The 56483-nt window shown below is 36.3% G+C and carries 64 protein-coding genes, 6 tRNA genes and 1 pseudogene (2 of these 71 cut by a window edge); 35 read left to right on the forward strand and 36 right to left on the reverse strand.

The features are described from left to right. A protein-coding gene (tgtA, locus tag ACQY22_RS04595; RefSeq protein WP_428325347.1) for a tRNA guanosine(15) transglycosylase TgtA crosses the window boundary here: on the reverse strand, nt 1-1119 show its 5' portion. Its footprint begins 393 nt before the window's first position; the window shows 1119 of its 1512 coding nt (coding positions 1-1119); its start codon is at nt 1117-1119; the stop codon falls past the left edge of the window. A gap of 31 nt (nt 1120-1150) precedes the next feature. Then, nucleotides 1151-1699: an adenylate kinase family protein gene (locus tag ACQY22_RS04600; protein ID WP_428325348.1), complete on the reverse strand. Its 549-nt coding sequence runs from the start codon at nt 1697-1699 to the stop codon at nt 1151-1153. Nucleotides 1700-1771: 72 nt separating this feature from the next. On the opposite strand from ACQY22_RS04600, the gene ACQY22_RS04605 reads away from it, so the two are divergent. Together ACQY22_RS04605 and kae1 are read left to right on the forward strand one after the other, a co-directional pair. Continuing rightward, nucleotides 1772-2959, forward strand: coding sequence for a redox-regulated ATPase YchF (locus ACQY22_RS04605; protein WP_428325349.1), 1188 nt, complete (start codon nt 1772-1774; stop codon nt 2957-2959). 1 nt (nt 2960) lies between these two features. Then, the gene (gene kae1 / locus ACQY22_RS04610) at nt 2961-3944 is read left to right on the forward strand and encodes a KEOPS complex N(6)-L-threonylcarbamoyladenine synthase Kae1 (RefSeq protein ID WP_428325350.1); all 984 of its coding nucleotides are present in this window, start codon (nt 2961-2963) and stop codon (nt 3942-3944) included. Here the strand turns inward: kae1 and ACQY22_RS04615 are convergent. Further along, complete coding sequence (locus ACQY22_RS04615) at nt 3938-4264, reverse strand: hypothetical protein (protein ID WP_428325351.1); 327 nt, start codon at nt 4262-4264, stop codon at nt 3938-3940. The genes kae1 and ACQY22_RS04615 overlap by 7 nt on opposite strands. Before the next feature lie 37 nt (nt 4265-4301). On the opposite strand from ACQY22_RS04615, the gene ACQY22_RS04620 reads away from it, so the two are divergent. After that, entirely contained in the window at nt 4302-4922 is a 621-nt protein-coding gene (locus ACQY22_RS04620; RefSeq protein WP_428325352.1) for a KEOPS complex kinase/ATPase Bud32, read from the forward strand. Further along, a complete protein-coding gene (gene rdgB / locus ACQY22_RS04625) occupies nt 4906-5472 on the forward strand; it encodes an RdgB/HAM1 family non-canonical purine NTP pyrophosphatase (RefSeq protein ID WP_428325353.1) in 567 nt (188 codons plus the stop codon). The genes ACQY22_RS04620 and rdgB overlap by 17 nt, the downstream gene beginning before the upstream one ends. On the opposite strand, the gene twy1 is transcribed toward rdgB, so the two are convergent. After that, nucleotides 5432-6457: a 4-demethylwyosine synthase TYW1 gene (gene twy1, locus ACQY22_RS04630; RefSeq protein ID WP_428325354.1), complete on the reverse strand. Its 1026-nt coding sequence runs from the start codon at nt 6455-6457 to the stop codon at nt 5432-5434. The genes rdgB and twy1 overlap by 41 nt on opposite strands. A gap of 195 nt (nt 6458-6652) precedes the next feature. Between twy1 and ACQY22_RS04635 the strand changes: the two genes are divergently transcribed. From ACQY22_RS04635 to ACQY22_RS04655, 5 genes are all read left to right on the forward strand, one after another. Continuing rightward, on the forward strand, nt 6653-9031 hold the full coding sequence (locus tag ACQY22_RS04635) for a thrombospondin type 3 repeat-containing protein (RefSeq protein WP_428325524.1): 2379 nt from the start codon (nt 6653-6655) through the stop codon (nt 9029-9031). An 11-nt stretch (nt 9032-9042) separates the two neighbouring features. Beyond that, the gene (locus ACQY22_RS04640) at nt 9043-11211 is read left to right on the forward strand and encodes a thrombospondin type 3 repeat-containing protein (protein WP_428325355.1); all 2169 of its coding nucleotides are present in this window, start codon (nt 9043-9045) and stop codon (nt 11209-11211) included. 78 nt (nt 11212-11289) lie between these two features. Further along, nucleotides 11290-13458: a thrombospondin type 3 repeat-containing protein gene (locus tag ACQY22_RS04645; protein ID WP_428325356.1), complete on the forward strand. Its 2169-nt coding sequence runs from the start codon at nt 11290-11292 to the stop codon at nt 13456-13458. A 41-nt stretch (nt 13459-13499) separates the two neighbouring features. Further along, nucleotides 13500-14462, forward strand: a complete 963-nt coding sequence (gene dusB, locus ACQY22_RS04650) for a tRNA dihydrouridine synthase DusB (RefSeq protein ID WP_428325357.1) — start codon at nt 13500-13502, stop codon at nt 14460-14462. A 140-nt stretch (nt 14463-14602) separates the two neighbouring features. Further along, on the forward strand, nt 14603-14842 hold the full coding sequence (locus ACQY22_RS04655; protein ID WP_012215907.1) for an Lrp/AsnC family transcriptional regulator: 240 nt from the start codon (nt 14603-14605) through the stop codon (nt 14840-14842). Nucleotides 14843-14976: 134 nt separating this feature from the next. On the opposite strand, the gene ACQY22_RS04660 is transcribed toward ACQY22_RS04655, so the two are convergent. Further along, complete coding sequence (locus ACQY22_RS04660; protein ID WP_428325358.1) at nt 14977-15318, reverse strand: P-II family nitrogen regulator; 342 nt, start codon at nt 15316-15318, stop codon at nt 14977-14979. 119 nt (nt 15319-15437) lie between these two features. Here ACQY22_RS04660 and ACQY22_RS04665 point away from each other — a divergent pair, with 119 nt between their 5' ends. Continuing rightward, on the forward strand, nt 15438-15614 hold the full coding sequence (locus ACQY22_RS04665; protein ID WP_428325359.1) for a hypothetical protein: 177 nt from the start codon (nt 15438-15440) through the stop codon (nt 15612-15614). A gap of 89 nt (nt 15615-15703) precedes the next feature. Beyond that, nucleotides 15704-16414, forward strand: a complete 711-nt coding sequence (locus ACQY22_RS04670; RefSeq protein WP_428325360.1) for a hypothetical protein — start codon at nt 15704-15706, stop codon at nt 16412-16414. On the opposite strand, the gene ACQY22_RS04675 is transcribed toward ACQY22_RS04670, so the two are convergent. From ACQY22_RS04675 to ACQY22_RS04740, 14 genes are all read right to left on the reverse strand, one after another. Continuing rightward, nucleotides 16404-16988, reverse strand: coding sequence for a hypothetical protein (locus ACQY22_RS04675; RefSeq protein WP_428325361.1), 585 nt, complete (start codon nt 16986-16988; stop codon nt 16404-16406). The genes ACQY22_RS04670 and ACQY22_RS04675 overlap by 11 nt on opposite strands. Nucleotides 16989-17059: 71 nt before the next feature. Then, nucleotides 17060-17281, reverse strand: coding sequence for a hypothetical protein (locus ACQY22_RS04680; RefSeq protein ID WP_428325362.1), 222 nt, complete (start codon nt 17279-17281; stop codon nt 17060-17062). Between the two features lie 14 nt (nt 17282-17295). Further along, a complete protein-coding gene (locus tag ACQY22_RS04685; RefSeq protein ID WP_428325363.1) occupies nt 17296-17859 on the reverse strand; it encodes a TATA-box-binding protein in 564 nt (187 codons plus the stop codon). 64 nt (nt 17860-17923) lie between these two features. Further along, nucleotides 17924-18379 carry an ASCH domain-containing protein gene (locus tag ACQY22_RS04690; protein ID WP_428325364.1) on the reverse strand — a complete coding sequence of 152 codons (456 nt, stop codon included), beginning with the start codon at nt 18377-18379 and terminating at the stop codon, nt 17924-17926. Between the two features lies 1 nt (nt 18380). Then, on the reverse strand, nt 18381-19925 hold the full coding sequence (locus tag ACQY22_RS04695) for a pyridoxal-phosphate dependent enzyme (protein ID WP_428325365.1): 1545 nt from the start codon (nt 19923-19925) through the stop codon (nt 18381-18383). 65 nt (nt 19926-19990) lie between these two features. Beyond that, nucleotides 19991-21553: a VWA domain-containing protein gene (locus ACQY22_RS04700; RefSeq protein ID WP_428325366.1), complete on the reverse strand. Its 1563-nt coding sequence runs from the start codon at nt 21551-21553 to the stop codon at nt 19991-19993. Continuing rightward, the gene (locus ACQY22_RS04705; RefSeq protein WP_428325367.1) at nt 21554-22348 is read right to left on the reverse strand and encodes an AAA family ATPase; all 795 of its coding nucleotides are present in this window, start codon (nt 22346-22348) and stop codon (nt 21554-21556) included. It abuts the gene before it with no gap. Between the two features lie 40 nt (nt 22349-22388). Beyond that, complete coding sequence (locus ACQY22_RS04710; protein WP_428325368.1) at nt 22389-23846, reverse strand: NAD(P)/FAD-dependent oxidoreductase; 1458 nt, start codon at nt 23844-23846, stop codon at nt 22389-22391. Nucleotides 23847-24036: 190 nt separating this feature from the next. After that, nucleotides 24037-24462, reverse strand: a complete 426-nt coding sequence (locus tag ACQY22_RS04715; protein WP_428325369.1) for an RNA-binding domain-containing protein — start codon at nt 24460-24462, stop codon at nt 24037-24039. 26 nt (nt 24463-24488) lie between these two features. Then, on the reverse strand, nt 24489-25100 hold the full coding sequence (locus ACQY22_RS04720; protein ID WP_428325370.1) for a 30S ribosomal protein S3ae: 612 nt from the start codon (nt 25098-25100) through the stop codon (nt 24489-24491). 40 nt (nt 25101-25140) lie between these two features. Then, nucleotides 25141-26406 (reverse strand): serine--tRNA ligase, encoded by a 1266-nt coding sequence (gene serS / locus ACQY22_RS04725; RefSeq protein WP_428325371.1) that lies wholly within the window; start codon nt 26404-26406, stop codon nt 25141-25143. Beyond that, nucleotides 26406-26648 carry a KEOPS complex subunit Pcc1 gene (locus tag ACQY22_RS04730; RefSeq protein WP_012215893.1) on the reverse strand — a complete coding sequence of 81 codons (243 nt, stop codon included), beginning with the start codon at nt 26646-26648 and terminating at the stop codon, nt 26406-26408. Before ACQY22_RS04730 ends, serS begins: the two co-directional genes overlap by 1 nt. Continuing rightward, entirely contained in the window at nt 26611-28032 is a 1422-nt protein-coding gene (locus tag ACQY22_RS04735) for a DHHA1 domain-containing protein (protein ID WP_428325372.1), read from the reverse strand. Before ACQY22_RS04735 ends, ACQY22_RS04730 begins: the two co-directional genes overlap by 38 nt. Further along, nucleotides 28032-28481 carry a 30S ribosomal protein S15 gene (locus ACQY22_RS04740; protein WP_428325373.1) on the reverse strand — a complete coding sequence of 150 codons (450 nt, stop codon included), beginning with the start codon at nt 28479-28481 and terminating at the stop codon, nt 28032-28034. The genes ACQY22_RS04735 and ACQY22_RS04740 overlap by 1 nt, the downstream gene beginning before the upstream one ends. Before the next feature lie 124 nt (nt 28482-28605). Between ACQY22_RS04740 and ACQY22_RS04745 the strand changes: the two genes are divergently transcribed. Beyond that, on the forward strand, nt 28606-28938 hold the full coding sequence (locus ACQY22_RS04745; RefSeq protein WP_428325374.1) for a hypothetical protein: 333 nt from the start codon (nt 28606-28608) through the stop codon (nt 28936-28938). Between the two features lie 109 nt (nt 28939-29047). Next, a complete protein-coding gene (locus tag ACQY22_RS04750; protein ID WP_012215889.1) occupies nt 29048-29317 on the forward strand; it encodes a hypothetical protein in 270 nt (89 codons plus the stop codon). A gap of 100 nt (nt 29318-29417) precedes the next feature. On the opposite strand, the gene ACQY22_RS04755 is transcribed toward ACQY22_RS04750, so the two are convergent. The 3 genes from ACQY22_RS04755 to ACQY22_RS04765 all read right to left on the reverse strand — a co-directional run bounded on the left by ACQY22_RS04755 (nt 29418) and on the right by ACQY22_RS04765 (nt 30963). Further along, nucleotides 29418-29942 (reverse strand): hypothetical protein, encoded by a 525-nt coding sequence (locus ACQY22_RS04755; protein ID WP_428325375.1) that lies wholly within the window; start codon nt 29940-29942, stop codon nt 29418-29420. Nucleotides 29943-29982: 40 nt separating this feature from the next. Next, nucleotides 29983-30297 (reverse strand): hypothetical protein, encoded by a 315-nt coding sequence (locus ACQY22_RS04760; RefSeq protein WP_428325376.1) that lies wholly within the window; start codon nt 30295-30297, stop codon nt 29983-29985. A 96-nt stretch (nt 30298-30393) separates the two neighbouring features. Next, nucleotides 30394-30963 carry a methane monooxygenase/ammonia monooxygenase subunit B gene (locus tag ACQY22_RS04765; RefSeq protein WP_428325377.1) on the reverse strand — a complete coding sequence of 190 codons (570 nt, stop codon included), beginning with the start codon at nt 30961-30963 and terminating at the stop codon, nt 30394-30396. A 255-nt stretch (nt 30964-31218) separates the two neighbouring features. Here ACQY22_RS04765 and ACQY22_RS04770 point away from each other — a divergent pair, with 255 nt between their 5' ends. The 3 genes from ACQY22_RS04770 to ACQY22_RS04780 all read left to right on the forward strand — a co-directional run bounded on the left by ACQY22_RS04770 (nt 31219) and on the right by ACQY22_RS04780 (nt 33051). Then, on the forward strand, nt 31219-31782 hold the full coding sequence (locus ACQY22_RS04770) for a methane monooxygenase/ammonia monooxygenase subunit C (protein WP_016939485.1): 564 nt from the start codon (nt 31219-31221) through the stop codon (nt 31780-31782). Between the two features lie 121 nt (nt 31783-31903). Further along, on the forward strand, nt 31904-32266 hold the full coding sequence (locus ACQY22_RS04775; RefSeq protein WP_428325378.1) for a hypothetical protein: 363 nt from the start codon (nt 31904-31906) through the stop codon (nt 32264-32266). Nucleotides 32267-32400: 134 nt separating this feature from the next. Continuing rightward, nucleotides 32401-33051, forward strand: coding sequence for an ammonia monooxygenase (locus ACQY22_RS04780; protein ID WP_012215883.1), 651 nt, complete (start codon nt 32401-32403; stop codon nt 33049-33051). 83 nt (nt 33052-33134) lie between these two features. Here ACQY22_RS04780 and ACQY22_RS04785 read toward each other — a convergent pair whose 3' ends face one another. Both ACQY22_RS04785 and ACQY22_RS04790 read right to left on the reverse strand, forming a co-directional pair. Then, nucleotides 33135-33998, reverse strand: coding sequence for a DNA adenine methylase (locus ACQY22_RS04785; RefSeq protein WP_428325379.1), 864 nt, complete (start codon nt 33996-33998; stop codon nt 33135-33137). Nucleotides 33999-34135: 137 nt separating this feature from the next. Continuing rightward, nucleotides 34136-34209, reverse strand: a tRNA-Thr gene (locus ACQY22_RS04790). Between the two features lie 91 nt (nt 34210-34300). On the opposite strand from ACQY22_RS04790, the gene ACQY22_RS04795 reads away from it, so the two are divergent. After that, nucleotides 34301-34424 (forward strand) — tRNA-Leu (locus tag ACQY22_RS04795). 7 nt (nt 34425-34431) lie between these two features. On the opposite strand, the gene ACQY22_RS04800 is transcribed toward ACQY22_RS04795, so the two are convergent. Continuing rightward, nucleotides 34432-34818: a hypothetical protein gene (locus ACQY22_RS04800; protein WP_428325380.1), complete on the reverse strand. Its 387-nt coding sequence runs from the start codon at nt 34816-34818 to the stop codon at nt 34432-34434. Nucleotides 34819-34936: 118 nt separating this feature from the next. Between ACQY22_RS04800 and ACQY22_RS04805 the strand changes: the two genes are divergently transcribed. Next, nucleotides 34937-35830: a B12-binding domain-containing protein gene (locus tag ACQY22_RS04805; protein ID WP_428325381.1), complete on the forward strand. Its 894-nt coding sequence runs from the start codon at nt 34937-34939 to the stop codon at nt 35828-35830. On the opposite strand, the gene ACQY22_RS04810 is transcribed toward ACQY22_RS04805, so the two are convergent. Together ACQY22_RS04810 and ACQY22_RS04815 are read right to left on the reverse strand one after the other, a co-directional pair. Continuing rightward, nucleotides 35831-35905, reverse strand: a tRNA-Ile gene (locus ACQY22_RS04810). Between the two features lie 33 nt (nt 35906-35938). After that, a complete protein-coding gene (locus ACQY22_RS04815; RefSeq protein ID WP_428325382.1) occupies nt 35939-36493 on the reverse strand; it encodes a thioredoxin family protein in 555 nt (184 codons plus the stop codon). Between the two features lie 80 nt (nt 36494-36573). Here ACQY22_RS04815 and ACQY22_RS04820 point away from each other — a divergent pair. The 6 genes and pseudogenes from ACQY22_RS04820 (at nt 36574) to ACQY22_RS04845 (ending at nt 40741) form a co-directional block, all read left to right on the forward strand. After that, nucleotides 36574-36647, forward strand: a tRNA-Ala gene (locus ACQY22_RS04820). 325 nt (nt 36648-36972) lie between these two features. Then, nucleotides 36973-38010 carry a hypothetical protein gene (locus ACQY22_RS04825; RefSeq protein WP_428325383.1) on the forward strand — a complete coding sequence of 346 codons (1038 nt, stop codon included), beginning with the start codon at nt 36973-36975 and terminating at the stop codon, nt 38008-38010. A gap of 479 nt (nt 38011-38489) precedes the next feature. Further along, nucleotides 38490-38762, forward strand: a pseudogene (locus ACQY22_RS04830) (hypothetical protein); the annotation flags it as partial. 62 nt (nt 38763-38824) lie between these two features. Next, nucleotides 38825-39301, forward strand: coding sequence for a phosphopantetheine adenylyltransferase (locus tag ACQY22_RS04835; protein ID WP_428325384.1), 477 nt, complete (start codon nt 38825-38827; stop codon nt 39299-39301). A gap of 52 nt (nt 39302-39353) precedes the next feature. After that, the gene (locus ACQY22_RS04840; RefSeq protein ID WP_428325385.1) at nt 39354-39683 is read left to right on the forward strand and encodes a hypothetical protein; all 330 of its coding nucleotides are present in this window, start codon (nt 39354-39356) and stop codon (nt 39681-39683) included. A gap of 74 nt (nt 39684-39757) precedes the next feature. Then, on the forward strand, nt 39758-40741 hold the full coding sequence (locus ACQY22_RS04845; RefSeq protein WP_428325386.1) for a CxxC-x17-CxxC domain-containing protein: 984 nt from the start codon (nt 39758-39760) through the stop codon (nt 40739-40741). 146 nt (nt 40742-40887) lie between these two features. On the opposite strand, the gene ACQY22_RS04850 is transcribed toward ACQY22_RS04845, so the two are convergent. Beyond that, nucleotides 40888-41169, reverse strand: coding sequence for a hypothetical protein (locus ACQY22_RS04850; RefSeq protein WP_428325387.1), 282 nt, complete (start codon nt 41167-41169; stop codon nt 40888-40890). Further along, entirely contained in the window at nt 41166-42278 is a 1113-nt protein-coding gene (locus tag ACQY22_RS04855; RefSeq protein ID WP_428325388.1) for a tryptophan--tRNA ligase, read from the reverse strand. Before ACQY22_RS04855 ends, ACQY22_RS04850 begins: the two co-directional genes overlap by 4 nt. 50 nt (nt 42279-42328) lie before the next feature. Here ACQY22_RS04855 and ACQY22_RS04860 point away from each other — a divergent pair, with 50 nt between their 5' ends. Together ACQY22_RS04860 and pheT are read left to right on the forward strand one after the other, a co-directional pair. Next, nucleotides 42329-43714, forward strand: coding sequence for a phenylalanine--tRNA ligase subunit alpha (locus ACQY22_RS04860; RefSeq protein WP_428325389.1), 1386 nt, complete (start codon nt 42329-42331; stop codon nt 43712-43714). Further along, nucleotides 43705-45348 (forward strand): phenylalanine--tRNA ligase subunit beta, encoded by a 1644-nt coding sequence (gene pheT, locus ACQY22_RS04865; protein WP_428325390.1) that lies wholly within the window; start codon nt 43705-43707, stop codon nt 45346-45348. Before ACQY22_RS04860 ends, pheT begins: the two co-directional genes overlap by 10 nt. Here the strand turns inward: pheT and ACQY22_RS04870 are convergent. Together ACQY22_RS04870 and ACQY22_RS04875 are read right to left on the reverse strand one after the other, a co-directional pair. After that, nucleotides 45319-45582, reverse strand: coding sequence for a hypothetical protein (locus ACQY22_RS04870; protein WP_428325391.1), 264 nt, complete (start codon nt 45580-45582; stop codon nt 45319-45321). The genes pheT and ACQY22_RS04870 overlap by 30 nt on opposite strands. Further along, entirely contained in the window at nt 45582-45797 is a 216-nt protein-coding gene (locus ACQY22_RS04875) for a hypothetical protein (protein ID WP_428325392.1), read from the reverse strand. The genes ACQY22_RS04870 and ACQY22_RS04875 overlap by 1 nt, the downstream gene beginning before the upstream one ends. Nucleotides 45798-45827: 30 nt before the next feature. Between ACQY22_RS04875 and ACQY22_RS04880 the strand changes: the two genes are divergently transcribed. From ACQY22_RS04880 to ACQY22_RS04890, 3 genes are read left to right on the forward strand one after another with little or no spacing between them, the layout of a single operon-like run. Beyond that, the gene (locus ACQY22_RS04880) at nt 45828-46247 is read left to right on the forward strand and encodes an EVE domain-containing protein (protein ID WP_012215869.1); all 420 of its coding nucleotides are present in this window, start codon (nt 45828-45830) and stop codon (nt 46245-46247) included. Between the two features lie 43 nt (nt 46248-46290). Then, complete coding sequence (locus ACQY22_RS04885) at nt 46291-46530, forward strand: Lrp/AsnC ligand binding domain-containing protein (RefSeq protein WP_012215868.1); 240 nt, start codon at nt 46291-46293, stop codon at nt 46528-46530. Nucleotides 46531-46548: 18 nt separating this feature from the next. Next, on the forward strand, nt 46549-47115 hold the full coding sequence (locus ACQY22_RS04890) for a hypothetical protein (protein ID WP_428325393.1): 567 nt from the start codon (nt 46549-46551) through the stop codon (nt 47113-47115). A gap of 2 nt (nt 47116-47117) precedes the next feature. On the opposite strand, the gene ACQY22_RS04895 is transcribed toward ACQY22_RS04890, so the two are convergent. Further along, complete coding sequence (locus ACQY22_RS04895; protein ID WP_428325394.1) at nt 47118-47750, reverse strand: hypothetical protein; 633 nt, start codon at nt 47748-47750, stop codon at nt 47118-47120. A 129-nt stretch (nt 47751-47879) separates the two neighbouring features. Here ACQY22_RS04895 and ACQY22_RS04900 point away from each other — a divergent pair, with 129 nt between their 5' ends. Beyond that, entirely contained in the window at nt 47880-50162 is a 2283-nt protein-coding gene (locus ACQY22_RS04900; protein ID WP_428325395.1) for an aconitate hydratase, read from the forward strand. Here ACQY22_RS04900 and ACQY22_RS04905 read toward each other — a convergent pair. Next, nucleotides 50163-50239 (reverse strand) — tRNA-Trp (locus ACQY22_RS04905). A 91-nt stretch (nt 50240-50330) separates the two neighbouring features. Between ACQY22_RS04905 and ACQY22_RS04910 the strand changes: the two genes are divergently transcribed. From ACQY22_RS04910 to ACQY22_RS04925, 4 genes are all read left to right on the forward strand, one after another. Beyond that, a complete protein-coding gene (locus ACQY22_RS04910) occupies nt 50331-50864 on the forward strand; it encodes a hypothetical protein (protein WP_428325396.1) in 534 nt (177 codons plus the stop codon). Nucleotides 50865-50894: 30 nt separating this feature from the next. After that, on the forward strand, nt 50895-51863 hold the full coding sequence (gene pdxS / locus ACQY22_RS04915; protein ID WP_428325397.1) for a pyridoxal 5'-phosphate synthase lyase subunit PdxS: 969 nt from the start codon (nt 50895-50897) through the stop codon (nt 51861-51863). Beyond that, nucleotides 51860-52474 carry a pyridoxal 5'-phosphate synthase glutaminase subunit PdxT gene (gene pdxT, locus ACQY22_RS04920; protein ID WP_428325398.1) on the forward strand — a complete coding sequence of 205 codons (615 nt, stop codon included), beginning with the start codon at nt 51860-51862 and terminating at the stop codon, nt 52472-52474. Before pdxS ends, pdxT begins: the two co-directional genes overlap by 4 nt. A gap of 130 nt (nt 52475-52604) precedes the next feature. Further along, the gene (locus ACQY22_RS04925) at nt 52605-53204 is read left to right on the forward strand and encodes a hypothetical protein (protein ID WP_428325399.1); all 600 of its coding nucleotides are present in this window, start codon (nt 52605-52607) and stop codon (nt 53202-53204) included. A 48-nt stretch (nt 53205-53252) separates the two neighbouring features. Here ACQY22_RS04925 and ACQY22_RS04930 read toward each other — a convergent pair. From ACQY22_RS04930 to ACQY22_RS04940, 3 genes are all read right to left on the reverse strand, one after another. Continuing rightward, nucleotides 53253-53325, reverse strand: a tRNA-Gln gene (locus ACQY22_RS04930). A gap of 38 nt (nt 53326-53363) precedes the next feature. Next, complete coding sequence (locus tag ACQY22_RS04935) at nt 53364-53774, reverse strand: very short patch repair endonuclease (RefSeq protein WP_428325400.1); 411 nt, start codon at nt 53772-53774, stop codon at nt 53364-53366. Nucleotides 53775-53776: 2 nt separating this feature from the next. After that, on the reverse strand, nt 53777-54952 hold the full coding sequence (locus ACQY22_RS04940; protein WP_428325401.1) for a DNA cytosine methyltransferase: 1176 nt from the start codon (nt 54950-54952) through the stop codon (nt 53777-53779). 162 nt (nt 54953-55114) lie between these two features. Here ACQY22_RS04940 and ACQY22_RS04945 point away from each other — a divergent pair, with 162 nt between their 5' ends. Beyond that, a protein-coding gene (locus ACQY22_RS04945) for an AlwI family type II restriction endonuclease (protein ID WP_428325402.1) crosses the window boundary here: on the forward strand, nt 55115-56483 show its 5' portion. The gene runs 155 nt beyond the window's last position; the window shows 1369 of its 1524 coding nt (coding positions 1-1369); it begins with the start codon at nt 55115-55117; its stop codon lies off the right edge, out of view.

Below are 56483 nucleotides of genomic sequence, written 5' to 3' on the forward strand. Positions count from 1 at the left end.
TTCAGGTCTGTATTGATCCTCTTTATCAAATAGAAAAATTGCTCTTTCCTTAAATTTTGGTGTTCCAATTTTTAAAAACTCTGAATTTTCTGTCATCACTTCTATCATTTCAAATAATTTTGGATGGGCTCTTGCTTTTTTGATAACATATTCCCATAATCTACCTTCATGAATTGCTTGCTTGACTTTGTCTACTTCTAGTTTTATTGCGTGGAGATTATGGATGGCAAGTTGGTTGATTTTCTCAATAGATTCTAACTGTCGTAATTCATCAGGAGTATATCTTGTACATATTTCACAATTACATGGAAAAGTCACAATATCTGACAAATATCGCGTTCCATCTTCTGTAATGTACCTGTTTTGCTTTGCGTATAGCATGTATGATGCAGAATCAAATGTGTCACAACCTAATGCTACTGCAAATGGAATAGTTAGTGGATGTCCTGCACCAAATAGATGTAAAGGTATGTTCTGTGGAATTTGTTTTTTTGCTGCAACAATCATTTGAGCTAATAATCTGTATTCGTATGACTCCATAAATTCAACTGGACTGCCCAATGCTAACATCTTGTATCCCATTTTGAGCAAACCTTTTGTTGATTTTGCAACAAGATCAAAATGTTCTCCTCCTTGGATTGGCCCCATCCAAATTTGCCCATTGTCTTTACTGTCTTCAATAGTTTGTTTGCAAACTTTGAGGGTATGTTTGACATATGCTTCTGCTTTTTTAATGGGAAGTCCAAACCCTGTTGGTTTGTCTAACGGTATTGCAAAATCTGTCATTATACCTTGTTCAAAACTTGCCATCTCTTCGGGTTCTACTGGAACATCTCCGTACTCTAACACTTGATATCCACCAGAGTCCGTCATTATTCCTCTGTCGTAATCAATAATTTTATGAATTCCTTTTTTCACTGCTTTGTCTCCATAATTATTTCTAGTAATGTATGCATTTGTAATTACTAAATCAAAACCAATCTCTTTGATCTTTTTTGAAGGAATTGTTTGTTTTACTGGATGAATAACTGGAACATATGCAGGAGTTTCAATTATCCCGTGGTTACTTTCTATTTTACCTATGCGGCCTGCCAAATCTGTCTTTGATATTTCAAACAAGTATCTTTTCAAATCAAAAGGCGTTATTTAATCAATCAATAAAAAATTTTTTCAAATCATTATTTTTAGTAACTAAATCTAGCCAATCTACTTCTTCTGAATGAATATTGCCTGAAATTACTGATTCTACTTTTTCTAGTACTTCTTGAACACTTCTTTCAGTTACATTAATCTGGATAACTTTGTCTTGAAATTGGTTTTTTGCATCATATGTGATAACTCCTAAAATCTCACTACTTGCATTTTCTTTACTTTTTTTATGTGAATAGCCTCTTTCATCATACACTTGAATCAAATCATATGGACTGCGTCTCAAAACAATAACTTTGTCAATTTTGTCTTTTTCTAAAACATAAGGTGCTAAATGTCCTATAATGATACATCTGTCTAAATTTTTTTCTTTAATAATTTCTTGAAGTTTTTTTACATCTACATCATTTGATTCATCATTTTTCTCAAACAATCCTGATTTTTTTGCAACCTCGTTAATGTCAACTATATCTAATTTTGATTTTTGTGAGAATTCCTTTCCAATAGTATGTTTGCCTACACCAGGCGTTCCTGTAATGACTATTGACATATGATAGATTGAAAAGGTTATGATTAAACGATTTCTGCAATACTAATAAGTAGAAATGAATTTTTGAGATCATTGCAAATTGGTCTTTTAGGTAAAGCAAATGTAGGAAAATCTACCTTTTTCTCAGCTGCAACTGAAACTCCTGTGGCTTCTGGAAATTTTCCATTTACGACTATTGAACCCAATGTTGGAGTTGCATATGTTAAAGCTGATTGTGCTTGTAAACATTTCAAAATCGAACATCAAAATGATCTTTGTGTTAAAGGTACTCGATTTATTCCTGTAAAACTTATTGATATTGCTGGTCTAGTCCCTGGAGCTCATGAAGGAAAAGGTTTGGGAAATCAATTTCTTGATGATGCAAGACAAGCTGAAGTTTTGATTCATGTTATTGATATTGCTGGAACTACTGATATTCAAGGACAACCTGTACCACCTGGAACTCATGATCCACTTGAGGATGTAGAGTTTGTTCAAGATGAATTTGATTTGTGGTTTGCTGATATTTTAAAACGTGAATGGGATAAAATTACACGAGAAATTCATCAGAAAAGAGCAAAACTTACAGATGGAATTGCAAAACGATTCACTGGTTTAGGCATAAAAGATTTTCAAGTACAAGATGTACTCCAAAAACTTGGTTTCATTTCAAGAGATCCAAAAGAATGGAATGAAGATGATATTGTTGAATTTGCCCGAGAACTAAGAAAAAATACAAAACCAATGATCATTGCAGCAAACAAAGCTGATTTATGTCCTGACCTTGATATCACAAAAAAAATTAATGATAATGTTATTCCTTGTAGTGCAGAAACTGAATTATTACTACGAAAAGCATCAAAGGCTGGAATTGTAAACTATTCCTCTGGTGATGAGGGATTTACAATTACAGAAGGAAAAGAGATTGCTCCGCCACAACAAAAGGCACTTGACTTGGTAAAATCTGTCTTTGAAAAAATCCATTCTACTGGAATTCAGAAAATTCTCAACACCGCAGTTTTTGATTCCTTGGATTTTATTGTAGTTTATCCCGTTGAAGACGAAACAAAACTTACTAACAAAGATGGAGTAATTCTTCCTGACACTAAATTGCTTCCTGAAGATTCTACTGCAAAAGATTTGGCTGAATTAATTCATGCAGATATAGCAAAAGGATTTCTGCATGCAATTGATTGTAAAACGAAGCAGAGAATCAGTGGTGATCAAAAATTAAAAAATGGTGATGTGATAAAAATTGTATCGACTCTAAGTAGGGGATAATATGTTAGGACTAGGAATAGAAAGTACTGCCCATACTTTTTCATGTGCAGTTATAGAAAAAAAAGGAAATAAAGGAAAAATTTTATCTGATGTTAGGAAAATTTATCGTCCTGCAGATGGAGAAGGAATTCATCCACGAGAGGCATCAAGACATCATATTGAAAATAGTTCACTAGTGTTGTCTGAATGTCTTGATGAGGCAAATATCAAAATCAATGACTTGGATATTGTGTCTTATGCAGGTGGTCCTGGTTTGGGGCCTTGTTTGCGTGTAGGTGCTGTAGTTGCAAGATCATTGGCATCTTTTTACAAAATTCCAATTTATCCTGTAAATCATGCATTAGGTCATATTGAATTAGGAAAACTACTAACTGGTGCAACTAATCCTTTGGTACTTTTAGTATCTGGAGGTCACACAATGCTTTTGGCATTTCTCAATAAACAGTGGAGAGTATTTGGTGAAACTTTGGATATTACTTTGGGGCAACTTCTTGATCAGTTTGGAAGATCAATTGGTTTTGCTTCCCCCTGTGGAAAAAACATTGAAGAATTAGCAACAACATCTTCTAACTATGTTGTATTGCCCTATTCAGTTAAAGGAAATGATGTTTCGTTTTCTGGATTATTATCTGCAACAAAATCTGTTGCAAAAAAAAGCAAAGTTGATGCATGCTATTCTCTTCAAGAGACTGCTTTTGCAATGATTTCAGAAGCTGTAGAACGTGCACTATCCTTTACAAGAAAAAAAGAACTAATGATTGTAGGTGGTGTTGCAGCCAACAAACGATTATCTGAAATGCTGCAAGATGTGTGTAAACGACATGGCGCAAAATTCTATGTTGTTCCTCTGAAATATGCTGGAGATTGTGGTAGCCAAATATGTTGGACAGGACTTTTAGAATCCCAAATAAAAAAAGGTGTGTCACTAAAAGATACTTTTGTTACACAATCTTGGCGATTAGATACTGTTAAAGTAAATTACTGATTTTTGTAATTTGCAACTGCCTCATCAATACTCTTGAGCCAACTTTTTGTGTTAAACACACCAAACTTGTATGTTTTTTCACCATCATCTGTGTTTACAATAAAACATACTTTTTTCATAAGTAATCCCTCTTTCCACGTTTTAGTTACGTTACCTAATGTAACATCTAGTATTGTATCTCCCATATGTTTTGAAAAATCCATCATTCTTGCTCTAGTTTTATCAAAAGCTAATCTTTGGTTAGTTAATGTGAGAATTCCTGAACCTAAACTATCTTCACTACAATCTTCCTGTTTCAGTCTCTCTTCTCCATCTTCCATGATTAATTTTTATTGAATTCATTTGAATATAACGTTAATGAAATTAATCAAAAAAGGTGCAGAAGCTGATATTTATCAAACTATGTGGCAAAATTCTAATGTCATTCTAAAAATTAGAAAGATAAAAAATTATCGAAACTCTTCGCTTGACTCAAAAATTAGAAAACAACGAACTATAAAAGAATCTCAAATAATTTCACAAGTAAAATCATTTGGTATTCCTGTACCTCTAGTTTATTTTGTAAATCTAAAAAATACATCAATTATCATGCAACAAATTCCTGGAAAACCTGTTCATGATTTATCAGAATCAAAAATAATTCAATTATCTAAAACAATTGGAAAATTAGTTGGAATGCTTCACAAAAACGGTATCATGCATGGAGATTTAACCACTTCAAATTTTATTTTCTTCAAAAATAATGTATATGTTATTGATTTTGGTTTATCTCAAAATACAATCAAACCTGAAGATCACGCAGTTGATTTACGATTAATTAAAGAAATCTTAAACAGTGCTCATGCAAAAATCATGATTCCTGCTTGGAAAAATTTCTTGCTTGGGTACAAATCTGTAGTTGGTAATGCCAATTATGTGAAAATTACTAAATTGGTATCAGATATAGAAAGCCGTGGTAGATATGCACAAGTCGTTTGATCTATACTTTGTATCTTCAAACTCTCACAAGTACAAAGAAGCTAAAAGTATTCTAAATTCATTTGGAATAAAATTAGGTTTTTTCAAATTAAACCTGGAGGAAATCCAATCAAGTTCTCTAAAAGATATTGCAGAAAACAAAGCTAAAGATGCATTTTCAAAATGTAAAAAACCAATAATTATTGAAGATGATGGTTTGTTTATTGATTCTTTAAATGGATTTCCAGGACCTTATTCTTCATACGTCTTTAAAACAATTGGTAACAAAGGAATTCTAAAACTCCTCTCATCAAAAAGAAATGCAAAGTTTGTTTCAATAATCACTTATTGTGATAAAAAAATTATCAAAACTTTTGATGCAAATTTAGATGGTATTATATCAAAATCTCAAAAAGGTAAAGGTTGGGGGTATGATCCAATTTTCATTCCAAAAAACTCTAGAAAAACTTTTGCAGAAATAAATTATAAAAATGAACTATCCCATAGATTCAAAGCGTTAAAAAAATTCTCTAATTGGTATTTGCATAAGATGAAATCCAACGATCAATAAATCTTTCATTGTTTTGTAAAATTGAAATTCGTGAAACAAAACTTTCATCCATTATTGAAAATATTTGACTTTGTTTTGCAATTTGTTCACTAAATCTTTTCACTTCTTCCATCTCTAACATGTTTGAATGTTCTAATCTGTTGGTGGAACGTCCAATATGCATGTATGATTTTATTTCTATAAAATGTGGGCTTGCTTCTTTGAACATTTTGGCGAATGCTGGAATCATAGATTTCTGATCATTATAATTTCTAATCAAAGTTATTCGTAGAACAGTTCGTGTGTTGAGGTGTTTTAACATACCAAGTGTTCTATTCCATCTTTCCCATGAATCGTCATACTTTGGTTTATTAATTTTTAAAAATGATTTATAGTCTGCTGCATTAGTTGATAAATACAATTGTGTTGGAAGCGCGTCCTCATCTTGTAGTTTTTGAATCATATCTGGTTCTTGACCATTTGTTACAAGAAAAATTGATTTTGTTGCTTCAAGTGAATTTAGATACTTTATCAACTCAGGTAATTTTGGATACATTGTTGGTTCACCTGAAAGTGAAATTGCATAGTGACTAGGAAGTAATGATTCATCTAATCTTTGTCTATCATTTCTTGAATCTCCATAATACCCATTGATCAATTTTTTTCTTTCAGCCATTAGTTTGGTTAAAATTTCTTCAGGTTCAGCAACCTGTTCTGGTTTCATTTCTAATGAATCATAAAATTCCATTGGTCTCCAACAATATACACAACGATTCTCACAATGCATTCCAGCTGGCGAAAATTCCATACATCTATGAGTCGAAATTCCATAAAACTTGTGTTTATAGCAACTACCTTCGTGTTTGAATGATTTTTTTGTCCAATGACATAGTTCTACAGTAGAATGATCCGAAATTCCATACTTTGCTTTTTTTAATTGTTCAGAAATTGCAGGTTTGATCTGAATTAGCTTTTCTTCTTCAACTACCTCCCCAGAACAACTCATAAGTCCAGATCTTGTTTTGGTTTACTTAAATTGATCGAGTTTTTTTGTTAAGGGTTGAAATTTTCCCAAAACCATTGATATTTTTGGTCAAATTTAGAGTGAGGTTTAATAACTGGATCCTCAGGAATATTTTAGGCATTGAAGAAAATACATACTCTACCATTCCTATTGTTATTGCTAACTACTCTAACTAGTATGCCCATGAATCCTGCATTTGCAGCAGGTGATATAGATAATGATGGAGTTGATGATTCTGTTGATGCATGTCCTAATTTACGTGAAGATTATGAGGGTTCTATTGATGGTTGTCCATCAAACTTTGTTCCATGGTATGATGAAGACTATGATGGAATAGAAGATCATATTGATCAATGTCCTAATCTTAGAGAACATTACAATCTTTTCCAAGACGAAGATGGTTGTCCAGATATTTCTCCTGAAGGAGGACCAGGTGGATTGCCTGACTCTGATGGTGATGGGTTTGTCGATACTGTAGACTTGTGTCCAAATCAACCTGAAACTTTTAACGGTATTTTGGATAGAGATGGTTGTCCAGATGACTTTGGTTCTGGTGACCGAGATAGAGATGGTGTTCCTGATTCTATTGATCAATGTCCGTTAAGTCCAGAAACTTACAATAGATTCCAAGATGAAGATGGCTGTCCTGATGCAGCAAATAATTTAGCTTTTGTTGATACTGATAATGATGGCATACAAGATTCAATAGACTTGTGTCCCACCGAACCTGAAGTGTATAATGATTATTTAGACACTGATGGTTGTCCTGATGTTACGTTAGATTCTGATTTCATTGATACTGATGGTGATGGAATTGCAAATCAATTTGATATTTGTCCTACTGATCCTGAAACTTTCAATCGTTTTGCTGATTATGATGGTTGCCCTGATTCTATTCCATCATTTATCGGTTCTTTGAATGATGCAGACGGTGATAGAATTATGGATGTTGATGATGCATGTCCGTTAGAACCTGAAAGATACAATGGCTTCCAAGATGAAGACGGTTGTCCTGACATTCCACCTTATTCAAGTGATAGTGATTCAGACCGAGATGGAATTCCAAACAGTATTGATCAATGTCCTACTGTAAAAGAAACTTACAATAAATTCCAAGACTTTGATGGTTGCCCTGATCTTGTTGCAGATAATATGGGTGCAATTGATACTGACGGTGATGGAATAATTGACAACCGAGACTTGTGTCCAAATCAACCTGAAATTTATAATGGCTTCCAAGATAGAGACGGTTGCCCTGACTCTTATGGTACCGGTGACCGTGATTTAGATGGCATTATTGATTCAATTGATGAATGTCCACTTGCAAAAGAAACTTACAATAAATTCCAAGATGAAGACGGTTGTCCAGATTCTTTATCTGGATTATCCGCACTAGATTTTGACGGTGATGGCATTCATGATTTGAATGACCAATGTCCACTAGAACCTGAAACATTTAATGGATATCATGATGAGGATGGTTGTCCAGATGTTTCTGTTATGGATTCTGACGGTGATGGAATTAGAGATGCATTAGATCAATGTCCTTCAACATCTGAAACTTGGAATAGATACAATGATGAAGACGGTTGTCCTGATGATCCATCTGAAGCAGATTCAGACTTTGATGGTATTTTAGATTCAGTAGATCAATGTCCTCTAGATAGAGAAAGATACAATAACTTCCAAGATGAAGACGGTTGTCCAGATTATCCTGACTTCCTTACGAGTATGGATTCAGACTTTGATGGATTGGTTGATTCAGTAGATCAATGTCCTCTAGTTCCAGAAACTTACAATAAATTCCAAGATGAAGACGGTTGTCCAGATTCTGTAGCTGATAACAAGGGCTCTCCAGATTCAGATAATGATGGAATAAATGATTACAATGATCATTGTCCAAATCAACCAGAAACCTATAACGGAATTCTTGATCTTGACGGCTGTCCTGATGATTACATCCTAAGTCATGATAGAGATCAAGATGGAATTCCTGATGCAATTGATGCATGTCCAACCGCAAAAGAAACTTACAATAAATTCCAAGATGATGATGGATGTCCAGATACAATATCTGAATCCTTTGTAGTTGATTCAGACAATGATGGAATTCTTGATATTGATGATGAATGTCCACTAGTTGCAGAAAACTATAATGGCTTCCAAGATGAAGACGGCTGTCCTGACGTTGATGACATCCAACCAGATTCCGACGGTGATGGTGTGCCTGATGTAATGGATATGTGTCCAACTCAAAGTGAAACCTGGAATAACTATGTTGATTATGACGGCTGTCCTGACATTCTTCCAATTGGAAATGTGGTAATTGATAGTGATGAGGATGGAATTAATGATGATGTTGATTTATGTCCAAATCTTAAAGAATCTTGGAACAAATACAACGATACTGACGGCTGTCCAGATATTGCTCCTGAACAATCTAGATACAAACATGATGCTGATTTAGACGATATTATCAATGAAAATGACATGTGTCCACTTGAACCAGAAGACTATGACGGTGACAACGATACTGACGGCTGTCCAGACTCTTAGGTGTTTGTAAAATGAAACAATATCTTTTAGGATTTTTACTTTTACTTACCCTAACTATTGGAATGGCACCAAGCAGTGTTTTTGCAAATGAAACAATTGATACTGACGGTGACGGTGTTCCTAATGCAGTTGATCAATGTCCTAATCTCTTAGAAGACTATGATCCTGAATATGGCAATAACATTGACGGCTGTCCAGCTGATTTTGTTCCTTGGTATGATGCTGATTATGATGGCATTCAAGATCATATTGATAACTGTCCTACTGTAAAAGAAACTTACAATAGATTCCAAGATGAAGACGGTTGTCCTGATTTATCCCCTGATGCCGGTGTTGAAATTGCTGATACTGACGGTGATGGTTTTCCTGATTATCTAGACCTGTGTCCAACACAGGCTGAAACATTTAATGGAATTGATGACACTGACGGCTGTCCTGATGATGATCATTCTGTAATTGACAGTGATCAAGATGGAATCTCTGACAGTAAAGATGCATGTCCACTAGAACCTGAAACATATAATCAATACCTAGACACTGACGGTTGCCCTGACTCTGTTGATGGTATGGTGGCAGGATATACATTCCCAGATACTGACGGTGATGGAATTGAAGATAGATGGGATACTTGTATTAATGAGCCAGAAAATTACAACAATAATCTAGATTGGGACGGCTGTCCTGATATTCCTGGAGTGATAAATCCTGAATCTCCTGATGCTGACTTTGATGGTATTCCTGATGACAAAGATGCATGTCCACTAGACCGTGAAAATTATAATAAATTTGAAGATGGCGATGGTTGTCCTGATGTTGTCAAACATGTAATATTTGGTGATTCTGATGGAGATGGAATACTTGATCAAAATGATTCATGTCCATTTAGTCCTGAAACTTACAACAAATACCTAGATACTGACGGTTGTCCTGATTGGGTTGCTGATAACAAACTTTTAGCAGACACTGACGGTGATGGAATTATTGATAATCTAGACTTGTGTCCAACACAACCTGAAACATATAACGGCATCTTAGATACTGACGGTTGCCCTGATGACTCTCTTTATAGATTTGATGCAGATATGGATGGAATTTTAGACATTGATGATGCATGTCCACTAGAACCTGAAACATATAATTTGTATCAAGACACTGACGGTTGCCCTGACTCTGTTGATGGTATGGTGGCAGGATATACATTCCCAGATACTGACGGTGATGGAATTGAAGATAGATGGGATGCTTGTATTGATGAGCCAGAAAACTTTAACGGATTTTTAGATACTGACGGTTGCCCTGAAATTGAAGGTACATCTGGAAATGATATGCTTGATGCTGACTATGATGGTATTGCAGACCATTTGGATCAGTGTCCAACCATTGCAGAAAGATATAACAAATTCCAAGATGAAGACGGTTGCCCTGATAGTGTTCTTTATCAAACAATAGGTGACTTTGACGGTGATGGCATCTTTGATGATGTTGATCAATGTCCAACTGCCAAAGAAACTTACAACAAATACCTAGATACTGACGGTTGTCCTGATTGGGTTGCTGATAACAAACTTTTAGCAGACACTGACGGTGATGGAATTATTGATAATCTAGACTTGTGTCCAACACAACCTGAAACATATAACGGCATCTTAGATACTGACGGTTGCCCTGATGACTCTCTTTCTAATCTTGATTCAGATATGGATGGTATCTTAGACATTGATGATGCATGTCCACTAGAACCTGAAACATATAATTTGTATCAAGACACTGACGGTTGCCCTGATTCTGTTAGCACTGTAGATTCTGCATATGCATTCCCAGATGCAGATGGTGATGGAATTGATGATAGATGGGATGCTTGTATTGATGAGCCAGAAAATTATAATGATAATCTTGATTGGGATGGTTGCCCTGATGTCTTAGGAGCAGAATCTACTACTCCTGTTTATGCTGATTCTGATGCTGACGGGTATCCTGATGTTGTAGATTCCTGTCCAACTGAATCCGAAACTTGGAACAAATACCTAGACACTGACGGTTGTCCAGATATCGCCCCAGAACAACAAAGATTTGTCCATGATGATGATCTAGATGACATCATTAATGATGAAGACTTGTGCCCACTTGATCCTGAAGATTATGATGGTGACAGAGACACTGACGGTTGTCCTGATCCATAAGTCTGATTGAGTTTATACAAAAGAATCTATTTAACGTGAGACTTAATAAATACTTGATAATAGCGGAATCAGGGAACTATGAAACAATATCTTTTAGGATTTTTACTTTTACTTACCCTAACTATTGGAATGGCACCAAGCAGTGTTTTTGCAAATGAAACAATTGATACTGACGGTGACGGTGTTCCCAACGCTGTTGATTTTTGCCCTCATCTCTTAGAAGATTATGATCCTGAATATGGCAATAACATTGACGGTTGCCCTGCTGATTTTGTTCCTTGGTATGATGCTGATTATGACGGTATCCAAGATCATATTGATAGCTGTCCTACTGTAAAAGAAACTTACAATAGATTCCAAGATGAAGACGGTTGTCCTGATTTATCCCCTGATGCCGGTGCTGGAATTGTAGACTCTGATGGTGATGGATATCCTGATTTTCTAGACTTGTGTCCAAATCAACCTGAAACTTTTAATGGAATTGATGATACTGACGGTTGCCCTGATGATGAACATAATTTACAAGATCGTGATCAAGATGGAATCTCTGACAGTAAAGATGCATGTCCCCTAGAACCTGAAACTTACAATTTTTATCAAGACTTGGACGGTTGCCCCGATTCTGTTAATACTGCAACTTTTGTTTATGAATTTCCAGATACTGACGGTGATGGAATTGATGATAGATGGGATCAATGTCTAAATGAGCCTGAAAACTACAATGGATTCCAAGATGAAGATGGTTGTATTGATATTCCTGGTGTATATTCAGAAGGATTTGTAGACTCTGATTATGATCATATTGGTGATGATGTTGATGCATGTCCCCTAGAACCTGAAAATTACAACAAGTTCCAAGACTCTGACGGCTGTCCTGATGTTTTACAATTACCAATTACTGGCGATGCAGATGGTGATGGTTTGTTAAATTCATTTGATGATTGCCCATACAGTCCTGAAAATTACAACAAGTTCCAAGACACTGACGGTTGTCCTGATTCTGTTGCAGATGGATTTGTTCCATATGATTCAGATGGTGATGGTATTATTGATAATCTAGACTTGTGTCCAAATCAACCTGAAACATACAATGGCTTCCAAGACACTGACGGTTGCCCTGATGATTCTGCCTCTACACTCGATTCAGATAAGGATGGAATTCCAAATGTTTCAGATGCATGTCCGTTAGAACCTGAAACTTACAATTTTTATCAGGACACTGACGGTTGCCCTGATTCTGTTGACGGCATTTTATTTGCTTACACATTCCCAGATGCAGATGGTGATGGAATTGATGATAGATGGGATGCTTGTATTGATGAACCCGAAAACTTTAACGGATTTTTAGATGACGATGGATGTCCAGACACTCCAGGAATTTCAAAATCTGCATTACTTGATACTGATTATGATGGAATCCCTGATGAACTAGATCTATGTCCTACTATTGGAGAAAGATACAATGGCTTCCAAGATGAAGACGGTTGCCCTGATACAATTGCATATGATTCAGCTGGTGATGCTGACTTTGATGGAGTAAAGGATAATGTTGATCAGTGTCCTCAAAGCAGAGAAACTTACAACAAGTTCCAAGACACTGACGGTTGTCCTGATTCTGTTGCAGATGGATTTGTTTCATATGATTCAGATGGTGATGGAATTATTGATAATCTAGACTTGTGTCCAAATCAACCTGAAACATACAATGGCTTCCAAGACACTGACGGTTGCCCTGATGATTCTGCCTCTACACTTGATTCAGATATGGATGGAATTTTAGACAAATATGATGCATGTCCGTTAGAACCTGAAACTTACAATTTTTATCAAGATTGGGACGGTTGTCCTGATTCTATTGGTGCTGTAACCCATTCCTATTCTTTCACAGATGCAGATGGTGATGGAATTGATGATAGATGGGATGCTTGTATTGATGAACAAGAGAACTTTAATGGATACCTAGATTGGGACGGTTGTCCGGATATATTAGCTGCAGCATCTACAACACCAACAAAGTTTGACTCTGACGGTGATGGATTCTATGATAGTATTGATTCCTGTCCAACAAATCCTGAAACTTGGAACAAATACAATGATGATGACGGTTGTCCAGATATCGCCCCAGAACAACAAAGATTTGTCCATGATGATGATCTAGATGACATCATTAATGATGAAGACTTGTGCCCCCTTGAACCTGAAGACTTTGATGGTGACAGAGATACTGACGGTTGTCCTGATAACTAATTTTTGAAATAGTAAATATATTCAAATTATTTAGTTTGATTATGCTTCCAAAATTTTCTAGCAGAGCATTTTTAGCTCCTATGGCTGGAGTTAGTGATCCTGCTTTGAGATTACAATGCAAAAAGATGGGAGCTGGATTGGTAGTAACCGAATTTACTAGTATTCATAGTATTATTGAAAAAGAAAAACAACTCAAAGATAATATGAAAACAATTCAAGAGTTTATTGAATTCTCAGAACAAGAGAGACCAATTTCAGTTCAATTGTTTGGATCTGATCTTTATGCGTTAGAAAAGGCTGCGACCATTGTCGAACCTTATTTTGACATGATTGATTATAACATGGGTTGTCCTGCTCCACACATTACACAACAAATGGCTGGAGGAGCTTTATTACAAGAAGTCAATCTCACAGAACAGATTTTCAAAACTCTTGTAGGTGCTGTGAAAAAGCCAATAACCCTAAAAATTCGTTCTGGTGTAACGGATGCAAGTAAATTTCTATTTAGAGAAATTGCTGAAATTGCAGAAGACCAAGGAATTCAAATGATAACTTTTCATCCTAGAACTGTTAGTCAAGGATATTCTGGGAATGCAGATTGGAAATTAATCAAAGAATTAAAAGAAATTTCTAGTATTCCTGTAGTTGGAAATGGTGATATTACTACACCTGAAGATGCCAAAATGATGCTTGATGAGACTAGTTGTGATTATGTTATGATTGGTCGTGGTGCCATGGGCAATCCTTTCTTATTTGAACAGATTAATGATTATCTTGAGACTAGTTCGTACAAAGAATATTCTTTTAAAGATAGATTGGATTCTTTCTTTGATTATCTTCATCTTACCAATCAATACAAAATCAAATTCTCTAATATCAAAAGTCAAGCCATGAGATTTACAAAAGGATTGAAAGGTGGTTCCAAACTTCGCTCTAAAATTACTTTTTCAAAAAATCTTACAGATCTAGAAAAAATTATGCGTGAAGCATATTCTATACCTTAAATTTATTTTTAAATCTAGTAATTTTCTTTACAAATGTTAATGGTTTAACCAAAAATAATGTTTAATTTTTAAGTAAATTGGACTATTCTTATATATTTCAAGATGGCATTTTAGTTATGAAAATAGGAGTTGAATCATAATTGGCAACAGCTTATGTTCTCATAAACTGTGAGCTAGGTTCTGAGGAAGCTGTAATTTCAGAACTAAAATCTATTGAAGGTGTTGTTGAAGTTCATGGCACATTTGGTGCATATGATATTTTAGCAAAAGTAGAATCTTCTCAAGTAGAAGCGTTACGTGAAACTATTACTTGGAAGATTAGAAAGATCCCAAAAATCAGATCAACACTAACTCTGATGGGAATTGAAGGACAACAGTAACTTCAAAATCCTTTGCTTTTATACTTAGTTTGCAATAATAATACATCCCTTCAAAAAACATGTCCTCCAAAAGGATACCTCCTGAGAGGAAATTTTTCCTCTCAGCAGTTTTATCTTAAAATAAAATAAAATGATTAGAGGGCTTCAGAACCCGTCTTTTTAGATGCTATATTTAGAGCACTTTCTACATTATTGACAATGATGATTCCATCTCCGCCCTTTCCTGTAAAAGCTGCATCTGCAATTGCTGAAGATACTTTCTCTACTTCAGAGTCATCTACTATTGTTATCACTGTTGCAACTTTGTTGTATTCTGCTGTGAATGAACCTGTACCTCTTCCTGATCTGATCTCTTGTCTTTTTCCGGAGCCTCTACCCTTTCCTTCTGTGATGGTAAATCCCCCAACAATGTCTTTAATTGCATCAGAAACTGCACCGGCTTTGTCTACTTGAACAGTTGCCTCAATTCGTTTCATTTGCATTTGTTTTTTGGTATTGTTTAAAAAAGATCATATGTATTTTTTAGAATTTTGTGATACAATGGTGGTTATTTCATAATCCTCTGAGCTTTTTAGTATAGCCGAGAAGAAAAATCATGAAAAGTGATGAAAAGAGATCTCACCGACTAAATTATCTTCTAAAATACTATCTTAGTAATCCTCAAGAACATGCCTTGTATCAAAGGGCAAAACAGATGGGGGTATCTGATTCTACTGCAAAAGACTATATCCGAACTGTCATTATCCAAGCACAGAAGATCTACTCAAAATAGTCTCAAACTTTACTCTTTAATTGTGTAAGAGAAATTATTCGAAATCTTAAACAAGGAATTCATAAATAATCATTATAGGAGAAAATATCGTGGATTCGCTACTTGATGATGTAAAGGCTCTATTGGAAAAAGATTTTGGTGATGATAGAATCCTAAAACAAATTCGTCGAGCTTGTGAAAATAATGAGGTTGTTAGCAATTTTGAAAGAAATTATGTTAAAAAATTAGCAGAAAAATATCTTGGAAGAAAACCAGAAACTAATGTTGAAAAACCTGAAACCTTTGTTGAAAAACCTGTGGTTCCAGATGTAGTGATGCCTGAAACATCATCTGTTCAAAAAACCCAAACAATTCGTACCGCACAACCAAAAACTTCCTCTTCTTCCTCAAAGAACTCAAAGTTAATGATAGTGATTGGTGTTGTTGCATTAGTAGTAATTATTGCAGCTGCTGTATCTTTTAGTGGAATTTCTAATGTAACTCCTAATACAGTTCCTCCTATTGTAAATACTCCTATAGGAACAGAATCATTAATGATTCAAACTGACTTTTCATCATATAGCAAAAAAGATCTCATCTCAATTAATGGAATTTCAGATACTACTGGTTCTGTGAATTTATCTATAGAAAACCAAAAAGGTGAACTTGTCTGGACAGAACAACTCTCTCTAAAAAGTGATGGAAGATATTCCACACTTGCAATTGCAGGTGGCCCTGGATGGGAAAGTTCTGGCACTTACACTATCAAAGTAGATAATGGTGATGAGACAAAGTCTAGTACATTTTCATTTACTGCATAATTCTTTCAAATTCTTTCCAATGTGAATCAATAATATCTCTTAATTTTTCTACACTAATCTCTTCCATGTATTCGCGATAAACTATGTACTTGTTTTGTCGATTTGATTCATCTCCATAAATATCACTAGTATTTTTTGGAATTGCATTTGATTTCCATTGATTCATTTCAAAAACCCATACTGTTGAATCTGGATTTGAAAAATCAATATCATCACACCCTACAACATACAGATAGCATTTTGCTGACTGGTTTAGTTTTTCATGAAGTTTTTCATAGGCAATCATCTGACCCTTTGCGATGTTTATCTTGTCATTGTGAAATCCCTTGAATTCCAGTATGACAAATCCTCCTTTGTGCTCAATTAACCAGTCAATATCTGTACCTCCTGAGGCTATCATTCCATGTACGATAAGGTCTCCTAACACCTCCCTACCACGAGTAAACTCATTCTCATCAAAAATCTGATACTTTGCCTTTTGGCTTTTGCGAATTACTTGAGGATTATAGTCATTTTGTACAGGCTCTGTTTTTTCATAAAGATTGTCAATCAAGTCACTGGTTTCATTGGCCATGAAATCTTGAATCTAAAACCTAATGATAAGAGAGTTTGTAAAATATAGTAAAGTTGTTCTATTTTTCTGATTTATCTACAGAGAAATTCTCCGCCTGCACCTTTGTACAAAATAAAATATTCATCAGAATTTTTTCTTTCTTTTTTTGCATTTAGTGCATCTTGATACATTTCAAAATGCTCTACTAGATACAATTGGTTCCCTGGCTCTGAAAAATAATCAATTCCAATCAAATCAAATCCATTGTCTGGAGTTAGTTTTTTCTTTTCTTCTTGGAAATTATCTTCAGACAATATCTTTGTAGGATCTATTCGTCATAGATCATTAGATTTTTTTCTTCTAATACTGAATGTAGGTTATGAACAGAACGATAAACGTCTGATTCTTTTTTAGCTCCAGTACATACCAACTTTCCTGATGCAAACAACAAGATTACCGTTTTAGGATCAAGCATTCTGTGAATGAGTCCTGGGAATTGTTCTGGCTCGTACATGCTTCTTGGTAATGTTCTTGCTGCTTTTTCTAGATGTATCTTTCCACCCAAGTTAATTGCTGCAACAATGTTTTGTACAGTGATTACTGCATCATTTTTAATTTTGATTTTACCTTTTCTTAATTTTTGAACTACAGTGTTTACAGCTTTGATTGCCATCTCTTCGGATTTAGCTCCAGTACAAACCATCTTTCCTGTTCTAAAGATCAATGTTGCAGTTCTTGGGGTACTTAATCTAAAAACTAATCCGGGAAATTGTTCTGGGTGGTATTCAGTATCTGGGAATTTTTCTGTGATTTCGTTAAGGTCAATTTTTTGTTCAACTGATGCAGATGCTACAACATTTTCAACACTGACAATTGGCTTTGTTTGAGGCATGACGAGGGTCTTTAAATAGGCCCTTTATATATACTAGTCAAATTTTTTTGGAAAAATTCAAGTCTTAATGGTGACCAACCCATTGGTATCGATATTCCTCATCAATAATGTCAGAGACTATTTCTTTGTTTTTGATTTTTGTTTTGGGAAGTTCTACATCAAACAATCCTAGTTGTCCTTTGTATTGGATTGGAACTCGAAATGTTTTTGCGTTCTTTAGCAAAAACCCGTAGGTCCTATCATGGAAATTTTTTGAAGCAAAATGAAATTTTTGGTCTGACTTTACTTGTTTTTGTGAATCATATTTTTTTACATCATAAATTTCCACTTTGCCAACAATTGCACCTGTGACAAATTTTTTTTCAATCTTTAGTCGCTTTGTATCTTCTTTTCTTATCTTTAGTGGTGCATGTATTAGCAATTCTCCACGGTAATTTGTATTCCATTTACGTAACTCTATTGTCTTTTTTCCTAAAATGATTAGTTCAGCAAATGGTTGAGATACTGAAAGGCATTTCAAATTATTCTCTAGCTACCTGAATGTATTCGCCAGGATTCTTGCCTCTTCCTTCAGGCAAATTGGTTATTCCTCCATTCAAACTTTGGGTAACTATCCCTTTGCTTGCCAAAACTTGTGCAGTCATTAATGATGTATTTCCTGCCATACAAACTAACAATGATTTTCCTTTGGAGCCTTCTAACTCTTTGTTCAGTTCGTCAGGAACTTGTTGTGTCGATAACAGGTTGTTGATTGTAGATGCTTTTGGCACAGTAATCTTTGATTTATCAACGCCTAATGATTTTGCAATTATTTCAATTCCTTCTTCTTTAGGCGTGTATTGTGTGTGAACCCAAATAATATTGTCATAATCTGCTGCAACAGCTGCTGCATCTTCTAATGATACTCTCATTGGTACATCACTGCCCTTTCCAATCATCTCAAAGTTCTTTCTGTACTTTTCAATTCCATCTGCAATTATTACTATGGCCTTTTTGATTTCTCCCTTGTATACCATCTCTAGTGCTGTAAACAATTCTAATGCACTACTCTCCCCAATATCGTATCCCTTGTCAACCATATATTTGAGAATTAGTTTTGCATTTTCAAAATCAATCTCATGCTCTGTGTATGATTCAGGATTGTATAGTGTCAATCCTTCTGCCTTTGATTTTGTTCTAATGCCTGCTACATCTTGGCCTAGTGGAGGAAATACCACATGAACTGCCTTTTTGTTATATTTTTCAGCCATGTACTTACTCAATCCACCTGATGTACCGCCTGTTCCAAATGAACAATACAATGCATAATCTTCTAGTGAATCACCAAGTTCATGTAGTTGCTGATCAATTTCAGGTGCAGTAACTGTATTGTGAATGTCAATGTTTAATTCATTATCATATTGTTTTGGGCAAAATAGATCATAAATCTCTGCAAGGAATCTTGCCAAGTTAATTATGTCTTGTTTTGCTAACAATGCTTCAATCTCTGAAAGATTGTTATCAAAGATTTGAGGATCAAATCCCATCTCAGTTAATTGTGAACGAATGTTTCCTGCAGTTGCTTTTGCAGCCATTTCATCTGCTTTGTTTTCCATTCCAGGGGCTGGACAAATATCCATATCCAAATCCATAATTTTGATATTCTCATTTCTTAGTTCTTTGAATACTCCTTCCTGTAATTTTCTTGAAACAAGTGCAACTACAGTTACACCAAGTTTTGATAATAACCCTAATGCAATTCCAAAGTTTCCTGATGTGGCCTCGATGACTACTCTTTTACCATTACATTTTCCTTCTTTGATTGCCTCATGAATAATGTGTGATGCTGCTCTTACTTTGATGGAACCACTAAGTAATTCTGAATCAAATTTTCCGTAAATTGTGAAATCTTTGTCATCAAGATTTAGTTTAAAAACACTTTTTGCACACTCTTTCAAATCTGCAGTTAGATCAACTAGTGGTGTTGCATTAACTATCTTGTCTCCTTCTATGTGTGGAATCTGATTCCATATCTCTTGTTCGAATTTTTCTAGCAATGCAGGATCGTAATTTTGAGCTTCTGACAATTTCTAATTTGGCTGATTTTTTCTCAATAAAATATCTATAGAAAATTAGTTCAGCCTATTTTGGATTAGATATCTAAAATCTTGATAACTTTGTTTGGAATGTCTCTTAGACGGCTTACTGCCATTGTTTTTTCATAACCTAGGTGTCTTAGATTGTTTGCAATTGTGGTTGCTCTTACTGTATTTGGACCCAAGCCTAGGGCAGCCATGCTTATGCCTAGGCTTTTTAGTGATTTTGTCATGTTTCTGACTGCATCAGGGTCTGAAGGTTCCCCATCAGTTAATGTCAAGAAAATATCTGGCCTTTTTGATTGTAAAATTGGAAACATCTTGTCATATACTTCAGCTAGAGGTGTAGAGCCGTTTGCAACAATTTGTGCCAATCTTTTTGCAGTGACATTATTCCATTTCATGTTGTCTGGCTTTATGGACCAGCAAACAACTGATCTGTTCTCTGTGCTAAATGCATAGACTGCAAATTTTACCTTGAGATATGCCAAGACCTCGCAAAGTGCAAGTGTTGCTTTTTTGTATTCAATTGCATCTGAAGAAATACTAGATGAGTGATCTAATAGTATGACAATTTTAGTTTTGATTGATTTTTTGATATCTGTAAAGAATGGCTCGTTTCCTTCAATGTAATTTTCTTCATCAAATTCATCTCCTGATCTCACATGTTGTTCCTTCCAACCTGTCTTCCACTCCTTGAATTTTGTTTTTAGTCCATTAATCAAACTCATGTCATAGATTATTGTCTCATCTACATTTCTTGTAGTTGGGATTTGTATTCCGATTGCTTCAGGCATCAATCCTTTGTTTTCTGTTTTCTTGTCTTCGTCAAGTAAAACATTGTATTCATCAATTACATCTTCTCCCCTCAATATTGCAGAAGGATCTACATTACCAAAGTCTCCTTCTTTGTTTTTAGAAACTATCTTCAAGACTCTTAGCAGTTCTTCTTCAGAAAGTGGCATCCCTGCTTTCATAAATGGCAGTGATACTGGAATTGTTAAAAGAGAATCAATTTCTAGAATTTTGATAATTTCACTGACATTTTTTTCAAGCCATTCTGTGTCATGATTTTCTTCTATCGCTTTATTTACGATTTTTTTTGCAAATACATCAGCCTTTCTTATCTTCTCAAAATGACTGGATTGGACTTCGCCCTTTACTGCACCAAACATAAAGTACTGATAAAATGCCTCTACAATTCTTGCTTTTCCGTAAACTGTGTGTAATTGGGGTCTAGCCACAAGCATATAGGCGTAGTTGAAGATGATCTCATCATCCATTCCCTTCCAAACTTTTCTTCCCAACTCCTCTACCCGCCTTGTTTCCATTGTGTTTAGGATGAAACCAAATGCATGATCATTGCTGAGAATTTTCTTGCAAAACTTTATTCTCATTGCCTCATACCATAATGAGGTTCTAAATTGTCTGTACTTTTGAAAATCATTTCCGACTCTTTTTTCTAACGGAGTTAGAATTACCTTATTTTCTTTTAATCTTGTCTTTGTTTCGACTTTATCTGAAATTTCTACAACAATGTTGTCTCTTTCAGACCATCGTCTTACAAGAAATGTAGCAATCTCTACTATTGATTCGTTTTGAAGCTTTACTGATTGCATTTAGTTTCCAAACATTGAGGTAATGATGTCACTTACTTTTTGATATTCTATATCTCCCCATTGTGTGTACACATTTCCAAAAACAAAATTGGCTGCTTCCTTTGCAACCATTCCTTTATCTAATAATTTTGCAAAAGCAATTGATTCCCTTAAGCTTGGAGAGTAAAATAACTCTTCAACTGCTGCTGCTTGTCTTAATGTATTTGCTAGCTTGATTGCTTGAACTATCTCTGAATCATGTTCTCCTGACACATGCTTTTTTACAATTTCCAACTCTACTTCTTCAGGTGGATACTCTAGTCTGATTCGTACTGGGAATCTGCTTAATAGTTGTGGAGGTAATTCTTTTGTTCCGCTGTGAGTTAATGGATTAATTGTTGCAAGAACAAACCAATTGTCTTTTGCCTTTACAACTTCTCCTGTAGATTCCTTTAATACAATTTGTCGTCTGTCATCTAGTGCCTCATCTAATCTAAGTAAAACATCAGCTTCAGCTGAATTAATTTCATCCAAGTATAACATACTGCCTTCTCTCATTGATTTTATCAAGAGACCTTCATCAAAACTCACGGTTCCATCTGTGAGGGTCTTGGTTCCAATCAAATGACTCTCTCTTGTTCTGAGGCTAAAATTTATTGATTCTAAATTGATTCCTTTGCTTTTTGCAAAATCTCTTACCAGAGATGTCTTTCCTGTACCTTTTGGTCCTATGATTAGCACAAAAAGGCCCGTCTCGTATGCCTTGTTTAGAGTCTGAATTGAATTATTCCAATCTAGATACTGAACTTCTTCCAAAGTACGTTTTCATTAATATCGACAATATTTATTGTTAGATCTATTTTCCAAATGCTTCTACTTTTGCAAAAGCTGCATCCATTCTTCCGTGAAGTGTTTTGTTCCACTCATCAAAACCAGATGGGTCTTTTGGATAATTGTTATAATGCTCTACTAACCATTGGTTTTCTTTTGATGTGTATCTCAAACCATCTGCAACTGTCTTGTTCATTGCACCTCTGATTATCATTCCAATTTTTCCTAATCCTGAAAAGTCTGGATGTTCACCCTTGCTGATTGATTCGACATCCATATTTCCCAAAAAGTGTTTCATACCGTAACTGATTTGCTCGTTTGTCATTTGTTGAACCAGTCTTCTAAACAATTCAAGACCTGCAGTCTTGTAACCATACTCTTTGATGAAATCTAAATTGTATTGCCAAAGACTTGCTTCTGAAACATCGTTTGCTTCTAGAGCTTTTGCAACATTGTTTCCGATAATAGTTCCTGCAATTAATGCTGGACCGATTCCTCCTGCATCAATTGGTTTTGGCATCCATGCAGAATCTCCAACCATCATGTATCCTGCTGAAACCATACAGTCGTTTTGTCTTCTAACTGAAACTTGGAAGATTCCAGAATTATTGTTAATGTCTTCAGGGTCTTGTGAAAGTTTTGGATTTTTAATTACAGTGTTTCTTTCCAAATATTCTTTCATTAAAGATTCGACATTGTCTTTTTTGCCTAATCGGTTGTTTCTTCTTTCTAAAAGTGATTTTTCAACACCAAGACCAATGTTTACTTTGTTTTCTGCTTTAGGAAATACCCATCCGTATCCGCCCGGAGCAATGTCTTGGTCTAAGTGAATAATACAATAATCAGGATCAAACTCTGATAATTCTTTTTGTCCTGGCTCAAAGTACATGATGTATCTGCCAGTTGATTCCAAGTCTCGTCTGTCTATCCTCTTCTCTACTTTGGTCGAGTTTTTCAATCCATTTCTGAGCATGGATGCGACACCTGTAGCATCGATGACAATCTTTGCTGTTTTTTTGAATGGCTCATTTGTTTTGCTGTCTGTTCCTTGAACACCGACAACTTGCTGACCTTCGTAAATTAGACCTGATAGATTTTTTTCAAATTCAAATTCAATTCCCATCTTTTGGCATCTCTCATTTTGAATCTCTGGGAGTTTTTGACGATTCAACATGTAACCTGCACCATCAAATGGGATTGCAGTTTCCTTGTCTGGAGAAAATGCCATTACACCTTTTACATCATGTTCGATTTCTGGTCTGGTCCATTCCACCTTGATTCTTTCTGTCATGAAATCTACTGCTTCTTTGGAGCATGCGTCTCCGCAAACCCAACCAGACAATGACTTTCTACCTGGCATCATTGCAGAGTTTCTGTCAACTACCAAGATCTTTGCATTTTGATTTGTGTAATGAGAAATAGCTTGAGCTGTAATTGTTCCTGCAAGTCCTCCACCTGCAATTATAACATCATAGTCTGCCACGATAAGATGTTCGTCTGTCCGTATTTAAAATAATACCATGAAAATGTCGAAGGAATAGTATGTTTTTGAGTAATTGATCGATTCAAAATTTGGGGTCGGTTCGTCGCGGCGTCTTCAAAGCTTTCGCTCAGACTGGAGCGGCTACTATCTCCTCATTCCCGATTGATATTGTGGTTTTATTCTATTTAATCTAGTTGGCAATCTGAAAAATTTCTGTAAATGTTTTGACGGTATCTTTCTTGTTGTAGATTGGTGTGTGAATTTTTAGTTTTATTGTGTCCTTTTCACTAATTGTGACGTTTCCCTTTACCAGTTCTTGTTTGTCTAGTCTCATGTGAAATCTAGAGTCTACTGTTCTCTCCTCAATCTCGTCTATCAACTCGTCAATCTGTTCTTGCGGTAGTAATTCTACTAGTTTTTTTAGAAAGTTTAGAGCCTGTTTTTTGACAATTTTTGCATTTAGCATGGTAATTGGATTATCAAAGTGACCTGTAGTTTCATTAATTGTAAAATCATCTTCTTGTAGTTCTAAAATTTCAAAGGCTTGAAAAATTTTTGATGTATCTTCAGTAGCATGAACTATGGCATCAACTGTAATCTCTATCTTATCACTCATAATTGCACTATGATACGATTGATTGTTTATGCTTCAAGCAAAACTGTTTCTTTCTCAGCAGTTCTGATGAGTTTAACTTTCTCAAGACCGACATGTCTTACTCTGATGACTTTTTTGAATGCAGCCATAATGTCTGAGTTGATTTTGCTGTAACATGTTGCTTGAACAAATTGTTCGATTGTCATTTCTGGAACTTGTTTGTTAATTACATCTCTTGCAATTAATCTAAGTGCGTGTTTTCTAGATGTATTGAGTTGTCTGTGAGTTAATGCAATTACTTTGATTCTAAAGATGTAACCATCTTTTGTTTTGACATCGATAATGAAATTGATTTTTGATGAACCACGTCTAACAAGACTTCTCAAAAATTCTTTAGAGTATTCGAATCTCTTGAAAATTGTTGATGCATTGTCTCCATCAACTTTGTTAATTTGGAAATAGATTTTGTATTGGTGTTGTGAAGGATCTCCTTTTAGGATATCATATAGTGTAACTTCTAAAACTCTACCAGCTGCATTTTCATCATCTGTGATTGGTACATATCCAATTGGTACATTGTTAAATGAATCTGGAGCATTTACAGTAACCCAGCGTTTTTCACGCCACTTGTCCTTTACTCTACCTTTTCTACGTGCCAATTATTATCGACCTTTGAACCCAAAATATAAGGGTATGTCATTAGATCTCTTTCTGATTTCCCATGTAACTCTGTAAAATCTGAGGGATTTTGATATGGCCATCCTTTGTCTGGAAATTCTCCATAATTGAGACCAGTACTCTGGTTGTGGCTACAAGTGTACTGTTTAGAGTGTGCAGGTATTGTGTATCTTCATTTGTCTTGTCTCTGAATCTGATTTTTAGTCTTCGTGTTTGGTAATCAAGACAGTTAGAACATGACACGATCTCTCTGTAAGAGTTTTGTCCTGCCATCCATGCTTCAATGTCATATGTCTTGGCTGAAATCTTTCCCATGTCTCCAGTTGACAATAACATAACTCTGTGTGGAATCTCTAGTTTTTGGTAAAACTCTTCAGCCACTGCCAACATCTTTTCATGTTCTTTCCAAGAGTCTTCTGGTCTTGCATAGACAAACTGTTCAATCTTGTCAAACTGATGTACTCTGAAGATTCCTTTCTGATCTCTTCCATGCGCTCCTGCTTCTTTTCTAAAACATGGACTGATTCCGGCATATCTTATTGGAAGATCTTTTCCTTCAATGATTTCTTTTGAGTGCATTGCTGCCATTGCATGCTCTGATGTCCCAATCATGTAGAGGTCTTCTTCTTCAACTTTGTAGATTACTTCTTCAAAATCATCTGCAATTACTGCCCCCTCCATTGATGAGCGATTAATCATGTATGGTGGTTGGACAAGTGAATACTCTTTTTCTGTTAGAAAGTCTAGTGCAAAGTGAATTAGTGATTGGTTTAGTCTTACTAGGTCATTTTTCAAATAATAGAATCTGGCCCCTGCAACTTTTGCTGCCCTCTCCAAATCAACCAAGTCTAAATTCTCAGACATGTCAATATGATCATTAATCTTAAAATCAAATTGTGGAATATCTCCCCACTTTCTCATCTCTTTGTTTGCCGTATCATCAGGTCCTACTGGAACTGATTCGTGAACCAAATTTGGAATTGTAAATGCTAACTTTGCGTATTTGTTTTCAATCTCTTCTTGCTGTGATTCTAGTTTTGCAAGTTCTGCTGAAACAGTTTTCATTTCATCTAGAACTGATGATGCATCTTCTCCTGCCTTTTTCTTTTGAGAGATTTCATTTCCAATCTCGTTTCTTCTTTTTTTGAACTCGTCAGTCTTTATGATGAACTCTCGTCTTTTCTGGTCTGACTCGATTAGTCCATCCAAGTCAAATTCTACTGCTCTTGCCTTGAGCATGTCTCTAATTACCTGTGGCTTTTCTTTGAGCAGTTTAGGGTCTAGCATTATTCTATCACCTTTAGTGCCACCTGTATATGGTCCATCACTTCATCAATAGTTCCAATTAGCTGTTTCATGTTCTTCTTACTTTCAAAATTAAAAACTAGTTTGTTATCAACATTTTCAACATCAAGACTCAATCCTTCTGGAAAATCCACATTATCTGGCTCTAATGCTTTTTTGACAGTTTCTGCCTTTTCTTTTGTAATATTACTGAGGACTATTTGGACTTGACACGTTAACGACATTTACTTCTAAATAATTGAGAAACTCATCTAATTTGTCTTTAGTTATTTTTGCACCCGCTGCTGCATCGTGACCTCCACCAATCCCATCAAACTTCTCAGCACCAGTTCTCATCAGATCACTTAGATTGATGTCTGATTTGCAACCAAATGATTTTCTTGATGAAAACTTGATTGTGTTCTCTTCTCCTTTTGTTCTCAAAATTACAATTTTGCCTGAATTCTTTGGAGATCCTGCAATCAGTGATGAGATGGTTCCAGTCATTGTTTCAGGTACAATGTCTTCACCATTTACCATAACACATGTCTCACTTTCAGAGATTCTCCATCTCTCATTTGATAGAATGTTCATGTATTCTCTGATCATCTTCCTATAGTCTGTCAGGATTGTTTCCCCTTCTCTTAGAATCTTGTTTCTATCTCCCATGCATATTGCCATTCCAACTCCGGAGCGACTAATCCTTCCACAAGAGTTTAACATGGTTGAAAATTCTCTGCCATCCCTCAAGAAACTTCTCTTGTCTTCTCTTGGAAATGTGTAAGTGTATCCGATTAATTCTGACATGATTTCAGTTGCATTTTTTCCAGCTGTAAACTTGGTGATGGATTCAATGACCTGTCTCTTTTCTTCCTCGTCTAGCTCTGCTGGAACCCTCCATCTCCCCTCATCTTTTAGCTGTATTCCAGAGGAGTTTAGTAGTGAAAGGCAGGCATCTCTGTTCCATGTTAATCCCTCGATAAATGGCTGGGATGTAAATGCCAATGCATCAGGTAGCGGTCTTGTCTCTCTTCCAACCAGTAATAGGTCCAAGTCAATCTCGACTAGTCCCTCTTCTTTTGCAGTATTGGCAATCTCGAAATTCTTTCCAGTAAATGACTTTCTTTCTCCTTGGTCTTGTCTGTCTCCAAGTGCTGACACTACTGCAATTGATGAGAGGTCAGAGTTTTTCTCATCAAGTGCCATTGATGCAAGATATGCCATACCCCCTGCACAAATCTCAAGGCCTCCATCGATTCCATACTTCCATGCATTAATGACATTTGGATTCTCTATCTCCTCATCTGGAATCTGGTGATGATCCAAGACAATCCAGTTATCTCCCAATGTCTCATTGAGGTTCTTTGCAAAACCTCCTCCAAGATCAGTAACTATATGGAAATCTCTAGAATCTGTTTTAAAAGAGTCTACAACATTTTTGCTAAACTCTTTTGATGTTCTAACAGTACAATTTGCTCCTGCTCTAATCAGGGCTTTTGTCATTATACTTCCAGATGTTAATCCATCACAATCAATGTGGGTTGTAACAAAAATTGATTTTTTGGATCTTATACAATCTGTAACTTTATCTTTGAAAAACGAAAGCGACTCATCAAGTGATTTTGTCATTACTCTAATTGAGCTACTACTGATTTATATTTCCAAGTTGCTGGGATTCGACCGATCTTTTTGTAATAGACTGATAGTCTGTGAACTTTGGCTTCGATTAATTCCAAAGATCTGACATTTCTTCTATCTCCTTTGTTTTCTTTGAGGTGTTTTTGAAGACCTACTGCTTTTTTGACAATGTTTTCCAAGTCTTCTGGCATCTCTGCTTTCAAATCATTTTCTTCTAGAATCTCCCCAATTGTCTTTTTTGTAATTGGTTTGATTAGTGGGATTGAATGTTGATCTCTTAGTTTGATTCCAATTTGACTAGGAGTTAGTCCATCTTTGGAATATTTGATAACTAACTCTTCAATTTCTGCAGGACTTTGTGTGATCCATGAAGGTGCACGTAGTGTAGCTGGTCTAATGGAGTGCGACTTTCCATGTCTGTGTGTGTGCATTCGTCCCATAATTTGGCTCACCTGAGTACAGAATTAAACGTTACTTATACTGATCTCGTACATTCTTCGAAAATTGGGGCTCAGAATAAAGTTTTAAATAAGTACTATTCGTCCAATCGATTAGGTAAACGGTATGAATACAAAAGTACTCTTAACAGCAACCATGCTATCTGTATTTTTCTTCGGTGCCATCGGTGCAGCTTCAGTTGCATTTGCCCAGTACATGGGTAACGTTGGTGATGCAGGAGAAACCGGATCTTACACATTAGAGGAAGCACTTGAGATTCAAAGAAGAAGAATCGAAGCTGCTGAAGCAAACCCATCTTCTGGTTCAGGAACTCCATATCTTGATGCCGGCGGTGTCGTTGGTGCAGCAGTTATTGCAGGTGCAGTCTTTGGTGGTATTGCAGGAGCTTTCTTGATTAGAGGAAGATCTGGTAAATACGCAGCAATGGGTAGAGGATAAAATACCTCACTTTTCTCTTATTTTATTATCAAGCCTTAGTGTATACTGATCTCGTACTTTATGATAATAAAAGAAATGTATATATCGCAGAAATTGAGCCAAAATATACATGACTCCTATCGTAGGAACTTTCCTAAGCATCTTGTCATCACTAACAGGACAATTAGGACCAAACTATGATCCATTATTCTATGATGTAATGATTTACATCTTCGGAACCATGATGTTCACTGTATTCCTTCTTGGAATTATCTCATTCTGGTTACGTGTTCACGGATGGGCATACAAAGACAACCGTGAGAGATGGGTCGACGAATTGGACAGACACTTTGAAAGAGAAGGTATCGGTCTTATTCCAGACAACGGAAAATACTGGTAGAAATCTACCTTTATCATTTTCATTATTTTTAATTCTCTAGAGTAATCTAGCTCAAAGTCGTTTTTGAAAAATTATTAATTTTTACAAAGTTTGCAATTATCTAACTCTCTGGAAGGAAGTCTGTATCCTTTGAAGTGTCATACCCTTTTGATGTAAATTCTGCCTTGTAGTGGTATCCGTCTTGTAATGGATGACTAATGAAGTGAGGTGATTCTTTGCCATTGACGTAAATCGTTGACTTGCTTTGCTCCATGTCCCTTAATGGGAAATCCCACATCCACAAAAAGTGGCCTATCTGGAATGTAAAGTCCTCTTCCCATTCTGCATAAATCGTACCATCATTAGTTAGAGTGTACATGGTTCTTTGGCATTCACCATCTATACCTGAATTGATATTTGCTGGAATCTCTGCTGGAATTCCATCAATCACTAACTCCAATGTTGCCTTGATTTTGTAAGGTGTATCTCTGTCATTGATACAGACTTTGAGAGGATCGTCTTGACTCAATTGGCCTTGAACAATACTACTTGCAACACCTACTGATATTGCGATAGCTGCAGTTATAGCTAGAAACTTTAGTGTTTTTTTTCGCTTGTAAGGATCACCAGTTCCTGGCCATATCATAATAGGATAATTTTAGTCAGATTCCTTAAAGTCCTTTCTCTTAGTCATATACAATCTCAATTGTGTCTAGTTGGTCTTGGTGGTCTGCAATAAAATAGGTAATCTCATCTGAGTCAATCTCAAGCCATTCTGATTCCCCTTTGTATGGTAGGTAATCCTCTACAAACAAATCTCCAGGGCCTGTCATTCTTACAAGAACATTCTCTCTCTTTGGATTTATCTCAAAAGGCAGTTTGAGGACTTTGCCCCTTCTTTGATTTTGGATGTTTACTTTGTATGGGTCTTCTCGAAATTCGACTTTGCCAAAAAAGTAACTCTGAAAAATATCTAGTTTTTTGATTTTGAAATTTAGCATTATGATTTGATTGCTATGTTATTGCAGATAAGACTTGGTTTCTGACTTACGTTAATCGTAAGGATGTCTAAAATGAAAAGGAAAAGGTTGGGTGGTTTAGATTACTTGCCAGGGTCGTGTTGCAAACGTAATGACATATCCAACACCGATAATAATTGATTGATATGCGATGTTGACATATGGGATTGGTTTGATAATTGGTTCTCCTTCAACGACAACTGTTTGACCTGGACCGAGTCCTGGACCAACTTTGGCTACATTGAGTTGGGTGTGTACGTGGTATACACCTGCTTCAAGTGCTTTAGCAGATAGTGAATAATCTACAACAGCGTTACCTGGAATGTCAAAGACGTTTCCTGGTGGGTCTCTTGCGAGCATCTCCCATCTGTTACCTGCATTGGTTGACTCTGAGAAAATGGATATCCATCCTCTAAGGTCTCTTTCTACAAGACTGACTAATGTTCCTTGAAGTGTCAAGGTTTCGCCAGTTTGGAGGGATTGTCTGTTAAAGGTCTCATCTTCAATTCTGATGAAACGACTCTGGAGTTGTGCTTGGACACCGTGTGCATCTGCAGTTGGAAGAATTGTCTCAACCCAGTTGAAACCTAAAGTTCCTAGTGCAAGTACGACAGCTAGTCCGAATACGAAAATCTTTTTTTCGACCATAGTTATCCCTAATATTGTGAAAGATAATACACGTCGTTATATGTTTTACCTTCATTGCGAGGATCGATACTAATAGCGATGTTAATCATTGATGTTAATCATTGAAAATAACAAAAAACCAATGTTATTTTTACAATGAGAAAAATATTAAATGAAATTATTTCATAAATCAATGGAAAATTCATTAAGAATTTTACAAAAAAGAACTTGATTTCAATCTCTTACTTTATATTCTCAATATGCACCATGGTTACCATGGCACAGATGCCCGCATTAATCCCAAAAGAAGTTGAGATTCAGAGACTAAAGAAAATCTGGCTCATCGTTATTGCTATGGGATCTACCGCAGCATCAGTCGAAGTAGATAACTTCGTTGATGGTTCTCTACATCAGACTTCTATCAGAGATAGTGCATTTACTCCAGCTCACTGGTGGTTATATTCCCACTTTGTAGCACTTCCACTCGGATGGGGTTCAGCAGCAATCTATGATAGAAAAGTCCCAGTTCTCAGAGGTCCAAATAATTCAATGAACACTGGTTTGAAAATGACCATTCTTGGTTACTTAGCAACTATGTTTACAATTGGAGTCAATGAGATGTGGCACTTCTGGTTTGTAGAGGAAATCTTTGCAGTTCCAAATCACTGGATGTTTAACATGGGTGTTGTAGTAGCATTCATGGGTGCACTTGCATACGTAGTCAGAGTATATGCTAGACTCGTAGAACTTGGTGCAGAAACTCCAGGAGAGAACCCATATGTCGCAGAGATGTACAAGATGGCCTTAGAAGGCAAATTGTACAGTAGATCAATTCCATAGACAAAATGTGCAATCGCACAATTTTTTCTTATTTTATTATTTTCTAGTAAGGACGTAGATCGTACCCTTGTCAGCAGTTTAAGAAAGACTTAAAAGGATTCTGTATTAGAATAATTCCATAATGACTCTTCCAAAAGGATTCGGTTCAGGCGGTGGCGGTGGATCATCCAGTGCTGACGTAGAACGAATGATTGGACGACGCGTTGAAAATATGACTGGTATGATCACAATTTCATACTGGGCAGCATTATTGGCAACTTTTGGTGGTACTGCAGCAGGATACTTCTATTATCCATGGGCATATCCAACAGCAAGTGGCCACTTTGCATTCATCGTACTTGCAATCATTGAGGCAATAGGTTACATCTTCTGTGTTAAAGTCATGGAAGAAGGTTCCAATAAGAACAGTAATGGTATAGTTGGCGGCAGTATTGCAGCAACCGTAGCATTCGTGCTATTCGTATCATTATATGTCGGTTGGTAATCCGAAGGCAAACCCTTCAGATACACTTCTTTTTCATTTTAATTTCTAACAAAAATCTTTGATATTTGTCGAATAGAGTAACGATCTTCATCACACTCTAAAATTTTATATACTGACCGTTTCTTCAACTTCATATGGTCTGGTTAAGACGATGTACACACTACTTGTTCATAGTAGTGGTTGCAGTTAACTCTACACTGTTAACAATTAATGCAGGAGACTACATCTTCTACACTGACTGGGCTTGGACTTCGTACACGGTATTCTCAATATCGCAAACGTTGATGCTTATTGTAGGTGCAACATATTACCTAACATTTACAGGCGTTCCAGGCACAGCAACGTACTACGCTCTGATTATGACAGTATACACATGGATAGCCAAAGCCGCATGGTTCTCACTCGGTTATCCATATGACTTCATTGTAACACCAGTTTGGTTACCATCAGCAATGCTGTTGGACTTAGTCTACTGGGCAACAAAGAAGAACAAGCACTCCTTGATACTGTTCGGCGGTGTACTGGTAGGAATGTCTTTACCATTGTTCAACATGGTAAACCTGATAACAGTAGCAGACCCACTTGAAACGGCATTCAAATATCCAAGACCAACATTGCCACCATACATGACACCGATAGAACCCCAAGTTGGTAAGTTCTATAACAGCCCAGTCGCTCTCGGTGCAGGTGCAGGTGCAGTTTTGGGATGTACATTTGCAGCATTAGGTTGTAAATTGAATACATGGACTTACAGATGGATGGCCGCATGGTCAAAGTGGGACTAAAAACCCAACCTTTTCCTTTTCATTTTATTATTTACTACTAGTGTTAACTCTAGAAAATTTCCTGAAAAAATAATTTTGAAAATCTAATAGTTTTTGATTAGTAATTCAAAGTGACCTGTTCTCTTTTTTGAATTAGAGTTGATAGAACGGTTTGCTTGAATCTTGTTTATTTTCCAGGACTTTGTTGAGAACATGTCAGAGACTTGTTTTGAATCTGAATTTGACAATAGGACTTTGCATCCTTTAGAATCCAGTTTGTTACACAAATCTGCTAGTCTTTCAAGGTCTTTGTCTGTAAAGTCCTTGTTTGTGTAACTTGTAAAATTGGCAGTATCGCTGACTGGCTGGTATGGTGGGTCAAAGTATACGAGATCACCTTTTTTGGCATCTCTGAGAACTGCCTCAAAGTCGCGACATTTGATTGAGACTCTGCTTGCTTGTAGAATTGCACTGACAGAGCGGAGATTCTCCTCATTTACGATATTAGGATTTGTGTAACGTCCTAGTGGGACATTGAATTTTCCTTTGCTGTTGACACGGTACAATCCGTTGAAACAGGTTCTGTTCAAAAAGAGCAATCTTGAGGTTTTCTCAATCTCGCTTCTAGGGTTTGATTCTCTAACAGAGTAATAGTATGATTTTGAATCCTTGTGATAATTTTTTTCGTGATTTTTGAGAGATGAGATTAGGTCATCAATTCTGTTTCGAATTGTGGTATAAGCTAAAACCAGATCAGAGTTCAAATCAGAGATGCTGCATTTTTGGCCATCTCTTTCAGTGAGGATATGAAACAACAAAGCGCCTCCTCCGATAAATGGCTCATAATAGGTCCCAAACGTTTTTGGCAAACTCTCATTTAGAATTGGAATCAGCTGACGTTTTCCACCGGCCCATTTTACAAATGGTTTTGGGGTGACAGTTGATACTTGGGAGTATACTTGTTTCAATAGTTAGTATTGCAGAATTTTTTAACAATTTAGAACATAAAAAAAATTGATCTTAGACTAGGTTTTTCCTAGTTGAAGTCGAACTTAAATACAAATTTCGTAAATTTGGCAAAAATCTGATTTTGAAAATTGAAAAAAGCTTCGAACGGGATCCGGACCCGCGACCTTTACCTTACCAAGGTAACGCTCTACCAGGCTGAGCTATCGAAGCACAAATTCACCCTGTAGAAAATCCTTATAATTCTTCATTATCGCCTCAAAATCTGTAAACTGTTAAATTTCACACAGATTTTTACCCTTTTGGAGGAGTAATCAAGCCTGGCCAAAGTAAGTACACTTTGTGCTTTTGGACATGCAGGACTTAAGATCAAATAATGGGTGATCCTGTCTCTCAGGAGTTCGTGGGTTCAAATCCCACCTCCTCCATACAAATCTACTTTGGATTTTTGATTCCTCTAGCGTTTAGAACTTCGTAGACTTCTGGTATGGACCAGACATAACCAACATGGACACAATCTTTCTCATCACAGAGCTGGCAGTACAATTCTCCTTTCTGAACTGCAACTTCGGCGATTCTGTTTTTGATATTGTCCTTTAGAATAATTCTGTCATCATCAACTGAAATCTTTTCAATCTTTGGAGCATATCTTGCAAAGGTCTTGTCCTTTTGCATCATCTCCTCTAACATGTAAGTAACATAACCTGAGAAACTGTTGACACCTTTCATTGCTAGGTCGTCTTTACTCTTTTGATAAACTTCTTGGAATTTATCATAAACAGTTTCTGAAACGGTAATTGATTTGAATCCAGCTTTTGGCAATTTACTTTTCCCTTACCGTACTTTAAGGTACCTTCTATATAAGATTTTATTTTAAAAAACAAATTGCCCAAGTCAGTGAAAATTAGTCTTTATACAATACCATACTCCAAGAGCAATAATGGGAAAAGGATATTCTGAAGAAGAGATTCGTGAAAAACTAATTTCAGTTTTGAAGGATTCTGAATCTGGAATGTCTGGTGTGGAGATTTCTGAACAGATGAAAGTAAACCGTATCACCATGACAAAGTATCTCAAAGTTTTTGCAGCTGAAGGATTGGTTCGTCAAAAAAATATTGGAAACATTACACTGTGGTTTTTAGAACCAGGTCAAGAGTCATTTCATTTTCCTGATGACTATTTCAAAGTCGCCCCCAAATTTTTGGATTATCTGATAAAGGGAAATGAGGACAAGGTCTATTCGTTAATTCGAAATTCTATGCATTCAGGTGCCACTGTAAATCGTTTGATAATTGAAGTCATTTTGCCTGCAATTGAATCAGTAAAGGATCTGTTTGATGAGGGAAAGATTGGAACTGCAGAGCAAAACCTCCTAAGAACTATCATCTCAAAATCTCTTCAGATACTAGACCAAATTCCAATAGTTTCAGAACCTAAAAAAAATGTAATTGTGATTTCAGCTGATTTTCAAAGCAGCTTGATTGCCGAAGCTGCCTCTGCAGCATTTCATTCAGATGGGTGGCGAGTATCTCATCTTGGGGATATGTCATCAGCCATTGACGTCCTCTTTGATCTTGACTTTCAGAAATTGATTGGTAAAGTCTGGAAGCAAAAACCTGGCGTTTTGATTGTAGTTGTTTTTTCTGAAACAGATGAGGGTCTGAATTTCTTTGCTGATTCAATAAACCCAATAAAATCAAAATCTGGAAAGCGCATGAAATTGGTACTTTGTGGAAATACTTTCAAAAAAGCAAAAACCGAATCTGACCTTGTGACAGAGAAACTAGATGAGATTATCCAGTGGTCTCAAACAGTTTATCAAAATCAAAAATAATGGGCCCGATGAGATTCGAACTCATGACCTTTCGATTATCAGTCGAACGCTCCAGCCAAGCTGAGCTACGAGCCCACGAACAAATCTCTAGGCCAGAGTCATTTAAGTCTAATTTTCTTTCCACTTGATAGAACAGCCAATTGAAGGGTCAAAGTCTTTTTCAATTTTTTGACCTGATACTAGTTTGTCGATATTGTTGATCATTGTCTTCTCAGTTGCAGTATCGTCTGGCTTCATGGCGTTATCGATTCTTCCATGAAATACTAGCTGCTTTTGTCCATCAAACAAGAATGGGTCTGGAGTGCACATTGCCCCATATTTTTTGGCAATCTCTTGTGTCTCATCAACTAGATAATCAAATTTGAATCCCTTTTCATTTGCAGTCTCTTTCATTGCCTCAAAACTGTCTTCAGGATAATCAGTAGAATCATTGCTGTTAATTGCAATCATTGCAATATCACTGCCGCATTTTTCATGCAACTCGTTTAATGCATCAACTTTTGCTTTGACATAAGGACAGTGATTGCACATGAAGATTACGAGATATCCCTTGTAATCCTTGTAGTCACCTAGTGCATGTTTTTTATCATCAATTCCTAAAAGTTCAAAATCTGGTGCTGCATCTCCAGTCTTTAATTTGACTTGAGATTCTAAAAGTACCATGAGGAGATGTTCTTGCTTTCAAATAAAATTCTTGCCAAGAAGACAACAATTAAAATCTGCAGATAAATCAAGTCTCGTGTGGGCCGGTAGTATAGCCTGGTAGTATACCCGCCTTGCACGCGGGGGGTCACGGATTCAAATTCCGTCCGGTCCACTTCTTTTATACGCGATCTGTGCTGGATTTCAGACTGCTGGATGGATTTAAATAGGAAGAGTTTCCGTTTTTTCTCATGGCAAGCGCAGTAGACGGATGGCCGGTATTCATTCCACTTATTGTTGGATTAGCTCCAGGATTAATTTACTGGTTGGCAATTACCGCAAAGAGAAACTAAATCTTACATCTCTTTTTATTATTTTATTTCTCTAGTGTAAACTAGGTTAAACGATGTTACCTTTCTTGTCCACTATATGATATGTTGTAGAAAATTAATCTCCATATCAAAGAAACATTGATGCTAAAATTTGCACTTGGCGCATTCTTGGTCTTTCTACTAATTCCATTTTCTCAATCATTTGCACAAGAATACTCTGATACTGCTCCAACCCTTTCAGTATCTCTAACCAGTGAAACTCCATATGTCTATCAGGATTCAGATGGGTATACTGTTGTAGTTGGTACTGTCAAAAACAACAATTCTCTATCCTCTGTGACAAATGTCATGATTCAAGTGGATTTCTTTGATGAGTTTGATCCTAGTCCGCTAGAGGTTGTCCAGGGAAGAACAACCCTTGAAGTACTTCCGCCAAACGGCGAGTCTCCATTTTCCATCAAATCCCAAACCCCAAACCCTGCAATAACTGATGCATCAATTTCATTACTTGGATTTGACTCCTCATCTGCAAAAGAAAAGGGCCTGACAGTTTATTCTAGTGAAATATCTCTTGGTAAAACTTTGAGCTTTGAAGGAGTATTGAAAAATGGTGGGGCTCCTGGTTCTAACACCAATGTTTACATGGCATTGTATGATGGATTTGAACCACCTAGAATTCTTGAAGTAATTACTCTGGAACTAGATGACGTAGAATCTGATAGCGATGTTTCCTTTAATGTTAATAGAGAAATTGATGCAAGGGCAGTGGGATTTTTGTTGTTTGCTGAATCTGATGTCTTTTCTTCTAATTTTATTGATGTAGAAATTCCAGAACCTCAATCCGTGTCAAAACTGGTTTCCATCTCAAGTGTCTATGTAAGAGATTCAGAAGGAAAGAGACTCTCTGAAATTCCAGTTAATACCATTGTAAATGTACAAAGTAAACTCTGGATACAATTTGCTGCAGACCAAAGTACTAACGAAACTCCATACACGTACTATATCCAAATCAAAGAATCTGCAACTGGAAAAATAGAGTATATTGGAAAAGATGATGGACGCTTTATTGGAGTAGGTAATCAGTATCCTGCAATAGACTGGATGCCAGAAAACAGTGGACTATACTTCCTTGAGACCTTTGTATGGGATAGAAATAACATCCCAATAGCAGAGCGGGGACCATTTGTTTTGCTTAATATCCAATAGTTTCCATACCCTTTAAATCCAAAAAGAAATGTGCAGAGTTGGCAATGAAGTTCAACACCATTTTGATGATTTCTGTAATGTCACTGATTGCAGTAATTCCTTTAGGTCAAGAGGTTTTCGGTTATGGTGCTGCTCCTGTACAAAACAGCGCTAACAATTTCACAGTTGATATTCAAACTGATAAAGAATCATACGCACTTGGTGAAGATGTAACATTTTCTGGTAATGTCAACAAATATGATGAGGATAGAAGTTTACGAATTTCAATTTTTGATTCAAAGAACAATCTTGTAGTTACCCAAAAAACTACTGTTGATTCTGATACTACGTTCTCTTATAGTGTCTCACTAAACGAAAAATTCTCAGATGGAAAACATGTGGTGAAAACTCAATACGGTAATTCAAAGGCCACAATTGACATTACTTCCTTTATGATAACTTCTGATGTTTTAGGGGCATCTGTGACATCAGACAATGCAAAAATTCCTGATTGGATTAAGAGCAATGCTGAATGGTGGGCAGAAGGTCAAATCGATGATAGGTCCTTTGTTGAAGGAATCCAATTCATGATCAAAGAAGGATTGATGAGCATTCCTGTAACCGAACAAGGCTCAAGTTCTCAAGAAAATAACATTCCTGATTGGATTAAGAGCAATGCTGGATGGTGGGCAGAAGGTCAAATCGATGATAGGTCCTTTCTTGAAGGAATCCAATTCATGATCAAAGAAGGACTAATGAACATATCCTCTTAATCTTAATTCAAAACATGCCAAGAAACTAGTAGGTTTATTTTCAAAGAAATCCAATAATTGGTATGTCTCAATTCTCTCTAGTTGCAATGGGTGGGACATTTGATATTATTCACAGAGGCCACATTACATTGCTTTCAAATGCATTTGAGATTTCAAACAAAGTAATCATTGGATTAACTAGTGACGAGTTTGCACAAAAACGTGGAAAGACAGTTTCTAACAATTATGAAAAACGATTGACAAATCTAACTGAAATAATTTTCAAGGAATTTCCAAACTCTTCATTTCAAATCAGTAAACTGGATAATGACTTTGGCCCTGCCGTCTTGGAGCCAGAAGTAGAGGCGCTAGTTGTAAGTGATGAGACAAGCAGTCAGGGTGATACCCTAAATGACTTGAGGGCTCAAAAAAATCTCTCTCCTGTAAAGGTCATAACAGTTCCAATGCATTTGGCAAAAGACGGATCTCGAATATCTACTACTAGAATCAAAAACTCTGAGATTGATTCAGAAGGAAACTTGTTATCAGTTGACAAGTAGCTTGCACAACTTTGAGTAATTGCAATAAAACAAAATTTCAAGATTCAGGCTCATGGCAATCATTAACCACATGATGAACAAGATAGACACAGATGTCTCTAATCTAAAGCAGGGATTGCATCCTCAAAACCTGTCATACTGGTATGAAAAAATTATCAAAGAGACAATTGAGATGGCGCCACCCTGGCTCCAAGACAAGATCAAAGTTCATCAAGACCCAATACTGTTGATGAAGTTTAATCTCGATATCTCAAAACGTGCGGTTCGATACTTCATGATTGCAGTTGACAATAACTTAGATGACATGCCATATTCTACAAAATTGTATTTTCTCAAAGTTCAGGAAATAATGGCAACTGAGATGGACAAATCTCTAGTTTGATTGCATTTTTTATTCTAGGCACAAATGAGACCTCTAAGTATCTATAACCAAAAGAATTCTCATAATCATCAATCATGGACCTTTACAGATCAAAGTACTCTGATAAGAAAAAGTCTGGGGGAGGACGTAGACGAGATGATGCATCTCGTTCTTTTAGAAATTCCCGAGATGACAGATACTCTAGAGATGACCGATATTCCAGAGATAGAAGAGAGTCTACAACAGTAACTTGTGCTGATTGTGGCGATGAATGTGAAGTTCCATTTGTTCCAAGAAATAACAAACCTGTTTACTGTAGTGATTGCTTTAGACAAAACAAACCAGAAGATTCAGGACGTGATAATTATTCCAGAGATGATAGAGGTTCAAGATATTCCAGAGATAACAGAAGAGAATCTCGTAGAGATGACAGATATTCTAGAGATAGAAGAGAGTCTACAACAGTAACTTGTGCTGATTGTGGCGATGAATGTGAGATTCCGTTTGTTCCAAAAACTGACAGACCTGTTTACTGTAGTGATTGCTTTAGGAAAAACAAACCAGAAGATTCAGGTAATGACAGATCTTTTCGTGATAACAGAAGAGAACCAAGACGGGATGATAGAAGAGAGTCTCGCAGAGATGACAGATACTCTAGAGATAGACGAGAACCACGCAGAGATAACAGAAGAGAATCTAGCAGAGACAAACCTAGAAAACTAAATGATAGACTCTCCAAAAAACGAGAGAGCTTTTTCAGTAATGGCTCAGATAAATTCTATGCAACAATAAAAGAAAAATTATTTGAAATCTTGGGAGGAAAAGTTTGTTCTAGTTGTGGGTTCAAAGATGAAAGGGCTTTGGGATTTTGTCCTGTTTCTGAACATTCTTCATTTGATGAGATTGGACGTGGTGGTGCTGCTTCATCCTGGGGAAAATATATCTCAGAACCTGACCTTGCAAGAGAAGAACTAAAGGTGCTGTGCTTGAATTGCAATGAAATTAACCAACCTGTAGCAAAACCTAAAGAAGAAAAACCAAGACCAAAACAGAAGAAAAGTAAATTTTTCCCTAGATGATCTAAAACCATCTTTGAGAATTTATTAACACTTTAATTATAATAATTTTGAAATTAAATTATGAATGGCGACTTTAAGGCATTAGGACTTTCTCTAATTGCAGTAGTTGGAGTAGTAGCACTCTGGACTGCATTTGGTGTATAGATTCAACCTTTTACAATCTCGACTTGATTCCCAAGAATCTTAGTTGAGATTATTTTGTGTTCTTTATCAATTATTGATTGTGCAAAATCTGCAAATTCTTCTACATTAGATTCATCTTCAAGCAAAATACTGTGAGCAGATTTGTCTTTGAGTGATATGACTAGTTCGTTTTTTACAAGATTTAGAATTCCTGTGATAAATGTCTCATTTCCATCCTTGATGAATATGAGACTGGCTAGTTTCTGAGCCTCGTATTTGTCATCACAAGTAATTGTTATCTTCATTTATTCTCAAAAAGAAATTCATCTATCTTGTCTTTTGCTTTCTCACGATTCTCTTGATGCACTGCTAGGAATTCATTCATCTTTTCAATTAGAATTGCTTTTAGTTCTCCTGAAAGCATTTTTCCAGATTTGTAATCCTCATAGATTGATTTTAGTTTGTTATCATCTGGCTCAAAGAATATTCTAAGATATTGGTATGATACATCAATGTCTGGATTTCCTCCAAGCTTTCTATGCTCTTCAACACTTGTTTGTCCGCCTGAAAATGCATGTTTGTTAATCTTCTTTTTTACAACATTTGGTGCATCTGTTGTGTATACAGTACCGTTTTCATTTGAAGCTGACATTTTTCCTCCAGGTCCTTCTAGTGCTGGAATCATTATGTTGTGGATTAATGCCGGCTTTGTCTTTCCAATTTTAGGAGCAATATCTCTTGTCAGTCTAAAGTGAGGATCTTGGTCTACGCCCAATGGAATGAGTACTGGCTTGTCTTCAATGAAGCATGGAGCAGATTGCAATGATGTGTAAAAGATCATGCCAATACTGGTGTCATTAGTAAACCCGAATGTCGCTTTAGTGTTTGAGAAATTAATTTTCTTTGCAACTTGAGCTGCAATTGGGTACAGTGTTTGAATATTTCTTGTATTGATGATGATTTTTGTTTTTTCTGGCTTGAAACCTAATGCAATAAAGTCCAATGCGTTTTCATATGCAAAACTCTTTGTCTCCTCCAAAGTTAGATTTGGTTTTGAAAAGAATTTTTCATCATCAGTTAACTGAAAGTACATGTTGACATCAAACTTTTCTTGAAGCCATTTTGCAAATACCCATGGAACCAGATGGCCAATATGGGTGTGGCCTGATGGGCCTCGTCCTGTGTATAAGAAGAATTTATTGCCATTATCATAATCATCTAAAATTCTATTCATCTCTCTGTGTGAGAAGAATATTCCCCGTCTGAGCATGTAATGATCCTCTCCCGTAATTTTCTTGATTCTTTCTAGTAACTCTGGGGAAATCTTTTGAGTGCCAAATTGCTTGACTAGTTTATCATAGTCGATATCCCCTTCCACATGCCAAGGAGTAACAACAAAATCGTCAGCTGACATTCAAATTGACTTAGGTTAAGGTTTAAAAAGTCTTTTTCGAAGTTTTGGTGTTGTCACAGGTCTTTCACGATATTGAAAAAAAAATCATAACATCACTAAAAGACAACCCAAAGCAAACTCCTGAAAATCTTGAAAAATCTACAAAACTTTCACCAGACCAAATCCGACGTGGAATTGAATGGCTAAAACTAAAAGAACTAGCAAACGTCGATGAATCAAAATCAAGCATTGTCAGTCTGGGCAAAAACGGAAAAGAATCACTTGAGAAAGGACTACCTGAAAGAAGACTCTTAGATTTACTGAAAACAAAATCCCATCTATCTGATTTACAAAAAGAACTGGGTCCAGTGTTTGGGCCTGCCATGGGACTGGCACGAAAAAACAACTGGGTAAACGCTACAGCAGACAAAATTACTCTAAAGAACCCTCCAGACGTTTTGCCAGGAGAAAAATCTCTAAAACAAATTGGCAAGAATAAACTATCTGTATCTGAACTAGACTCTGATGACCTGTCAGGACTGTTGAGACGTCCAGACTTTGTTGTAGAGGAAATTGTAAAGACCAAACAAATCTCTCTGACTAATTCAGCAAAATCAATCAATCTTGATGATTCCTCTGGAGGAATTGATGTAGAGGCCAAAGTACCTGAGGTCTTTGTTGCAAGGACTCATCCACTAAAAGACACAATTGATGAGATTCGAGAAATTTTCGTTACCTTGGGCTTTTCTGAAATTTACGGAAACATGACACAATCAAGCTTTTGGAATTTTGATGCACTATTCACCCCACAGGATCATCCTGCAAGAGAACTGCAAGATACATTTTACCTTGATGGAATCTCTGCAAAAAAGATTGTAACACCTGAGCAAATCAGAAAAGTTTCAGACTCTCACAAGAAAAACTGGAGATACCAATGGGACATTAATGAAGCACGCAAGATGGTTTTGCGAACTCACACCACTTGTGTCACCATAAAACATCTTGCTGAAACAAAACCTGATGAGGCTAGAGTATTCTCTTTGGGTCGTGTCTTTAGAAATGAAAAAGTTAGTTACAAGCATCTTGTTGAATTTAATCAAATTGAAGGAGTTGTTGTTGGAAAAGATGCAAACTTGAGAAATCTTATGGGAATTCAACGAGAGTTTTACAAGAGAATTGGAATTACAAAAATAAAATTCTGGCCGACATTTTTCCCATACACTGAACCATCACTTCAAACAATGGTGTACAATGAAAGACTGGGTAAATGGGTTGAGCTATTTGGAATGGGAATCTTTAGACCCGAAGTTACAAAGCCACTTGGAATAACAAAACCTGTTTTGGCATGGGGTGGTGGTATTGAGAGAATTGCCATGCTAAAGTATGGTCTTGATGATGTTAGGGAATTTTACAATAACAATCTGAGTTGGTTGAGGAGTGCAACAAAATGCCAGTAGTGGAATTATCCTATTCTAGTCTTCAGAAACTAATTGGAAAGTCTTCTAAAAAACAGATTGCAGATTCTTTGCCTTTTCTGGGACTGGACATTGAATCTGAAGACAAGGATCTTGTAAGAATTGAATACAGTCCAAACAGACCTGATTATTCCACTGACTTTGGAATTGCACTTGGCATGCAGGGACTGTTAGGAATCAAGACTGGTGCAATCAAGCTAAAAATCAAAAAATCAAAGCAATATTCTGTCTCTGTAAAACCAGATGTTGCCAAAGTAAGGCCATTTGTGACTGGAATTGTTGCAAAAAGCGGCAAAATTGATGATAAAACAATCAAGCAACTCATGGCAATGCAAGAGGATTTGCATTTTGGTATTGGAAGAAAGAGAAAAAAATCCTCAATTGGGATTCATGATTTAGACAAAATCCAATTTCCTCTAGTATACACCACAACTGATAGAAAACACAAATTCATTCCGCTAAATTCTGAGAAGGAATTGTCAATTTCTGAGATTCTTGACACCACTGAAGTTGGAAAAGACTATGGCAGTTTGCTTGCAAATTTCTCAAAGATGCCAGTAATTCTTGATGCAAATCAGAACACGGTATCTTTTCCGCCAATAATTAATGCTGCAGTAACTACAGTTACTACAAAGACAAAGAATCTCTTTGTTGAAGTTACCGGAATAAACAAAGCTGATGCTGAAGACATGCTCTCTGTTGTTGCAACAATTTTACAAAGCGCAGGATTCTCTTTGGAGACTGTGGCAATCTCTGGTGCAAAAAACTCTACACCAAAACTTGCTGAAAGACAGATGACTGTCAGTCCATCACTAATTAACCAGACACTTGGGTTGGATCTCAAGACTCCAAAAATCATTTCATCACTAAAAAAGTCAAGACTAGATGCTGCAGTAAAGGGAAAGAACATTGTTTGTACAATTCCTGCATATCGTTTTGATATCTTTGGTCCAATGGATTTGGTTGAAGAAGTTGCACTAGGATATGGAATTCAAAATCTAGAGCCTACCATAACTCCTTCTCAAACACTTGGCCAAACAAATCCTGTATCCCTAGAACTAAAGTCACTTGGCCAAACCATGATTGGACTGGGATATCTTGAAGCACTAAATTCTAGCTTGACTAGCAAACGTGTTCTTTATGAAATGGCAAACAGAGAACCTAAAACAATCATCTCCGTACTTGATTCAAAAAGTCAAGAGCATACAATTTTGCGTGATTCTATTTTGCCTGGACTACTAGAGAATCTCTCAAAAAATATTCATGAATCATATCCTCAGAAATTATTTGAAACTGGAACTGTATTTTCTGCAGACAATCCTATATCTGAAAACATTAATCTATCTGGAATTAGTGCACACCAGGATGCAAATTTCACTGAAATCAAATCTGTTTTGCAATCAGCACTCAAGACAGGCTTTGATTTAGAGATTAAAACAAAAACAACCCAGCATCCAACATTTGAAAAAGGACACTGTGCAGATGTGATAATTAACAACAAACCAGTCGGTGTCATTGGAGAAATCAATTCAAAAATTATTGAAAATTATAAAATTCGTGTACCTGTAGTTGGTTTTGAAATCTCTCTATCTGAGTCTATTCTCAAATCTCTTTAGAAAAGACACTGCTAGCAATCCAATACCTGCAATGAATAATCCCGTTCCAACACTAATCTCAATTAACAATCTTTGATAGATTGAAAATTGCTCCATGTTAAGACGGTAATTTGATTCTGTTTTTTCGTAATTTTCCAGATACTGAATTTGCGGATAATCAAAAATTATGATTAGTATGCCTAAAATCAAAACGATAATACCAATGAAAAACAGCGTTTGATTTTTGATTTCCATTAATAGTTTTTAGTAGGATGGCCTCTATAATTAATCGCCCAAGAGCAGGCACGCAGACGGATTAGGATGATGTCGATCGTAATGATACCAATGATTTCTAATTCACCCAGGCGTGCTACATTATGGGCAACCCCGGTTTCAGAACCCAAGGAGGTTTTGGCTAAAATACCAATGATCTTGTGCGAGTCAGAACCGGGGAACATTTCATAAACCATAAAACATCCTTTGATTCTACAAAATTTGAAATGGCAAACTATTGGTTGGCAAAACAAGAACCTAGCGGACCTAGAGGTTACAACTTTGAGCAACTAAAAAAAGACAAGACCACAGTTTGGGATGGAGTCCACAATAATCTTGCACTAAAACACATGAGAGAAATGAAACCAGGTGATCTTGTATTATTCTATCATACAGGTGATGAAAGACAAGCAGTTGGAATTATGCAAGTTACATCAAAACCATATTCCAATCCAAAAGAAGACGTTGAGCGATTCATTGTAGTTGATGTAAAATACAAAAAAGCACTAAAGCGTCCTGTAACACTTGATGAGATGAAACAAAATAAAAAATTCAAAGACTGGGAACTAATTAGAATTTCAAGATTATCTGTAATGCCTGTTCCAAAACCAATCTGGGATGAGATTCTAAAGATATCTCAAGCATGAATGTAATCGGTTTATTGATATAGTCGAAATTTGTAATTACTTCATGGCAACAGCTTATGTGTTAATCAACTGTGAACTAGGTTCAGAAGAGGCAATTATTACTCAACTAAAGGGCCTAGAAGGTGTCAAAGAAGTTCATGGAACTTTTGGTGCATATGATATTTTGGCCAAGATCGAGTCTGATACTGTTGAAAAACTTAGAGAAACAATTACTTGGAAGATCAGAAAAATTGAAAAGATTCGTTCAACACTAACCCTTATGGGTATTGAAGGCCAGACATAACCACCCCTTTTTCTTATTATGATTTTACACTTTATCTTTGTAGTAAAAGAAGAAGACCGTGACAAGCGTCAGTTTGAGTACGAATATGTCAAAAAGATGGCTCAATTCTTCAAGGTATGGATTAAAGAAAAGTTTGGCAAAGACTATGAGATTCAATGCGATGAGATGATAACAAAGCCTACAAGCATTCTCCAGAGACTAGACACACATACTCTCATACGTGATCATGAGCAAAGAGGCAAAGACATCTTTCATTTCTATCTGACTCACTTTCGACCCTTATGGACTGATTCTACTTGTGAAGGGTATCATGCAGAAAACTTTGGAATGGTTCTTTGGCAAAAACCAAAAGAAGAAAACGATGATCTGTACTTGGCAGAAAAAAACTGTACTGCAGTATCTAATGTAATTACTAATGAGCAGATGCGACAGATGGGACGCAAAAAACATACAAGAGAAATCAATGACATCTGGACTAAACATCTCTTTGAGCAGTTAGAGTTTGAACAGTATGGTGATGATTTTAAAAGAACAGAAGGTAAACCAACCTTTCTAACTATGGATACTAGAGAACTAAATCTGTAAAATTAACACTTTGTAACAGAGTAAATATTATTTTCAAAGTTTGCTGTCTTGAAATTTAATTGATTTTCTGCATCATCTTTTCTTGACTTGCTCAAGTTTTCAAGTTCAACTAGTGCATCTCCCTTGAATCCTACTGAAGATGCGTAAATTGCATCAGTTAGCATTGTTCCGTGATCACCACTCTTGATGTCATCTACAATATCATAGAACTTTGTTGTGTCTTTCTTGTTGACTGGATGTCCTGTTGCCTTGTTGTGTGCAACTGCAATGTACATTCCATTATTTTTGACTGCAACTGGCATCTTGTGATTCTTGCCAGTTTTACCTGGAATTGCCTCATTGACTAGGACTTCACATTTGTGGTACATGCTTGAGACATATGCATAGAATCTGTATTGGGCATATTTTCCTGCCTTGTCTTCTTCACATTCTACAAACACTTTATGGAGTAACTCTAATGCTTCATCATTCATACTTTGTAATCTGTCATCAATTCTTCCTCTCTCTAATAGTTCGGACTTGCATTCTTTTGCAATTAGAACCAAAATAAAATCAGGTAAATTGTAATTTTTCAAAGCTGCAACAAATGCGCCAGCTTGTGACATTCCAAATTTTGGAAAACCCTTATTGACCATTTTTACACCTCAAAAATCTACTCCCCAACTCTGTAATAGAAACCTGCTTTTGGCTTATAATTGTTAAGAATTTTCATGCCTGTGGCATTGTTTTTGCAAATTTTTTGAATTGTAAATATTAAATTCGGGATGCATTTTTTGCATACTGTGAACATTGATTCTACTCCCGAACTTGTTTCAGGTGTTTATGCTAAATTAAAAGAAAATATCACAAAATTTCGAAACGTTACTGGCAGACCACTAACACTTACTGAAAAAATCCTATCAGGACATTTTAACCAAATTGATGATACAAATTTTGCTGGCGGAAAAGATTACGTCTTTCTCAAACCAGACAGAGTTGCATTACAAGATGTAACTGGACAGATGGTAATGTTGCAGTTCATGCAAGCTGGACTCAAACAAACAGCACTGCCAACAACTGTTCACTGTGATCACTTGATTCGAGCCGAAGTTCAAGGGGATGTTGACATGAAAGTTTCTTTAGATGAGAACAGTGAGGTCTTCAAGTTTTTGCAATCAGCTGCTGCAAAGTATGGTTGTGGCTTTTGGAAACCAGGTGCTGGTATCATTCACCAAGTGGTTCTTGAGAACTATGCATTTCCTGGTGGACTAATGATTGGAACTGATTCTCACACACCAAACGCAGGCGGTCTTGGAATGATTGCAATAGGCGTTGGTGGTTTGGATGCAGCAGAAACCATGGCTGGAATGCCTTGGGAGTTGCTATACCCAAAAAAAATTGGCGTTAAACTAACTGGTGAGTTAAACGGATGGACTGCACCAAAAGACATCATTCTCAAAGTAGCCGAAGAATTGACAGTCTCAGGTGGAACTAATTCCATTGTAGAATACTTTGGACCTGGAACAAAATCAATTAGCTGTACTGGAAAAGCTACCATTACTAACATGGGAGCTGAAATTGGTGCAACATGTTCTGTATTCCCATATGATGAGAGAATGGAGACTTATCTAAAATATACAAACAGAGGTGACATTGCAGAACTTGCAAACCAAAACAAGGAATCACTTGTTGCTGATCCTGAAGTAGAATCTGATCCTGAAAAGTTCTTTGATAGAGTAATTGAAATTAATCTCTCAGAATTAGAGCCACACATTGTCGGACCACACACTCCAGACTTGGCACGTTCTATCTCAGAACTATCTGGTGATGTAAAGTCAAATGATTACTCTGATCCAATCTCTGTTGCACTAATTGGAAGTTGTACAAATTCATCTTATGAAGACATGTCAAGAGCTGCAAGTTTGGCAGAGCAAGCAAAACAAAAGGGAATCAAAGCAAAGATTCCGTTATTGGTTACTCCTGGTTCTGAACAAATCCGAGGAACAATAGAACGTGATGGACAGATGGATTCACTCAAAGACATTGGTGCAACTGTTCTTGCAAATGCATGTGGTCCTTGCATTGGTCAATGGAACAGACCAGAACTAGACAAAGACGAACAAAACACTATCGTTACAACATTTAATCGAAATTTCCCTGGAAGAAATGACGGACACCGCAGTACTTTGAACTTTATTGGCAGTCCTGAAATGATTATTGCACTATCATTAGGTGGAAGATTGTCATTTAATCCTCTAGTTGATGAGTTGATTGCAGCTGATGGAACAAAGTTCAAGCTAGAACCTCCAAAGCCTGCTCCTGAAGTTCCTGAAGAAGGATTCATGAGACCTGAGGGAATCTTTGTTGCACCGCCAGAAAACTCTGATGATGTAGAGGTAATCATTGATCCTAACAGTAAACGACTCCAAAAACTAGAGCCATTTGTACCATGGGATGGCAAAGACTTTGAAGAGGTTCCAATCATGGTGAAAGCCAAAGGCAAGTGTACCACTGATCATATCTCACCAGCTGGTGCATGGTTGTCACTTCGTGGCCACTTGGATAATCTCAGTGACAACATGTTGCTTGGAGCAGTCAATGCATACAATGATGAAGTTGGAAAAGGAAAGAATGTTCTAAACGGTAAACTAGAATCATTTTCACAAATTGCAAGACAGTACAAGGAAAAACAGATGCGTTGGGTAATTATCGGCGATAACAACTATGGTGAGGGAAGCAGCAGAGAACATGCTGCAATGACTCCAAGATACTTGGGATGCGCTGCTGTAATTACAAAAAGCCTTGCAAGAATACATGAAACCAATCTAAAGAAACAAGGATTACTCGCATTGACATTTGCCAATCCTGATGATTATGAAAAAATTCTAGAAGATGACAAGATTAGTCTTGTTGACTTGAATAATCTACAACCTGGACAACAGGTAAAGTGTGTCATTACACATGCAGATGATACCAAAGAAGAGATCATGTTGAATCACTCTTACAATCAAGCACAGATTGAATGGTTCAAAGCTGGTTCTGCTCTTAATGTTTTGAGAAATAGATAGTGGTGGGCCCAGACGGATTTGAACCGACGACCGATGGTTTTGGAGACCATCGTCCTACCAGGCTAGACTACAGACCCACAAGAATCGACATATTCATCTAGGATTTTAACTTATTTTTAACCAAGATTTATTTGCAATACTCATCAATTCCGAACAGTCGAGAAAATTATGGTAAAAAAAATGATGATTGCACTAGCGGCAATTCCTGTTATCGTTGCATTATTGATTTCAGTTCCACTACTAACAAAAAACGAGATTCCAATTTCAGCTGCAAACTCTTTTGATAAACTGGACATTGAATACACAAAACACCAGCTAAAGACAATTGATTATGGAGTAACAGAACGTACTGGTGCACAAAAGACAGAGATTCTACTAATCAAAAATGACGGTGAGCTAAAGTATTCAGTGACAGAGCAAGGATATCTACAACCAGACATTCGCTCGCAGCTAGATGAGAAGAGACTAAACAAGATCAAGGCATTGATTAAGGAAACTGGATTCATGGAGATTCCAATAGAGTCTTTTCCACTATTAGAGAATGCAACTGAATTTCAAAAATCAAATGTAAAAATTACTTTGAATGGCAGAGCACAGGAGATTCATTGGCCTGAACAAAATGCCACTAGCGGTTTTATTCCTCCAATTATTACCATGGTCGAAGTTGAGCTAGACGATATAATTTCAGAGATTAGTGAATAGGTACAAATAGCCTGTACCAAAAATTATGATATGCTTCCACTATCTGGAGAACGCAAAGACGCTAAAGGAATAATTTCTGAAAAATCAGAATCCTCTGATGTTATTCGTGGCTCTTCAACTTTGAAACGTGGCTTTGCACATATGCTCAAAAATGGAGTTGTAATGGATGTCACAAATGTAGAGCAAGCAAAAATTGCAGAAGAAGCAGGCGCAGTCTCTGTTATGGTATTGGACAAACTTCCATCAGATGTAAGAAAGGCAGGTGGCGTTGCAAGAACTGCAAGTATTAGAATTATTGAAGAGATTATGGATTCAGTTACAATTCCTGTAATGGCAAAATGTAGAATTGGTCATGTTAATGAAGCACTAGTCTTACAAGAGACAGACGTTGACATGATTGACGAGTCTGAAGTGTTAACTCCAGCTGATGAGCTACGTCACATTTGGAAATGGGACATGACAACTCCTGTTGTTAATGGTGCACGTTCTTTGGCTGAAGCCTTGAGAAGAATTGAAGAAGGAGCTGCAATGATCAGAACAAAAGGAGAACCAGGAACTGGTAATGTTGCTGAAGCAATCACTCATATCAAAAAAGTAAATGATGAATTAAGAACAATAAAATCAATGTATGATTCAGGTGACAATCAAGATTTAGTCCGAATGGCAAGAGAGTTCAAAGTATCTTATGATATTGTAGAGCAGACTGCAAAACTTGGAAGATTGCCTGTTGTGAATTTTGCAGCAGGTGGAATTGCAACACCAGCTGATGCAGCATATTTGATGTCATTAGGATGTGATGGAATCTTTGTTGGGTCTGGAATTTTCAATGCAAATGATGCAGCAGAGCGTGCAAGAGCAATTGTATTGGCTACAACATTTTGGAATGAGACTGACAAGGTAAAAGAAGCACAAAAGATGATTGATGAGCGACAATCAATGCTAGGATTAGACGTTAAAACACTAGAGTTACGTATGCAAGACAGAGGCGGTTCAGCATGAGTGCCAAAATTGGTATTTTATCAGTACAGGGAGACGTTGCTGAAAATGTATCTTCTTTGGTAGCTTCTATTGCTGACTTGAATCAGGATGCAACTGTTCATGTTGTAAAGACTCCTGAGGAGATTTCTGCAATGGATGGACTAGTCATTCCTGGTGGTGAAAGTACTACAATTGGACAAATGTCTCTGGTAAATGGTTCTCAAAAAGTAATCAAACAAAAGGTAGAATCAGGAATGCCAGTTCTTGGAATCTGTGCAGGAATGGTTCTACTTGCAAGCAATGCCAGTGACAAGGTTGTTGGAAAAACAGAACAGCCACTATTTGATTTTCTAGACATTGAACTTGAGAGAAACTCTTTTGGTCGCCAACGAGAATCATTTGAAGCTAACATCTCAATGGATTCAATTGGAATTTCAAACTTTAATGGTGTCTTTATTCGTGCACCTGCAATTTCATCAGCTGGTGATGTTGAAGTATTGGCAAAGTTTAATGAAAAAATTGTTGCAATCAAAAAAGGAAACATTATTGGAACATCATTTCATCCAGAATTGACAGATGATTTGGCAGTTCACAAGTATTTTGTAAATCTAGTTAAAGAATCTAAAAACTAGTTCTAGAATAATTTCATAACTATGCCAAACTATGCCACTTTTTTGATCTAAAAGAATTGATTTAGCATTGACTTGAGGTCAACAATTTACTTATGATCCATTTGAAGAGAAATAATGACGTAATGGAATTATGGCACAAGTATCAAAAGACTCTCTTGATGTAAGTTCAGATTTCATTGAATCTGGAAAATCATTTAAAAGTACTAAGAAAAGAGGTGGTCCGTATTCTAAAGATGAAAAGATAAAGCGACAAAATGAAGTCTATCGATTGCATTTTGAGTATGGATATTCAGCTAGAAAGATTGCAGAATTGATGAAGATTAATCGAAACACGATTAATGATGATATTATTTTCTGGTATGTTAAAATTGCAAGTAGTTCTGAACTCCTTAATCCTGAAAACGCTATCCTTGTTAGTATTCAGCGTTTTAACGTTCAACGCTCAAGGTTACGTGAAAATTTAGACAAGGCTGAAAATTTTCATCAAAAACAAGCAATTGAAAAAATGATCTTTGACATTGATTCTAAAATTCTCAGCATCCAACTAAAACTAGAAAGCTCTATGATACGAGTTCAAAAACTTGGAATTGATCATCTGAATAATTGGCTGAAAAAGAACAAAAAAGATGAGCGATACCTAACTTATTTTGATACCATATCTGTATCTGAAAAAGCTCAGCAAAGAATTTCTAAAATTATTAAAGATGATCAGAAGAAAATTGGCATTTAGAGTGATCTTGCACATTTCTTAAAATTCTATTCCAACAAGTGATGGTCCTAGCCCGAGGCAGATTCGAACTGCCGTCACGGGCTCCAAAGGCCCATATGCTTGACCTCTACACTATCGGGCTACAATACGGTGTGTAAAACATGCGTTAATGAACTTTCATCATTGCTGTCGCTCATGTATTTTTTTCAGAATCTTGTTAATGCAAACCTGATTTCTTTTGTTCAGATCATGCTCCCAAAACCTGAGAACAGACCACCCTTCTTTTCTTAATTCTCGGGAAATTTTTTTGTCACGCTTCATGTTTGTTTCAATTTTATTTTTCCAGTAGGCTTTTGCAGGTTTCTTCTTTTCAAAATACCTGTATCCGTGCCAAAAATCACCATCGCAGAATATTGCAATCTTTTTTTCATCTAAAACAAAGTCTGGATTACCGTGCATTTTTGGATACATGGTGAAATTGCAGTTTATTGCAGACAGCATGTCTTTCATTTTAAGATCAATCGAGGTGTTCTTTGATCTGATTCTGGACATTACCCAGCTTCTTTTTTCTTTTGAGAATATGTCGGTCATTTTTAGACAGACGCAATTTTGATTACTTGATGCAAGTGTTTCAAGAGAGACTCTGACACTTTTTTTGCAAGCATTACTGGAACTGCATCTGCAACTTGCTGTTGCTTGTCACTCAAGCCACCTTTAAAGACGTAATCGTCAGGGAATGTTTGAATTCTTGCAGCTTCTCTTACTGAGAAAAGTCTGTTTTGCGTTGGGTGAATCATCATCCCCTTTCTAAAGTTTGTAATAGTTATTGCGGGCTCATTTTTGCGAAGACGCTTGTAAATCATGCTGTGAGCTTTTTCAATTCCTGCATACTTTCCATCTACTTGCATAAGCTTTCTTGGAATGTTTTCCCAGTTACCTCCTGGTGGTACGGTCTTGATACGTTCAATTACAATGGGCGTATTTTTAGTCACTACATGGTTCTTTACTTTTGCAGATTTTTTCCTCATCTCTGCCTGGAATTCATTTGGTGGATTTAGGTATTCGTCAGAATTTGATTCGGTGCTTCCTGATCTGATTGTAGGAAGGTCGTTAATGGCATCAATCAGCTTGACATGTGGTAAGAGTTTTGGGTTATTTTTCCTCTCTTCTTTTGAACCGTGTGTTTGTTTTGGAGGTTCAATTGGAATTTCGCTCTTTGAACCTACGATGAATGCACGTTTTCTCGTTTGAGGTGCTCCGTAGTCTGCGGCATTTAACAACATGTAGTTTGCATTTTTGTATCCAAGATCATTGAATTTTTTTATAAGACCTTTTACAACGTTACCGTCTTCTATTGCAAGAATACCTGGAACATTTTCCATTACAAATGCAGAAGGGTTCAACCTCTTGACCATCTCTAGAAAATGATACATCAAATGATTCATTGGATTGCTCATATCACGTGTCATCTTGTTTGCCAGAGAGAATCCTTTGCAGGGAGGACCTCCAATGACCAGGTCGACAGTCGTTCTTTTTGTTTTCTTCTTTACTGCAGAAATAATTTTTCTTTTGGTTTCCTCTTTAGCAATGCTTCCCAGAATAAATTCTGTTTCCTCGTGGTTCGTCTGAAAAGTTTTCCCCGCAGATTCATCAATGTCGTTTGCAGCTACAGTCTTGAATCTGAAATTGTGGTTTCTTGCATCTTCAAACCCTCTCGAAAGTCCACCAGGACCTGAAAAAAGATCTACAACGTTAAGATAATCTGCCATACCCTCTCCAGTCATTTCTCTCATGTTGTTTATCAATTTGTCTTTGATCTGATTTAACCTAAAAAAGAGAGGTGGTTATACCTGAATTACCATGAAAAACAAGAACATGCCTATTAACATGTGATATTAATCGATCATGTGTCAGGACATAAGCTTTGGCAAATGAGTAGGGCAACTAGGCAAATAACAAGTGCCATGGACGCAACACCTTTGTTAAAAGAAATTTTTCAGAATAAAAAAAATACGAGAAAACTTCAAGAAGAATTTGGGAAAAAATTAGCTGTTGAAGGAATAAAGACCTACGGTGAAGTACGAAAAGATAGCGGTGGAAATAGAACTTGGATGACACTACCTAAGATTTTTGGTTTATGTTATGAGGACAAAAACAAGATTGTAAGATTTACACAAGCAGGAAAAATCGTGGCAAAAGGAGGAAAGCCTGCAATGCAAATCATGATGAAGCAAATTTTGACGTTTCAGTATCCTAATCGGACACAAGAAAGAGAAAACCAAAAAATGGATCCGAAATTCAAAATTTTTCCATATAGGTTTCTTATCAAAGTTTTATTGAAAATGAAAAATCTAACTGTTCAGGAAATTGAACTATTCGTACTTCCTGTTTCATCTGATGAAGAATTAGAAAATGTATGTAAAAACATAAAGATGTTCAGAGAGAAAAAACTAATTGCGAATTATGAAAAACACAAAAATAAGTACAAAAAAGATCACAATTCAAAATTATACAAGAAATATATCAATGATTTGGCAAATACCTTCAAAAATCACTTAGAGTTTCTTCCGGGAATTTCTTCCAAAAAAGATGGAGGAATTCATCAACTTTTCATTGAATCAAATTCTAAACAAAAATGGAAAGACACCATTAAGAAATATGATATTGAATATGCCATAGAAAATATTTATCCAAATCAAGAAAGAAAGTTTTTTGTTGATAGATATGGTTTGTTACCTGGAAAAAAGAAAGCAAGTACAAAGACAAGCAAACCAGTTACAAAAGAACAAACCAAAATTAGAAAAATACAAAGTGCTATAGTCCATATTTTAGAAAAAAACCTAAACATTTCAAAATCAAAAATGATAACAGAAATTTTTAACTATACGTTTATTTCTAAAACTGAAATTCAAAGAATTCTTTCAGCATTTCCAGAATTTGTAAAAACAAAATACTCAAATTTTGAAAAAAAATACTTGGCGGTTGCAGGTAACGGTAACAAATGGAAAGAATTTGAAACAATGTCGAATCAAATTTTTTCAAAGTTCGGAGTCAAAGTAGATCACCAAAAAAAGATTGCACTTTCAGATGGACAGAAAGGATTTCTTGATGGATACATCACATTTGGAGATGAATCTGGACTAATTGACTCTAAAGCAGGAAAAGGATTCTCTTGCAGTAATGACAAGGTTGGAGTTATGAAAGATTACATTTCTGAGGCTAGTAAGATTTCAGATAAGCATAGCTTGAGATTCTTTGGGTACGTATATGGGAGAAAATTTTCCAATATTGGTGGATTTG

The sequence above is a fragment of the Candidatus Nitrosopumilus sp. genome, from assembly GCF_965263415.1.
In the GTDB taxonomy this organism is placed as follows: domain Archaea; phylum Thermoproteota; class Nitrososphaeria; order Nitrososphaerales; family Nitrosopumilaceae; genus Nitrosopumilus.

Coding starts and splice junctions, on each gene's coding strand:
- ACQY22_RS04835 (WP_428325384.1), top strand. CDS start 38,825: ATGTCTCAATTCTCTCTAGTTGCAATGGGTGGGACATTTGATATTATT.
- ACQY22_RS04765 (WP_428325377.1), bottom strand. CDS start 30,963: ATGGTCGAAAAAAAGATTTTCGTATTCGGACTAGCTGTCGTACTTGCA.
- ACQY22_RS04750 (WP_012215889.1), top strand. CDS start 29,048: ATGACTCCTATCGTAGGAACTTTCCTAAGCATCTTGTCATCACTAACA.
- ACQY22_RS04770 (WP_016939485.1), top strand. CDS start 31,219: ATGGCACAGATGCCCGCATTAATCCCAAAAGAAGTTGAGATTCAGAGA.
- ACQY22_RS04910 (WP_428325396.1), top strand. CDS start 50,331: ATGGTAAAAAAAATGATGATTGCACTAGCGGCAATTCCTGTTATCGTT.
- ACQY22_RS04715 (WP_428325369.1), bottom strand. CDS start 24,462: ATGAGTGATAAGATAGAGATTACAGTTGATGCCATAGTTCATGCTACT.
- pdxT (WP_428325398.1), top strand. CDS start 51,860: ATGAGTGCCAAAATTGGTATTTTATCAGTACAGGGAGACGTTGCTGAA.
- ACQY22_RS04895 (WP_428325394.1), bottom strand. CDS start 47,750: ATGGTCAATAAGGGTTTTCCAAAATTTGGAATGTCACAAGCTGGCGCA.
- pdxS (WP_428325397.1), top strand. CDS start 50,895: ATGCTTCCACTATCTGGAGAACGCAAAGACGCTAAAGGAATAATTTCT.
- ACQY22_RS04870 (WP_428325391.1), bottom strand. CDS start 45,582: ATGGAAATCAAAAATCAAACGCTGTTTTTCATTGGTATTATCGTTTTG.
- ACQY22_RS04735 (WP_428325372.1), bottom strand. CDS start 28,032: ATGACAAAATCACTTGATGAGTCGCTTTCGTTTTTCAAAGATAAAGTT.
- ACQY22_RS04755 (WP_428325375.1), bottom strand. CDS start 29,942: ATGATATGGCCAGGAACTGGTGATCCTTACAAGCGAAAAAAAACACTA.
- ACQY22_RS04675 (WP_428325361.1), bottom strand. CDS start 16,988: ATGGCCAATGAAACCAGTGACTTGATTGACAATCTTTATGAAAAAACA.
- ACQY22_RS04885 (WP_012215868.1), top strand. CDS start 46,291: ATGGCAACAGCTTATGTGTTAATCAACTGTGAACTAGGTTCAGAAGAG.
- rdgB (WP_428325353.1), top strand. CDS start 4,906: ATGCACAAGTCGTTTGATCTATACTTTGTATCTTCAAACTCTCACAAG.
- ACQY22_RS04640 (WP_428325355.1), top strand. CDS start 9,043: ATGAAACAATATCTTTTAGGATTTTTACTTTTACTTACCCTAACTATT.
- ACQY22_RS04760 (WP_428325376.1), bottom strand. CDS start 30,297: ATGCTAAATTTCAAAATCAAAAAACTAGATATTTTTCAGAGTTACTTT.
- ACQY22_RS04840 (WP_428325385.1), top strand. CDS start 39,354: ATGGCAATCATTAACCACATGATGAACAAGATAGACACAGATGTCTCT.
- dusB (WP_428325357.1), top strand. CDS start 13,500: ATGCTTCCAAAATTTTCTAGCAGAGCATTTTTAGCTCCTATGGCTGGA.
- ACQY22_RS04780 (WP_012215883.1), top strand. CDS start 32,401: ATGGTCTGGTTAAGACGATGTACACACTACTTGTTCATAGTAGTGGTT.
- ACQY22_RS04925 (WP_428325399.1), top strand. CDS start 52,605: ATGGCACAAGTATCAAAAGACTCTCTTGATGTAAGTTCAGATTTCATT.
- ACQY22_RS04665 (WP_428325359.1), top strand. CDS start 15,438: ATGAAAAGTGATGAAAAGAGATCTCACCGACTAAATTATCTTCTAAAA.
- ACQY22_RS04615 (WP_428325351.1), bottom strand. CDS start 4,264: ATGGAAGATGGAGAAGAGAGACTGAAACAGGAAGATTGTAGTGAAGAT.
- ACQY22_RS04645 (WP_428325356.1), top strand. CDS start 11,290: ATGAAACAATATCTTTTAGGATTTTTACTTTTACTTACCCTAACTATT.
- pheT (WP_428325390.1), top strand. CDS start 43,705: ATGCCAGTAGTGGAATTATCCTATTCTAGTCTTCAGAAACTAATTGGA.
- ACQY22_RS04775 (WP_428325378.1), top strand. CDS start 31,904: ATGACTCTTCCAAAAGGATTCGGTTCAGGCGGTGGCGGTGGATCATCC.
- ACQY22_RS04845 (WP_428325386.1), top strand. CDS start 39,758: ATGGACCTTTACAGATCAAAGTACTCTGATAAGAAAAAGTCTGGGGGA.
- ACQY22_RS04620 (WP_428325352.1), top strand. CDS start 4,302: ATGAAATTAATCAAAAAAGGTGCAGAAGCTGATATTTATCAAACTATG.
- kae1 (WP_428325350.1), top strand. CDS start 2,961: ATGTTAGGACTAGGAATAGAAAGTACTGCCCATACTTTTTCATGTGCA.
- ACQY22_RS04855 (WP_428325388.1), bottom strand. CDS start 42,278: ATGTCAGCTGACGATTTTGTTGTTACTCCTTGGCATGTGGAAGGGGAT.
- ACQY22_RS04805 (WP_428325381.1), top strand. CDS start 34,937: ATGGGAAAAGGATATTCTGAAGAAGAGATTCGTGAAAAACTAATTTCA.
- ACQY22_RS04880 (WP_012215869.1), top strand. CDS start 45,828: ATGGCAAACTATTGGTTGGCAAAACAAGAACCTAGCGGACCTAGAGGT.
- ACQY22_RS04890 (WP_428325393.1), top strand. CDS start 46,549: ATGATTTTACACTTTATCTTTGTAGTAAAAGAAGAAGACCGTGACAAG.
- ACQY22_RS04935 (WP_428325400.1), bottom strand. CDS start 53,774: ATGACCGACATATTCTCAAAAGAAAAAAGAAGCTGGGTAATGTCCAGA.
- ACQY22_RS04850 (WP_428325387.1), bottom strand. CDS start 41,169: ATGAAGATAACAATTACTTGTGATGACAAATACGAGGCTCAGAAACTA.
- ACQY22_RS04660 (WP_428325358.1), bottom strand. CDS start 15,318: ATGAAACGAATTGAGGCAACTGTTCAAGTAGACAAAGCCGGTGCAGTT.
- ACQY22_RS04900 (WP_428325395.1), top strand. CDS start 47,880: ATGCATTTTTTGCATACTGTGAACATTGATTCTACTCCCGAACTTGTT.
- ACQY22_RS04600 (WP_428325348.1), bottom strand. CDS start 1,699: ATGTCAATAGTCATTACAGGAACGCCTGGTGTAGGCAAACATACTATT.
- serS (WP_428325371.1), bottom strand. CDS start 26,406: ATGCTAGACCCTAAACTGCTCAAAGAAAAGCCACAGGTAATTAGAGAC.
- ACQY22_RS04730 (WP_012215893.1), bottom strand. CDS start 26,648: ATGTCGTTAACGTGTCAAGTCCAAATAGTCCTCAGTAATATTACAAAA.
- ACQY22_RS04940 (WP_428325401.1), bottom strand. CDS start 54,952: ATGGCAGATTATCTTAACGTTGTAGATCTTTTTTCAGGTCCTGGTGGA.
- ACQY22_RS04740 (WP_428325373.1), bottom strand. CDS start 28,481: ATGGGACGAATGCACACACACAGACATGGAAAGTCGCACTCCATTAGA.
- ACQY22_RS04815 (WP_428325382.1), bottom strand. CDS start 36,493: ATGGTACTTTTAGAATCTCAAGTCAAATTAAAGACTGGAGATGCAGCA.
- ACQY22_RS04700 (WP_428325366.1), bottom strand. CDS start 21,553: ATGCAATCAGTAAAGCTTCAAAACGAATCAATAGTAGAGATTGCTACA.
- ACQY22_RS04635 (WP_428325524.1), top strand. CDS start 6,653: ATGCCCATGAATCCTGCATTTGCAGCAGGTGATATAGATAATGATGGA.
- ACQY22_RS04685 (WP_428325363.1), bottom strand. CDS start 17,859: ATGCCTCAAACAAAGCCAATTGTCAGTGTTGAAAATGTTGTAGCATCT.
- ACQY22_RS04875 (WP_428325392.1), bottom strand. CDS start 45,797: ATGGTTTATGAAATGTTCCCCGGTTCTGACTCGCACAAGATCATTGGT.
- twy1 (WP_428325354.1), bottom strand. CDS start 6,457: ATGAGTTGTTCTGGGGAGGTAGTTGAAGAAGAAAAGCTAATTCAGATC.
- ACQY22_RS04745 (WP_428325374.1), top strand. CDS start 28,606: ATGAATACAAAAGTACTCTTAACAGCAACCATGCTATCTGTATTTTTC.